Consider the following 55,398-nt stretch of genomic DNA (forward strand, 5'->3'; position numbering starts at 1 on the left):
ATCATGATTCCGTGGATTGTTGCTCCGCTCATCACGGTCACGGTCACTTACTTTGCGATGTCGACAGGGCTCGTCCCGCCGCCGACTGGGGTCGCGGTACCTTGGACCGTCCCGATGTTCATCAGCGGGATGATGGCGACGAACTCACTTGCCGGCGGATTGCTACAACTCGTCAACTTCTTGATCATCTTGGCGGTCTGGTTCCCATTCCTTAAATTTATTGACCGTTTGAACGTGAAGAAAGAACAGGAAGAAGCCGCTAACCATAAAGACGAAGCGGTATGAATGAGAAATAGAGAATAAGGGAGAGAGAGTTTATGACGAACCCGACAGAAACGAAAACATCAGCAGCAGTGACGTATCAATTCCCGACCGATTTTTGGTGGGGGACGGCCTCTTCGGCGACGCAAATGGAAGGTGCGGCGTTTGAAGGCGGCAAAGGCTTAAATATTTGGGATTACTGGTATATGCAACAACCGAACCGATTTTTCAATGGCGTCAGCGCGACCGAAGCGTCTAACTTCTATCATTTGTACGAGCAAGATATCGCGCTCATGAAAGAGCTCGGGCATAACACGTTCCGCTTCTCGATTTCGTGGTCACGTCTATTCCCAGACGGCGTCGGTGAGGTGAATGAAGAGGCGATCGCGTTTTATAACAATGTGATCAATTGCCTCATCGATCATGGCATCGAGCCGTTCATCAACTTATATCACTTCGACATGCCGATGGCGCTTCAAAACCGAGGCGGCTGGGAGTCACGTGACGTCGTCGACGCTTACGTACAGTTCGCGAAGACGTGTTTCGAACTTTTCGGAGACCGTGTGACGACATGGTTCACCCATAACGAACCAATCGTGCCGGTCGAAGGTGGCTACTTGTACGATTTCCACTATCCGAACGTCGTCGATTTCAAGCGTGCCGTCCAAGTCGCTTACCATTCGATCTTATCGAGCGCGCTCGCCATTCAGGCGTACCGGGAGCAGGGACAGGCCGGTCAAATCGGGATCATCCTGAATTTGACACCGTCGTATCCGCGCAGCCAACATCCGGCCGATGTGAAGGCGTCACGCTTGGCCGACGCCATCTTCAACCGCTCGTTCTTGGACCCGTCCGTGCTCGGGACGTTCCCTGAAGAGCTCATCGACGTGTTACAGGAACAAGACGCGATGCCGGAGATGCAACCTGGAGACTTGGATCTCATTCGGGCCAATACGATTGACCTTCTTGGCATCAACTACTATCAACCGCGTCGGGTCAAGGCAAAGGCGTCGCTTCCGAATCCTGATGCGCCGTTCCTGCCTGAGAATCTGTTCGACTTCTATGAGATGCCGGGTCGTAAGATGAACCCGTATCGTGGTTGGGAAATTTATGAGCAGGGCGTTTATGACATCTTGATCAACTTGAAAGATAACTACGGCAACATCCCCTGCTTCATTTCTGAGAACGGGATGGGCGTCGAAGGAGAAGAGCGTTACCGTGACGCCGACGGAAGCGTCCAAGACGACTACCGGATCGACTTCATTCGTGAACACTTGAAGTGGACGCATCGGGCGCTCGAAGAAGGCGCGAACGTGAAAGGGTACCATTTATGGACGTTCATGGACAACTGGTCATGGAGCAACGCCTATAAGAACCGTTACGGGTTCGTCGGTGTCGACTTGGCGACCCAAGAGCGGAGCGTTAAAAAGTCTGGTCACTGGTTCAAACAAGTGATTGCCAATCATGGATTTACAGATTAATAGGAAAAGCTGACAAGGACCTACTCTTTGTCAGCTTTTTTTGATATATTATTTGTATATGTCTATACATGAGGTGGAATATGTCTACAAAGAAAAAACCAAAATATGAATCGATTGCTGACGAGATTCGGCATCGCATCAATGAACAGGCTTATGAACTCGAAACACCGCTTCCAGATGAGATTCAATTGGCAGAAGAGTTTGGTGTCAGCCGCATGACGATGAAGCGCGCTCTTGAGATTCTCGTGATGGAAGGCTTGATTTATCGGAAGCGTGGCAAAGGGACGTTCATTTTGCCGGCCAGTTTCCAAAAAGAGCGCATCAACATCATCAGTAAAGAGACGAGAGGATTGACGCAAGTCATCGGCGACCGCAGTTTGCGCAGTGAAGTGCTCGATTTTGAAGTGAAGTTCCCGACCCAGGAAGTCGCCGACCATTTGATGATTGAGCTGACGGAACCGGTCTATGAGATTCGTCGTGTCCGCTATGTGGACGAAGAGCCGTACGTCATCGAATTGACGTACATGGTCGCCAATCTAATTACAGGACTGTCGCGTAAAATTTTGGAGAAGTCGGTCTATAGCTACATCCAACAGGAGCTCGGCTACACGATCACGAGCTCACACAAGATGATTCGGGCCGATAAGCCTGACGAATATGATCAACGTTACTTGAAGAATGACATTACCGACCCAATCATCGAGGTCGAACAAGTCGTTTACTTGAGTAACGGGAAACCGTTCGAATACTCATTCGCTCGGCACCGCTATGACAAGTTCGTCTTCTCTTCGGTCAATATCGTTCGATGACGTCGCCTGAAAAGGCGACTTTTTGCGAAGGAGGTTCTCATGAACGTTCACATTGAACAAGCCGGGTATGAACACGGTGAGTCGGTCATTGAGGACATCGAATTTGAGGTCCGGCCGGGCGAAATCGTCGGGATGATTGGGTCGAACGGGGCCGGGAAGAGCACGACGCTCGCCTGTCTCATCGGAACGATCCCGTGGATGCGTGGAACGGTGCAAATCGACCGCTACGCCTACATCCCGGAGCAACCGGTGTACTATGACTATTTGACGCTCGAGGAACATATCGCTCTCGTGTTGGAATTGACGGACGTTGATAATCGTGAGCGGACGGAAGAACTGATCCGGTTGTTTCGGCTCGAGACGGTCCGCCACGATTATATCGCCTCGTTCTCAAAAGGGATGAAGCAAAAAGCGATGATTCTCTTGGCGCTCATCCAAGAAGCGAAGTTTCTCCTTGTCGACGAACCGTTCGTCGGACTCGATGCGACGACGACGATCCAGCTGCTTCGTTTACTTGAAGCGGAACGTCGTCAAGGCACCGGGGTGCTTCTCGTCACCCACGTCCTCGATACGGCAGAGCGGTTATGCGACCGCTTCGTCTGGATTGATGACGGACGCATGCTCGCGGGCGGGACAAAAGAAGAGTTGCGTCTCAGCCTGCAAACCGAAGGCGAGTCGCTGTTCGAGATGATGGAAGATGTGGTCATGCGATGAATGAACATCAGCTGTTCGTTAGACGTGTCCGTACCCATGTGACCAAGCAGTGGAAGACGTGGCGGCTCATCTTGGATTGGACAGTCGTTCTGTATGGCGTCATTCCGTTTGCCATCTTTCTTGGGTATCAATACCGATTGCTTTGGCAAGGCGAAATCGAGTGGGTGAGTCAGGTGCCGATGTTCGTTTGGGCGCTTGGAATTGGAATCGTCCTCCTCAGAAATCCGTTTTTCGTCTGGGTCGAACGGGCGGACGTGACGCTGGTGGCCAAACGTTCTTTGATTGATAAATTGAAGCACGATTCGTTGCTCTATCAAGCCCTCAAACTCGGTGCAATGTTCCTCTTTGTTTTGTCGGCGTTCATGCCCGTGCTTTGGCTTGACGGTTGGTCCGTTGCCTCTATATTCGCATTCGGGATCAGCCTCCTATTTTTGACCGGGATTCATACGTGGATCCGTTATCAGTTGACGGTCCGGCGCAGCCATTGGATGTTACGAGTTACGGCCACGTGTGTGACGTTCGTTTGTATGTATGCGCTCCTCATCGACTCACCTTTATGGTCGGCCGTACTCGGCAGTGGTCTTGTTGCATTTGCGATGTATGTCGGAGAAGGGTGGCTGTCACGCCACCCATATCTTAGCCAAGAACTCGAACGTAGTGAGGCGTTGCGTACCGCCTTTGACCGGGCATTATTATCGACGTCGGGCGCCATCGAGAAGCCGAGCCGGCGCAAGCGTCCGCTCTATCGACCGAGACCGAATCGGTTTGGGACCGCTCGGCGCACGACGGCCATCTTACTTTATATACGGACGCCGCGTCATCGGAACTTATGGCTGCGTCTCATCCCGCTTGCCGTCACGGGGATGCTCCTCGTACCGAGTTGGTTTAAGTTGCTCATCCCGCTCTACGTCGGCTATGTGATGTGGCAAGAACGACAGGCGTTTAAACAAGAGATGGAGCGGCATCCGTTTTTCCGTGCCATCCAAGAAAGGACACATTCATGACTGAACAAGACTATGAACGATTGCTCCAAATCGAGACGGCGAAACCGCAACAAGGATTCCCGGCCTCGGCTGAATATCATCGCTATGAACCGACCCCGTATGAGGCGCTCGACTTGTTGCGTGACGCCTATCCGCTCGCGGCCACGGACACGGTCGTCGACTTCGGATCGGGGAAAGGGCGCCTCCCGTTTTATCTCGCCTATACGTTCCGAGTTCGGACCATTGGCATCGAGATGGATGGTGGCTTCCACGAAGCGGCACTTGAGAATTGGATGAACTACGCCAAGAAACACCGGACGCGTGGCAGTGTCCAGCTCGTCCGCGGCTACGCCGAACAGTTTGAGGTGCCGGCTGAGGCGAACCGCTTTTATTTCTTCAACCCGTTCTCGGTGAACGTGTTCCGGCAGGTCGTTGCGAACATCATCGAGTCGGTCGAGCGCGCACAGCGTCCGGTCGACCTCATCCTCTATTATCCGGCCGATGAGTACTTACATTTTTTGAATGACGAGACGCCTTTCCGCTACGTACAGGACGTTCGCTTGCCGTTAAAGAATCTCCATGAGCGCTTTCTTATTTATCGTTTTGATATGATGGAGTCATCTTGGTAAATGGGGAGTGGATCATCGTGAAAAAAGAAGATATTTTAGATGCGTATCGTTGGCGTCAAGCGACGAAAGAGTTCGACGCGGACCGCAAAATCGATGAGGAAGATTTCGAATTCATTCTGGAGACGGGTCGCTTATCACCGAGTTCGTTCGGCTTCGAGCCTTGGCAGTTCGTCGTCATTCGTCGCGAAGACTTGCTCCGGAAGATCAAAGACCACGCGTGGGGTGCCCAAGGACAGGCGTTAACGGCGAGCCATTTCGTGTTGATCTTGGCGCGGACGCCTGAAGCGATGCGCTACGACTCGGACTACATCCGTCACATCGTCACGGACGTCCAAGGACGGACCGAGGACGAGTACGCCCTTCGGGTAAAACGGGTCCGTGAGTTCCAGGAACAAGATTATCGACTGTTGGACGACGAGCGTGTGTTCCAAGAGTGGATTAAACGTCAGACGTACATCCCGCTCGGCAACATGATGACAGCCGCCGCACAGATCGGCGTCGACTCATGTCCGATTGAAGGGTTCAATCAGGCAGACATCGATGAATTATTGATCTCGGAAGGGGTCATGGAACGAGGTGCCTGGTCGCTCTCGGTCATGGTCGCGTTCGGACATCGGGCCCGCGACTTCGCGCCGAAGACACGTCGCGATTTCAATGAAGTCGTCAAATACATCGGATGAAAAAAAGCTCAAGCGCCGAGGCGCTTGAGCTTTTGCTTATTTCCAGTCGGTGATGCGGTCGATTGGGAAGCGGACCGATTGGTAACCGTCTTCCGCGGCTTTTCCGATTGAGAGGAGCATGACCGGAAGGTAGCGCTCTTTCTCGAGGCCGAACGCTTCCGCGATGTTCGCTTTGTCATAGCCACCGATCGGGTTTGTGTCGTAGCCGTGAGCACGGGCGACGAGCATGAGTTGCATCGCGACGAGACCGGAGTCGAGCAAGATGCTGTCTTTGACAGACTCTTTCGGTGCGTCTTTGAAGATGCCTTTGATCATGTCAACTTGACGGTCGCGGACTTCTGGTGGCATGAGGCCACGCTCGACAGCCGTATCAAAGATCTCTTGTGTGTAATCGGCCATCTGGTAGTCGGCAAAGATGGCGATGACGGCTGATGACGTCTCCACTTGGCGTTTGTTGAAGCTTGCGAGCGGAAGGAGAGTATCTTTGCCTTCTGCGCTATCGATGACGACGAAGCGCCATGGTTGCAGGTTAAGTGATGACGGTGCCGTCGTCGCTTCCTCCAGGATTTGTGTCATCTCTTCTTTTGAGATTTTGACGTTCTCATCATAGACGCGAATCGAGCGGCGTCCTTTGAGGATTTCCATAAAGTCTTTCTGTGTTGTCGTGTTCATATAAGGGTCTTCCTTTCATGTTGAATGTTGGTTTGTAACGTATTTAAAAGTTCGAGTAACTGTCGTTGCTCCTCTACCTTCATGTTTACAAAAAGACGGTCCGATAAGCACTTCTTTTGCTCGGTCCAATGTGCAATCCGCTCCCGACCGACATCGGTCAAATCAACAAAGATGACCCGATTGTCTTGGAGGCAGCGTTCGCGCGTAATCAAGCCCTGTGCCTCGAGCTGTTTCAAATGTCGCGTGATGGCGGCATGATCGACGCCGACCCGTTGTTGCAGTTCACGCTGACGCAAAGGGCCGACGTGATGCAAGTTGCTTAAAATATCGAAGCGGGTCGAGCTGAGCCCGTCCATTTCCGTATCGAACAGTTGGGCCAGTTCTTTTTGTACGGTGATGACGTGGTAGAGAATCTCATCGCTGAGCGAACAAGCGTCGCGCATCGGATATCCTCCTTCAAAAACTAATTGATGAATCAATCATTGATAGGTCACACAATGTATACTAATCGGTTTTGAAATAGATCGCAAATAAAAAGTTTCAAAAAAACTGTTGTCAAACTGTTATATAATAGTCTATATTAAAGTCAACTGATATATAACAATTGAATGAGAGGATGTGACGGCTTGGAACATTACAAACAAGTAGGTACTTATCACGTACATGAAACGTTGCTCGATTTCATCTCGGCTCGTATATTGCCTGAAGAAGAGGCACACCAACAATTTTGGGCTGGGGTCGGGCGCCTACTCGATGAGTTCATTCCTCGCAATGAGGCAATGCTTCACGAACGTGAGTCATATGAGCGACTATTACAGGGGTGGTACAGCGAGCATAAGCAAGCGTTTGACATGGAAGACTACGAGCGTTTCCTTCGGTCCATCGATTACATCGAAGCAGCCGTCCCCGATTTCAACATCGACGTTACGGGTGTCGACTCAGAAATTACAAGGCAAGCCGGACCGCAGCTTGTCGTTCCGCTCGACAATGCACGCTATGCATTGAACGCGGCGAACGCTCGCTGGGGAAGCCTCTATGACGCCTTGTACGGAACGGACGTCATCGACGAAGAGGACGGGAAAACGAAGTCGAGCGGCTATAATCCAGTTCGCGGCGAAGCGGTCATCGCCTATGCCAAACAGTTTCTCGACGATACATTTCCGCTCCGGGAGGGCTCGCACGAAGAAGCGAACGGCTATCTCGTGTCAGAGGGCAGTCCATACGCCATCATCGAAGGGAACCGCATCGCGTTTCAAGACGAGTGTCTCGTCGGCTATGTCGGGGAAACAAGTGATCCGAATAAGCTCTTGCTCGTCCATAACGGGATTCACGCCGAGTTGAAGTTTGACCGGGACCACCCAATCGGACGGGTCGATCGAGCAGGGCTCATTGATATCGAACTCGAGTCCGCCTTGTCTGCCATCGTCGACTGTGAAGACTCGGTTGCCGCTGTTCGGGCGGAAGACAAGGTCCACCTTTACGCGAACTGGCTAGGCCTGATGGACGGAACGCTCGAAGCAACGTTCACGAAAGGAGGTCGGCCGCTCACTCGGAAGTTGAACCCTGACCGGAAGTATGTCGGGAAAGACGGGCGTGAAGTCACGCTTCCGGGCCGATCGCTCCTCTTTATTCGAAACGTCGGGCACTTGATGACGACAGACTTGATGCTCGACGCGGAAGGACGTGAAGTACCGGAAGGGATTTTGGACGGGATTTTCACTGCGCTCATCGCGAGCCGCCACCTTGATACCAGACGAAATTCCCGCGAACGCTCCATCTATATCGTCAAACCGAAGATGCATGGCTCGAAAGAAGTCGCGTTCACGAACGACTTGTTCGATGCGATTGAAGATGTACTCGAGTTACCGCGTCACACGCTCAAAGTCGGCGTGATGGACGAGGAGCGACGCACGTCGCTTAATTTGAAGAACTGTATCGAGCAAGTGAAGGAACGCATCGTCTTCATCAATACCGGATTCCTCGACCGGACGGGCGATGAGATTCACTCCTCGCTCACGCTCGGACCGATGCGCAAGAAAGGCGAGATGAAGACCTCGGAGTGGCTCGATGCTTATGAACGTCTGAATGTCCAGATCGGGCTTGACGCAGGATTCCATCAACACGGGCAAATCGGGAAAGGGATGTGGGCGATGCCCGATCGGATGCGCGATATGATGCGTGAAAAAAGCAATCATGTCCGGTCCGGGGCGACGACGGCTTGGGTGCCGTCCCCGACGGCGGCCACGCTTCATGCGCTGCATTACCATCAAGTCGATGCGTTTGACGTTCAGCGTGAGTTGGCGAATCGTTCGTTTGATCCAGCAAGTGAGCGAGGGCGTCTGCTCGAGATACCACTCGCCACGCGTCTCTATACAGATGAGGAAGTGAACGAGGAGCTCGAGAACAACCTGCAAGGGTTGCTCGGATATGTCGTCCGTTGGATCGAGCAAGGTGTCGGTTGCTCCAAAGTGCCAGATATTCATCATGTCGGATTAATGGAAGACCGAGCAACACTTCGTATTTCGAGTCAACATGTCGCCAACTGGCTATACCATGGAGTCTGTAGCCGTGAACAAGTCGAAGCGACGCTTTACCGGATGGCCGAGGTCGTCGACGCGCAAAACGCGGAAGATCCGCACTATCGTCCGATGACGCCAGATGTAGACCGCTCTATCGCCTATCAAGCGGCGAAAGAGTTAGTGTTTGAAGGCGACGAGTCGCCGAACGGATATACGGAACCGATTTTGCACCGGCGCCGCCGACAGTTTTTACAACAAGTGACATTAGAACCGAATTTAAAAGGAGGAGCATCATCATGACAACGAAAAAAATCGAAAGCGAACAGTTGATTGAACGTTGGGTCGTCCGTCGGATCGTCTCGGGGGAATCGACAGCGGCGCTCGCTAACACGGCGTTCGTCTATGGGAACGATTTGATGCGCCTTGTGCTCGACCGGACCGACGGGTCGCTCCAAATCATGAGAGAGCCGGTCGAAGAGGTCGTCATATTCCGTAAACCAGAAGATCGTGACGAAGAAAACGTCTGTCGTTGCTGCGGTATGGAGCACTCGTCATTCAAAGCGGCGCTCGAATGCTGTGCATACTTGGATTAAGTTTGCACCATCTGTTATATAACAAACAGTAAATATATAAATTAATATAATACAGGAGGAATGGATATGAACGAACAACAAATGCAGCTAGAGGATATGTTACAGTCGGAACGGTTTAACGGGGTCGAACGTCCATATGGGGTCGAAGACGTGATGAGACTTCGGGGGTCTGTCCTAATCGAGCATACGCTCGCGACAAAAGGAGCGGAACGGTTATGGGAGTTACTCCATGAACGAGATTACGTTCACGCGCTCGGCGCATTGACGGGAAATCAGGCCATCCAGCAAGTGAAGGCGGGCCTCGAAGCCATCTATTTGAGCGGATGGCAAGTCGCCGCCGATGCGAACTTGTCGGGTCACATGTACCCGGACCAAAGCCTGTACCCGGCTAACTCGGTGCCGAGCGTCGTCAAACGGATTAACCAGGCGCTTCAACGGGCCGATCAAATTCAAACGGCGGAAGGGAAAGGCGATACGCATTGGTTCGCCCCGATTGTCGCTGACATGGAGGCCGGTTTCGGTGGTGTGCTCAACGTCTTCGAGTTGACGAAGGCGATGATCGAGGCGGGCGCCGCCGGTGTTCACTTAGAAGATCAACTGTCGTCGGAGAAGAAGTGCGGTCACCTCGGTGGCAAAGTGTTGCTGCCGACACAGACGGCCGTGAAGAACTTGATTGCCGCACGGCTTGCGGCAGACGTCATGGGGGTGTCGACGATTATCGTCGCCCGGACGGATGCTCACGCAGCGAATTTGATTACGAGCGACATCGACCCAATCGACCATCCGTTCATCGTCGGTGACCGGACGCCGGAAGGCTTTTACCGGACCGAGGCGGGAATTGAACAGGCGATCGCGCGCGGTCTCGCCTATGCACCGTACGCCGACCTCGTCTGGTGCGAGACGTCCGAGCCTGATTTGGACGAAGCGCGTCAATTCGCGGATGCGATTCATGCGAAGTATCCGGGCAAACTTCTCGCTTACAACTGTTCGCCTTCATTCAATTGGAAGAAAAAGCTGTCGGATGAGGAGATCGCAACGTTCCAACAAGAGATTGGTGCGATGGGATATAAGTTCCAATTCGTCACGCTCGCTGGCTTCCACTCGCTCAACTTCGGAATGTTCGAACTCGCACGCGGGTATAAAGACCGCGGGATGGCCGCCTACTCGGAACTGCAACAGGCCGAATTCAGTGCAGAACAGCACGGTTATACGGCGACACGTCACCAACGTGAGGTCGGGACCGGGTATTTCGATGAGGTGTCTCTCGTCATCTCGGGAGGCCAGTCGTCAACGACGGCGCTGGCCGGTTCGACCGAGGCAGAACAATTTGAAGCGCCGTCCCATTAAGCGTCGCCCCTCCACAAGAGGGGCTTTTTTTGTGTCCAAATTCAGAACGCGTGCATCCTGTTCACTTAAATGTGACGTATTTCACATTTTTGTCGTCAAACTCTTGCTACGCTGAACATGTCAAAATGAATATGGAGGTTATGACAGATGACACAGACATTCACGGGCGATACGCACGTATCTGAAATCGTCAAACAATGCCCGCAAGCGGCAGACATTTTCAAACGGAACCGAATCGATTTTTGTTGTGGCGGCAACCGACCACTCGCTGAAGCGACTGATAAATCGAAACGGTCGACGGAAGACATTTTAGAAGAAGTTAATGCGCTCTATCAACGCAAGCAAGAGATGAACGAGAAGAGCATCGATTGGGATGCCGCTTCTTCATCGGAATTGATTGAGCACATCATTTATAAGCATCACCAGTTTTTGACGGACGAATTGCCACAGCTCACACCATATGTGACAAAAGTGTTCCGGGTTCACGGACAAAACCATCCGCACCTCGGACGCATTCATCAACTGTTCAATCAATTGAAAGTGGAACTTGAACAACATATCGTCAAAGAAGAGACAGAAGACTTCCCGACGTTGCTTCGTCACGAGACGGCACCGACAGCTGAAACGAGACGGGAGCTTGATGACATCTTGGCCTCGCTCGAGTCAGAACACGCGGCAGCCGGTGACATTTTAAAAGAGTTGCGTCAAATCACGAACGACTATACGCCGCCTGAAGGAGCGTGTGGGACGTATCGTCTTGTCTATCAACGGTTAGAAGCGCTCGAATCGGATACATTTGAACACATTCATCTCGAAAACAACATTTTATTCCCGCGGGCGCGCACGTTCGCTTAAGCAGTGGCACACCTCTACTTACGTGGGGGTGTCTTTTTGTGACGTTTGATACAGATGGGAGGCAAATCAAGCGCTACGATAAAGGGGAGGCAAAGGAGTGATTAATCATGAAACGGGTGAGTGGAGTCATCGTAGGGGTGACGGTCGCCTTATTACTAAGTCAAGTCTGGTCGAGTTCAGATTCGGAGGACACCACCGTGACCATTTTGGCGGCGGCAAGCTTAGGACCGGCTTTAGAAGCGGTAGAGCGACAACTTGAAGCGGAATTCGATGGGATCGACGTTCGGGTCGTGACGAACGGGAGCGGCGCCTTGCGAGCACAAATCGATCACGGGTCTCCGGCAGATATCTTTTTAGCCGCGAGCGTTGATGATGTCGACCGATTACAAATCCCGATTCTAGAGCGGGATGCGTTTTTGCATAACGAGCTGTGGCTCGTGACACCGAAAGGGAATCCGTGCGCGGAGACGTGGGACGACTTAAACGCATGTGCTCGGATCGTCATCGGTGACCCGGTCAATGTCCCGGCCGGTCGCTACGCGAAAGCGGCGCTAGAAGTGGAAGGCGTGTGGGAAGAAGTGGAACCACGAATCATGTTCGCCCAGAATGTGAGACAAGTGTTGACGCTCATCGAACAAGGCGACGCCAATGCGGGATTTGTCTATAAGACGGAACTGACGACGGACGTCGAGTCGCTTCAGGCGGTCCCGTTTGAAGCGACGGGTACGATCGCGTATCCGGCGGTCCGATTGACGCACAACCCATACGTGCGCGATGTTTACGCGCGTTTGTTTGACGATGATATCCAAGCTCACTTTTTAGCGAAAGGATTTTCTAAATGACGCAATCTCCACTTCAACTCACATTCGAAGTCGGGATGATGGCGACGGTGAGCGCCTTCGTCCTCGCCTTCGGAGCGGCCTATTTCATGCATCACCGTCAATTCAAAGGAAAGCGGCTGCTGGAGACGGTGTTTTTACTGCCGCTCATCTTGCCGCCGACAGTCATCGGACTATACGCCTTGATTGTCCTCGGGAACAACGGGATCGGCGGATTGTTACCGATTACTATCTTGTTCACCAAACAGGCGAACGTCATCGCGTCCGCCTTGGCCGCGTTCCCACTCATCTACCAAACGATTCGTCTCGGTCTCAAACAACTCGATGCGGAATGGTATGAGGCCGGACGCGTGCTCGGCGGGTCAGAGCGTCAACTGTTCACCTACGTGACGATTCCGCTGCTGTTACCTGCGTTGACGAGCGGCTTCGTCCTCGGCTTCGCCCGATCAATCGGCGAGTTTGGGATTACGATGATGATTGCCGGAAATATCCCGGGCGAGACGATGACGCTCGCCACAGCGATTTATATGGCGACAATCAACGGTGATATGACCCAGGCACTCGTCTGGAGCGGATGGTTGGTTGGTTTGGCGTTTTTAGTCCTCTGGCTGAGTGAACGTTATGGCAAGCGTTCATATTAGTCGATCACGTCGACTTTTTTCACATAAGACCGGTTCGGAGTATTTAAGATACTCGGACCGGTCTTTTTCCAAATGTGGACGTGGTCCCCGACAGCGATTTGCTTGAACGTGGCTTTCACTTGAAACTTGAACCAGCTTACGTCTTCCGGTTCGCTTTGCGCGAACAAGGTGTCAGGAGAGAGTGTGGCCTCTTCTGCGGTAATTCCGCTGATGACGAGTGCGGTGCGGTCAGATTCATTTATTTCAATCACATACCCCTCGACATCTGGTTCGGTCGTCGCTCGATTGGCGAAGACGAAACCGATGGAAAAGACGACGAGCATGGCCGCGATGGTGAGGAATAACATGATTTTAAGCGATGATTTCATAAGGGAACGCCTCCTTCGTTCATTATTCTGTCACGTCTCGAATCGCTTATCTGTGAAAAAAGTAACAGTTAAGTCGAGATGTCATCTTTATGATGAAACTATGAAGTCGCTCGGAAAGAGAAGGGGGAACACATATGTCCGATCGTTATTTTTATTCGACCGCCGCAAAGTGGTCGTTCGTAGGATTCACCGTCTTGGTGCTCTCGACATGGATTGCCTCGGCAGGATTTGAGCACGTAGACATGGCGCTGTTCGGCTACTATATCGCCGCCGTCATTTGCATGATTGGGATGGTCGTCCGCTTGACGTTATTTTTTGCACGGCCGGCCACCTCACAAGTATTGAAGCGGAGCCTCAAACAAATGAAGGCAGAAAAGAAACGGGCCAGTAAAGCCGTCGCCGCCACGACCGTCAACAACATCGTCTTACAGAAGTTCATCTGGGAACGTGGCTGGTACCGCTGGACCCAACATATGTTGATCGCCTGGGGATGTCTCGGGTCGTTCGCCATCACATTCGGGTTGACGTTCCAATGGATGCGGTTTGATTTGATTGATATCGAGACGTATCAGATTGTCGTCTTTAACATCCCGACCATCAAGATGGCCGCGCACGGGTTGTTCGCCGAGCTCGTCTATAACGGCTTGAACATCACCGCGCTCATGTTGCTCGTCGGCGTGCTCATGGCGCTCTATCGCCGGATCAACGACCAGGACGTGAAAGTGACACAGCGGTTCGAATTTGATATATTACCGCTCCTCATGTTGCTCATCGTCACTGTCTCGGGGTTGTTGTTGACCGTTTCGTACGTGTTCTTCGGAGGCTTCATCCATCACGAGCTCGCCTTGTTCCATCAATTGACCGTCATCATCTTTTTATGTTACTTCCCGTTCGGTAAACTGTTCCACTTGCCGGTCCGACCGATGGCGGCCAGCGTCCCGATGAACTATCGGGAAGTCGAAGCAGATGAGACCCGTGTCTGCGCCGGGTGCGGGACCCGTTATGCGACGGACAATCAAGTCGAGGACGTCCAAGCGATTTTGCAAGCACAGACGATCCAGCTCGGGCTCAGTGACGGGACCCAGCTCTCCGATTACTGCCAACCGTGTCGACGTTCGATGCGTGTGAAGATGCAATTGAACTTGATGAACGGACAGTTACCGACACACCCGGTCGATACGAACACGGGCATGTCGATGCCAGGATTCGGCCGACCGAAGGAGACGAAAGGTGAGGCAAAAGATGAGACACCAGTGCGTTAAGTGCGGCGAACCGACCGGCACGCTTGAAGAGATTGAACAAGTGAAACAATTGCTCGAAGGGTCGGACCAACTCGTGAAAGTCGATGCGGCACACACGGTCCAAGACCTCTGTCACGGCTGTCGTCGTCGGGCCCGGCTCGATTCGGCGCTCGGACGGCCTGGAAGTGACGGGATGCATTATCCGCTTCAAACGATTAACGGCTATCACGTCAGTGGATTTTCAAAACGAAGAGCGGAAACGTTCTATGGAGGGGAAGACGATGAGTGACTTTTTAACGTCGCCAGAAGTACAGAACTTAATCAAACCAGGCGAAAAATTGATTACAACCCACTGTTGTTACTGCGGCATGCAGTGCGGCATGCATATCCGGGTCGATGAGAAAACTGGGGCCGTCAAAGGCGTTGAACCACGCTACGATTTCCCGGTCAACAAAGGAAAACTTTGTCCGAAAGGCGTCACGGCCTATCAAACGATCGAACATCCGGACCGCATCATGACTCCGCTCATCAAACGGAACGGCAAGTTTGAAAAAGCGACATGGGAAGAAGCGCTCGACGTGATCGAAGCGAACTTTAAACGCATTCAACGAGAGCATGGGAAAGATGCGGTGTCCGTCTTCGGCGGCGTCTCGATGACGAATGAAAAATGTTACCTCGTCGGGAAGTATGCCCGGGTCGCACTCGGCACACGGTTCATCGATTACAACGGTCGCTTCTGCATGTCGTCAGCTGCCGGCGGTTTCTTAAAGACACTTGGGATTGACCGCGGAGCGACGCTTCCATGGACGGAGTTCGAGCACGTCGACACATTCTTTGTCGCCGGTTCGAATATTGCCGAATGTCATCCGACGACGACACAACATATTTGGAAGGCGAAAGACAAAGGCGCGAAAATCATCGTCGCCGACCCGCGTGAAATTCCGATGGCGCGCGTCGCCGATGTCCATCTCGATTTGAAGCCAGGGACGGATGCGGCGCTTGCGATGGGACTGCTCAACTTTTTAGTCGAACACGATTATGTTGATCAAGCGTACGTGGATGAGCGTTGCGATAACTACGAAGAGTTGAAAGCGTCGGTCCGAGACTGGACGCTCGAGCGGACAAGTGAGGTGACCGGTGTCGCCATCGAAAAACTCGAGAAGGCCGGTCATATTTACGGGAAGAGCCCACGTTCGGTCATGTTGTTCGCCCGCGGCGTCGAACAACAGTCAAAAGGCGTCGACAATGTCTCGCTCTATACGTCGATGGCGCTCTTACGAGGCATGATTGGGAAGTTTGCTTCGGGCGTCGCCACGATGACGGGGCAAGGGAACGGGCAGGGTGGACGAGAACATGGACAAAAAGCAGACCTGTTACCAGGCTACCGGAAATTAACTGACCCGAAAGCCGTTGAATATGTGAGCGGGGTTTGGGGCATCGATCCTTCCGAGATGCCAAAACCAGGTGTGTCCGCGTTCGAAATGTTCGATGAGATTCAAGCGGGAACGATTCGGGCGATGCACCTCATGTGTTCGAACCCAGCCGTTTCAGCACCGAACCTTCCGTACGTGTGGGACAGCTTCAACAAACTCGATTTCTTCGTCGTCAGTGACTTCTTCATGTCGGAATCTTGTGAGTTCGCTGATGTCGTCTTACCGGCTTGTTCGTGGGCCGAAGACGAAGGGACGACGACAAACCTAGAAGGACGTGTCATTCGAATCCGGAAAGTGCGCGAACCGCTCGGGGATTCGCTCCCAGACTGGGAAATCATGAAGCGGATCGCTGAGCGGATGGGACGTGGACAGTACTTCCCATACGAGACGGCGCGTGACATTTGGGAAGAGTTCCGCATCGCGACGAAAGGTGGAGCGGCTGACTACTCTGGGATCACATGGGAACGAATCGACGACGAGTATGGTGTCTTTTGGCCATGTCCGTCCGAAGATCATCCCGGCACACCGACGATGTTCAAAGAACGGTTTGGAACGGCGAACGGAAAAGCGAATTTGCCTGTCGTCACATATCGGCCGGCCGGTGAATATGCGAATGAAGAATATCCGGTCACGCTCACGACAGGGCGGGTCGTCTTCCATTACTTGTCGGGCAATCAGACGCGCCGTGTCGACTTCTTGAGCACGATGTCAAAACTGCCGTTCGTGGAAATCCATCCGGAGTTGGCATCAAGTTATAGCCTTCAAACGGGCGACAAAGTCGAACTCCGCACACGTCGCGGATCGATGGTCGTCGAAGCACGTTTGACGAAGGCGATTCGAAAAGATACGGTCTTCGTCCCTTATCATTGGGGCAAGGAGCTCGCCATCAATCAATTGACGAACCCGTGTCTCGATCCGATGTCACGCATGCCGGAGTTCAAGGTATGTGCGGTACAAATGAAAAAGTTACCGGCCAACACCCCGTTACACATTAATCCGTTGACGGTCCCGCTCGGATCAAGCGTGCCGTTCATGGCGGACCATGCGATTGCGACGAGCTGTCACGTCATGGATGAGGAGGTTCATACGAAATGAATAAGGTCATGTATTTAGAGTTTGAACGTTGTATCGGCTGTCGGGCCTGTCAGGCAGCTTGCCGCGAATGCGGGGACCACGAGGGGCTCGAGCGCAACTATGTGGATTATATCGATTTCTCGGAGAACCGTCAGACGTTCCCAATGATCTGTATGCAGTGTAAAAATCCGGCTTGTGCTCAAGTGTGTCCGGCCAATGCGATTCAAATCACGCCAGAGGGCGTCGTGTTATCGGCTTCGGAAGAAAAATGTATCGGCTGCCGGAACTGTACGTTCGCTTGTCCGTTCGGGATTCCGAAGTTCGACTTTGAGAAGAATAAGATGTATAAGTGCGACATGTGTTACGACCGCTCCAAACATGATATCGCGCCGATGTGTGCGTCGGTTTGTCCGTCAGATGCGATTCGCTTCATCGACCATGACGAGATGATGCAACTCCGTCGTCAACGCGTCCAAATGAACATGATCGAAGGGAAAAAGCCTTCGCAAGACGATAAATGGAATTACGTCCCTGAATTCTTTGGCGTCTATTCCGATTGAGATGGAAAGGAAGATGACTTATGTCAAATGAATCAAAAGACCGGGAACGGTTATCCGCACTCGTCGATAACTTGAGCCGGGCCGATGACGTGAAACTGAATCGACGGGCGTTCATCAAATCAACGTTCGGCGCCGGTATCGCACTCGGTCTCGCGACCGTCCCGTTCAATATCGCGGCCTTCGTTCGAAGCGAGCCGAGAACTGACCGTCAGTTCATCACGACGGTCGAGGCGCTAGAGCGCGGGAAATCACTCGAATTTGAATATCCGGGTACGGAACCATCGTTGCTCGTTCATTTAAAGAATGGTGAGTTCGTTGCCTATAACAACAAATGCACCCATCTGCAGTGCCCGGTGTTTTACGTAGAGGAGGAGGACGTACTCCTCTGTCCGTGCCACCGTGGTTACTTCGGTGTCGACGGCCAACCACAGGCCGGTCCGCCGCAGCGGGAACTCCCTAAAATCTTGCTTGAAATCGAGAACGGGAAGATTTTTGCGGTCGGAAGAGAGATTCATCATGGGGCGTAACGGTTGGAGTTTAATCGGATTGGTCATATTGCTCGCGACGAACATGGTACTCTTGCAATATACAATTGAGAGCTACATGGTGTATGATCATGCCTCGATGCGACTGTATATGATCATCGCTGTCATCAATGTCGGATTGATCGGCTTATTATATCGATATTGGAAAAAAATTGAATATCGTACGAAAGAATAGTCCTCCCCTTGAAACGCTTCCAAATGTTGATTGCGTTTCGAGGGGGTTTGTGTTTAGAATGAAGGCAAGCTTTAATATGGCGCAACGTGTTTTAAGGAAGGTCGGTGGAAATGGCTCATTCAAGTAAAGCGATGGTGCTCGAGGAAACAAAAAAATTGGCACATCGAATCATTCATGTCCCAAAAGGCGGTTTTCTGTTCCGAGAACAAGAAGACGCAGCTGAATTTTATATTGTAAAGAGTGGACTGATCCAAATTTCGAAATTGACGGAAAATGGAAAAGAATTGACGTTACGTTGTTTAAGCGCTGAGGCTTGTTGCGGAGAGTTGACGTTATTCGCAATCGAACCAAAATATTTATTTAACGCCAAGGCGTTAGAAGATAGTGAAATTTATGCGGTCAAAATCGAGCGTATTGAAACGATGATTTTGTCGTCGAACCCGGAATTCGTCCGCGAGTTCATGGTCATGATCAACGAACATATGCGGAAACAGCATACGAAATTTAGAGACTTGGTATTGAACGGGAAAAAAGGAGCGCTCTACTCGACGCTCATTCGTATGGCGAACAGCTATGGGGTGGAAGTCGAAGACGGCATTCTCATCGACTTGAAACTGAAAAACCAAGAGCTCGCCAACTATTGCGGGACATCGCGTGAACGCGTGAACCGCATGTTGAACGAGCTCGCTCAAGAAGGGATTATTTCGCTCCCTTCCCGTCAAATCATTATCCATGACCTCGACCGGTTGAAACTGCTCAACCATTGTGAGGACTGTCCGGTCTCGGTCTGTGTCATCGATTGATCACATTACGGCGGCAAGTGATAGCTCGCCCTCGAAATGTTCTAACCCATCGGCCTCGATTGTACAGGCCGATACATAAAAATCGCCATCTTCCATCAACTCATAAGACCGGAGCACGCCTTCGGCTAGCTTGACCCCGTTAGCACGGACCTCGACGACGACACCTTCCATCGAGCGAACGCGCGCTGCGGACAAAAAGTCCAGCCAACGTTTGAAGTGGCGATAGACGGTGACCACCGTCCCGTCCCCTAAGTAGCCGATGACCGCCTGGGTATCATCGATCGTCACGTCGTGGTTTGTATCGATCCGAACGAGCAAGGTGTGCAGCGCTTGTAGTTCTTCCATCGGACTTTCCAGTGGGAACGTGATATCGAGCCCCGTCTCGGTGAACGCAGCCTCGGCGATCGCGACGCCGAAGACACGGAACACGTGGGCCCCGTCTTGACTGAAGAAATATGGTTGTAGCGCCAAGCGAACTTCGGGCGCACAGTGGATTTGAATGAGATGTGACAAATTAATCCCTCCTCTATTCCTTATCGTAAGGAATCGGGGAGGGTTTTTCTGTGTTCAATGTCACAGAAACAAAAGATAGGCGATTTTGTCACAGATTGATGACAGGGTGAGAAAAAAACTCAAGATGCGAAATAAGTGTGAAAGAAGGCACACTTTTTTAAGAGGACGGTCGATAGGATGGGATTAGGGTACGAATTGAACCGTTAAGAGGAGGAATAGACCATGCAACAATTAGACAAAGGGTCACACGCACTCGCCGAGTGGAAGCCGGAGGATGTGGGATTTTGGGAAGGGACGGGAAAACAAGTCGCCAATCGGAACTTGCTCGTCTCGGTCCCGGCACTGACGCTTGCATTCATCGTCTGGCAAATGTGGTCGGTCGCGGCCGTCCAATTGAATTCAATCGGGTTTAGCTTTACGCAAGGCCAGTTGTTCACGTTGGCCGCCCTACCTGGACTCGTCGGGGCGACGTTGCGCTTTTTCTATACGTTCGCAAACAGTATATTCGGCGGTCGGAACTGGACGATCTTCTCGACATCGATTTTGTTGTTGCCGCTCCTAGGCATCGCCTATGCCGTTCAAAACGTCAATACGCCGTATTGGGTATTCATGATTTTGGCCGCACTTTGCGGACTAGGCGGCGGAAACTTCTCGTCATCAAACGCCAACATCGGCGCGTTTTATCCGAAAGCGAAAAAAGGGACGGCGCTAGGGATTAACGGAGGCATCGGGAACTTGGGCGTCTCGCTCGTCCAATTGATCACACCGCTCGTCATCACGACAAGTATTTTCGGGTTCATCGGCGGGAACGCACTCGTGACCGAGACCGGCGAAGAGATTTGGCTTCAAAACGCCGCGCTCCTTTGGGTCGTGCCGACCATCATTTTGACGGTCTGCGCATACTTGTTCATGGATAACTTACCGACCGCGCGTCAATCGCTTCGTGAACAGGCGAGCGTGTTTAAAGACAAACATTTTTGGATTCAAACGTTGCTCTACACGGCGGCGTTCGGTTCCTTCATTGGATATGCCGCAGCGTTCCCGATGATTTTAAAGTTAAAGTTCCCTGAGTCGGACTTGATGGCGCTCGCCTTCCTTGGTGCATTCCTTGGCGCCTCTTCGCGTCCGTTCGGGGGCTGGATCAGTGATAAGATCGGAGCGGCCAAAGTGACATTAATCGTGTTCGGAATCATGGCGCTCGGTACGATCAGTGTCATCATGGCCATCACGAACAGCAACTTGACGATGTTTTTCATCTCCTTCGTCGTCTTGTTCATCGCAACAGGACTCAACTCTGGAGCGACGTTCGCGATGATTCCCCACGTGTTCGTGGCGACGAAGACACCGGCCGTCGTCGGATTCTCGGCAGCGTTTGCTGCTTACGGAGCCTTCTTCATTCCGAAGATGTTCGGTTGGTCGCTCGAGCTCGTCGGTTCGTTCAACGGTGCGTTGTTCGTCATGCTAGGGCTCTATGCGATCTCGATTGCCACCACAATTTATTATTACTTGCGCAGCGGTGCTGAAAAGCCGATTCGCTGACAAATCGACGCAGGGACTGTGAGGGTCCCTGCTGTCGTTGATGGATAGAAAGGATGAACCAAGATGACACCATGGACCGATCGACGGAGACGACCGTTGGAAGACTTACGCATCTCAGTCATTGATAAATGCAACTTTCGTTGCCGATACTGCATGCCGGAAGAGGCGTTCCGCCACCACCAATTTTTAAAACGAGATGAGTTGTTATCGTTTGACGAGATCGAGCGCTTCGTTCGCATCATCGCCCCACACGGCGTGAAAAAAGTGCGTCTGACCGGGGGCGAACCGCTACTCAGGCCGAATCTCGATGAACTGATTCGCCGCCTTCGCGCGGTCACGACCATCGAGACGATCGGGTTGACGACGAACGGCGTCTATTTAGAACGGATGGCGAAAGTGTTGAAGCAAGCTGGGCTCGACCGGGTCAACGTCAGTCTAGACGCCTTATCGGCCGAGACGTTCGGGATGATGAACGGACGCGGCACGTCGCCCGAGACGGTATTACGAGGAATCGATGAGGCGAAACGGCAAGGGCTCGAAGTGAAAGTGAACATGGTCGTCCGAAAAGGCTGGAACGATCATGAAGTCGCCCCTATGGCCGCGTATTTCAAAGAACGGAACATCACGCTCCGTTACATCGAGTTCATGGATGTCGGCACGGCGAATGAATGGAACGTCGAACATGTCGTGTCGTCTGAATCGATTCTTGAGGTGTTGAAACAACGAAATGGATTACTTGAACCGCTTGCACCCGAAACACTAGGAGAAGTCGCGCAACGTTACCGTTACACGGATGGGGCGCAAGTCGGCTTCATCTCTTCGGTCAGCCAACCGTTCTGCGGAACGTGCACGCGAGGCCGCCTATCGAGTGACGGCAAATGGTACACGTGCCTGTTCGCTGAAGACGGGACCGATATCCGCGAATTGCTCCGCAGTGGGGCGAGCGATGAATTGATTGCCATGACACTGAAAATGGTATGGGAAGTACGGGACGACCGCTATTCGGAAGAACGGTCACAAACTGGGAGTCGGACACGTAACCGGATTGAAATGAGTTATATCGGAGGATGAAGACGATGCAAGCACACAACCATGTACATCAAAACACACAGCGTGTCCGGGCAGCGATTTTAACGATCTCGGATACGCGCACACTCGATACGGACGTGTCAGGCGAACATATTTGCACGCTGTTAAAAGAAGAAGCACACACGGTCACATACCGTGAGATCACGAAAGATGACCCATTTGAAATCGAAGCGGCTGTCAGACGAATGGTCGACGAAAAAATGGATGTCATCTTGACGACCGGAGGAACGGGCATCACGAAACGGGACGTCACCATTGAGACGATTCGACCGCTGCTTGACCGGGAAATGGTCGGCTTCGGCGAGTTGTTCCGTTATGTCAGCTTCACGGAAGATATCGGACCGGCGGCGATGTTGTCGCGAGCTTTAGCAGGACGCATCGGGGATACGATCATCTTTTCGATGCCAGGGTCGCGAGGCGCCGTCGACTTGGCGATGACTCGCTTGATTCTCCCTGAGCTCTCCCATATCGTCTGGGAAGCGACACGATGATTGGGATCGTCTTGGCAGGCGGGAAGTCACGTCGGTTCGGGTCTCCCAAATGGAAAGCCCGTTATGAGGACGTCTCGTTTGAAGACCGGGCACGACAGACGCTTAGTACCACGACGACGTCCCAATGGAGCGTCGTGCCGGCCGGACAGTCGATGACACCCTATCAACTCGAAGACGACAGAGAATGGTGCGGCATGGGGCCGCTCGCTGGCATCGTCACCGTCATGCGGCACGTCCCGGCTGAATGGTATGCCATCTGTGCGTGTGATACACCTTTGTTGCCGCCGACCGTTTATGAACGGCTTGCGATAGAACGAGGGAATCAGCCGGTTGTCGCCTACGCCGACAATCGAATCCATCCGCTCATCGCCTTGTATCCCCGCTCGATACTGTCCCAGTTCGAATCCGCGTTACGTCGAGGCGAACGGGCGGTCATGCCTCACTTGACAGAGGCGACAATCGTCTCGTTTGCTGAACGGGACTGGTTTAAAAATGTGAACACACTGAGAGATTATGAAGAAGTGCTAGGAAAGGAAGTGGAGTAATGGAAAAGGGATCGACGCTATTTCGTAAGCCGCTCGCCGTTGACGAGGCGGTCGCACGCGTCGAAGAAGCGACGGGGAGAGGTCGGACGGAAACGGTACCGTTGCATCGGACGAACGGACGGATTTTAGCGATGGATCTCGTCGCGACGCATGACGTTCCGGCGTTTGACAAGTCGCCATATGACGGTTTTGCTGTCCGCTCCGCGGACTTGTTGACTGCGAACCGCGATGAACCGGTGACATTACCCATTCAATACGTTCAGGGAGCTGGACACGTCGGAGAACCGCTCCGCGCCGGCGAGGCGATTCGCATCATGACCGGGGCAAAAATTCCAGACGGAGCCGATGCGGTCGTCATGCTCGAGCTCGTACAAGCGGATGAACGAGTCGTGACGTTCAAACGACCGGCCCGTGATGCCAACATCTCCTATCGCGGGGAAGATGTGGCGGCAGGAACGCATATCGTCGGCCGAGGCACCCGCATCAATCCAGGCGTCATCGCCTTGCTCGCAACGTTCGGCTATGAACAAGTCGACGTGTACGTGAAACCACACATCACCGTGTTCGCGACTGGAGACGAGCTCGTCGAACCGGGGCGGAAGAAAGCCGACGGGCAAATTTATAATTCGAATGCGTATATGATTCTTGCCCAAATCGAGGAGCTTGGCGGCGCGGCAACGTATGGCGGCATCTTGCCGGATACGTTCACTTCGACGAAGCGGGCGGTCGAAGAAGCGCTTCAGACGAGTGATGCCATCGTCACGACAGGCGGGGTATCGGTCGGCGATTTCGATTATTTACCGGATGTGTATGAGGCGCTCGGAGCGACAGTACTGTTTAATAAAGTCGGGATGCGGCCAGGATCCGTCACGACGGTCGCGCATGTCGAAGGTCGGCTGTTGTTCGGTTTATCCGGCAATCCGTCTGCCTGTTTTGTCGGCACGGAACTGTTTGTCGGTACGTACATGAAGACGTTGTTCGGACAAACGGAACGTCCTGTCATTTTGGCGGAACTCGGTGTCGATTTCCCGAAACCGAATCCGTTCGACCGCTTCGTCCGTGGACATGTGACGATTGATGCGACCGGGCAGACGGTCGTTCATCCGAGCGGTAAAGATAAGTCGGGCATCGTCTCCTCGCTCGCGACGTGTAACGCGTTGATTCATCTGCCAGGCGGGACGAGAGGGTTTCAGAAAGGAGACACGGTGCGATGTCGAATCATCGATCGGCTTTGATTTTACAAGTGGTCGGCTATCAAAATAGCGGCAAGACATCGTTCGTCTCCGAGCTGACAACACGCTTGTCGGCGACGGGGCTCCGTGTCGGCGTCATCAAGCACCACGGTCACGGAGGGTCGTTCGACTTGCCGATGACTGACTCGCACCGTCACGCGTTGGCCGGTGCCGTGCTATCGAGTGTGATCGGTGAGGACGGGACGTTGATCGAGTGGCAAGCGGTCGATACGTTTGAATTGCTCCTCAACTGGTACGAGGCGCACGTCGACATCGTGCTAATCGAAGGATACAAACGGAAAGATTATCCGAAAGTGGTGCTCGTGCGAGACGGGCATGAACAACCGGTCGATGTGACGAACGTGATCGCACGCGGAGACTCCGTGGCAGACAAGGACCGGTTGATGCGTTCAGTGGAAAGGTGGATGGAGGATGAAATGGTATCAAGTGAATGAACATCCGCTCGAACCGATGGCACTTTACGAAACGGTCCGACATCGAAACGTCGGGGCGGTCGTGCTGTTTATCGGGACGGTGCGGGAAATGACTGGTTCCAAACAGACCGAACTCTTGGAGTATGAATCATACGTACCGATGGCCGAGAAGATGCTCGAACAAATCGCGAAAGAAGTAGCGGAACGTTGGCCTGGTGCGTTGACGGCGATCCATCACCGGATTGGACGACTCGATATCATGGAAGAAGCGGTCGTCATCGCGACGAGTTCTTCCCATCGCGCCGACGCCTACGAGGCGAATCGTTACGCCATCGAACGGATTAAAGAAATTGTCCCGATTTGGAAACGGGAGCATTGGACCGACGGCACGAAATGGATGGGTGATCAAAAAGAACAACACCCAGGACGCCCGGAAGGAGTGACGTACACATGATTGAGGTATTATGTTTTGCCCACGTGGCAGAAGAGTTGGCGGTCCGGTCCTATACCGTTTCAGCGCCACAAACAATCGCCGCCTTGCGAGCGGATTTGGTCGAGCGGGGCGTGTCAGGAGCGGAACGTCTCATGTTCGCGGTCAATGAGCGCTATGAGACGGACGAATACACGGTTGCAGACGGGGACACGGTCGCCGTCATTCCAATGGTGAGCGGAGGGTAAACGATGGAATTGACACATATGAACAACCAAGGGCGGGCGAGGATGGTCGATGTCTCGGATAAACCGGAAACGACACGTACTGCTCGGGCCCGTACATCAGTTGAACTGAGCGGTGAACTCAAACAGCTCATCACGGATGGGGGTCTTGCAAAAGGGGATGTACTCGCTGTCGCTCAAGTGGCTGGCATCATGGCCGCCAAAGAGACGAGCCGCATCATTCCGATGTGTCATCCGCTCGCCTTGAAAAAAGTCGATTTGACGTTCGAATGGGACGGGACACAGCTCATCATCGAGTCGTTTGTGAAAACGAAAGGCGATACCGGTGTCGAGATGGAGGCGTTGACGGCAGCAATGGTCGCTGCATTGACCGTGTACGATATGACGAAAGCAGTCGATAAAGGCATCGTCATCGGACCGACATACTTGCTCGAGAAACAAGGCGGGAAGTCAGGGGACTACATCCGATGACACATATCCCGGAACGTTACGCGCGGCAGGCCCGGTTCCACGGCATCGGGGTGGAGGGCCAAGAACATCTGATGGAGAAACGAGTGCTCGTCGTCGGTCTCGGCGCGCTCGGGGCAGCCGTTAGCGATCAACTTGTTCGGGCCGGCGTCTCGCTCATCCTCGTCGACCGCGACTATGTCGAGGTGACGAACTTACAACGACAGACGCTCTATACGGAACAGGACGCACGTTCCGAGACGCCGAAAGCGGTCGCAGCGCTCGAACGCCTGCGGGCCATCAACTCAGACGTTGAGTTGGACGCGCAAATCGCCGATGTCTCGTGGGATTGGCTTCGGCCTTTGCCGTCCGTTGATCTCATCTTGGACGCAACCGATAACGTCGAGACGCGTCTTCTATTGAACGATTTCGCACTCGAGCGTGGCATTCCGTTCTTGTTTGCCTCTTGCGTCGGGGCATACGGCATGAACTACACGGTGATGCCGGGAGAAGCGCCGTGTCTTCGTTGTCTCATGCGTCATTTGCCGCTAGCCGGGCAAACGTGCGCGACAGCGGGGGTGGTAGCGCCAATCGTTCAACATGTGGCAAGTCGTCAAGCCGTTGAGGCATTGAAATATTTGACGGGGCGTCATGAAAAGATGGAACGTCGACTCTTGATTGAAGATATGTGGGAAAACCAGTCACAGCGACTAGATGTCGCACGTCTCGTCGATGTGTCTTGTCCTTCTTGTCAAAACCGCGACTATCCGAGCCTCGTCCCGAATCGGCAACAGACAGCACTCCTCTGTGGGCGTGACGTCGTCCAAGTCCGTCGGTCCATTGAAGGGCTTGAACCAATCGCACATCAACTCGAGCGTGCGGACATCGCTGTGAAACAGACACCGTTCACATTAGAATGGCGATGGCGGAATCATCGGATGCTTTTGTTTAAAGACGGTCGTGTGCTCGTCCATGGAATTGATGACGCGAACGTCGCAATCGCGATGGTCGATGAGTGTCTTGGCGCATAAAAAAGTGTCCCCCCGAAAAGCGGAGGACACTTTTTTGGTTAGCGTGGGATTGTAAGCACTTGCCCGACGCTAATCAAGCTGACGTTCGTAATATTGTTGGCGGCTGCAATCTTAGCGACAGTCGTGTTATACATCGTCGCAATCTTGTAGAGCGTATCCCCTGATTTTACCGTGTATTTCACCGTAGTCGTCGGTGGTGTGACGGTTGTACCTGGGATGATCAGTACTTGTCCGACATAGATGGAGTTGACGTTCGTAATATTGTTGGCGGCTGCAATCTTAGCGACGGTCGTTTTGTACAAAGTGGCGATCTTATAGAGCGTGTCACCCGATTTAACCGTATACTTGACGGTCGTCGTAGGTGGAGGAGTTACAGTGGTACCCGGGATGACGAGCACTTGTCCGACATAGATGAGACTGTAGTTTGTAATTTTGTTGGCCGCAGCGAGCGCAGCGACTGTGACGTTGTAAGCTCGGGCGATGCTATAGAGCGTATCGCCTGATTTGACGGTATACGTTTTGCTGGTAGATGTGTTTTGGTAAGCGAGCAATTGCGAGACGGTGACGAACTTGTAGCCTTTCGCTTTCAACTGGGCAATCATCGTCGGCAAGGCGAGTGGTGTACCTGGAGCGCCGGCACCGGTGTGCATCAAGACGATTGAGCCTGGTTTGATGTTCGCCTGTACTTTCGTATTGATTTGGCTAGCGGTGACTCCTTTCCAGTCCACGGTATCGATGTTCCATTGAATCGTATAGCCGTAGCCGGCAGCGCCGACTCCGCTCAACACGGCGCTATTGACGGCGCCGAATGGTGCCCGGAAGATTGGTTTTGTCGTTTTACCGGTAATGGATTTGATTTTTGCTTCCGTCCGATCAAGTTCTGATTTCATTTGCGTGGCGGTCAACTTTGTGAAGTCTGGATGGGTATACGAATGGTTACCGAGTTGGTGACCTTTAGCTGCGATGTTTTTAATGTATTGAGGATGGTTATTGGCGCCTGATCCAGTCAAAAAGAAAGTGGCTTTGACATTGTTCTTGGCAAGTATGTCCAAAATCTTATTCGTATTCGCACCATCCGCCCCGTCATCGAACGTCAACGCGACAACTTTACTCGTCGTATTCACGCTCGTAATGAATTTCGAAGCGGCGGCGTCAGCCGATTTTGGATAAGCGACTAACGGTGCCAACATGATCAACAAGGCCATCAACACACGTACAAACCTGCTCTTCATTTTGGTTTCGCCTCCATTCTTGGGTGTATGTATCTTGATGTTAAGGCTTTCCATATATTGAGCTGTGTATATATTTTATATACCCCCTTTTAGTGGTAAACATCGTCTAACCCTAAAAATAGGGAAAGGAATTTTTGGATAATGACTCTCAATATTTGTGTTCAATTTATGAGTGACAAACGTGTCAAATATCACACAATCCTCACACATTTCCTAAAAAAGGGTGCTATCATGAACAATGTGTGAAGAATGTAAGCGATTGAATAGGGGGATTCAACATGAGCAAATCAATGAAACGATTCGGGGTGGCATTTGGTCTCGTCGGTCTGTTCGTCCTCGGGGCGTGCGGAGCCGATGAAACGACCAGTGGTACGGAGACGGTGCAGTCGATGGAACCGGTAGAAGCAGAATTAAACGTTCCGGCCACGGCGGACAAAGACGAGACGGTCACGTTGGCGGTTCGCGTCACACAAGACGGTGAAGCGGTCGATGATGCCGACGAGATTAAGTTCGAGGTCTGGAAAAATGGCGCCAAGGAAGAGAGCGAGATGACGAAAGCGTCGCTCACAGAAGATGGAGTCTACGAGGCGGAGACGACGTTTGTCGAAGAAGCAGTTTACACGGTGCAAGTCCATGTGACGGCCCGTTCGATGCATACGATGCCGACGACGAACGTGACGGTCGGGCATCCGGAGACGGCGGCCGAGGCTGAAGCTGAAGCTGAGCAAGATCATCACAACCACGCGGGAGCAGACATTGTCCTTGATCCGACTCAAGCTGTCGCCAATGAAGTCCAACCGTTCACAGTCAACGTCAAAATTGAGCATGAGGCGTTGACGGGTGCGGACGTCCAACTCGAAGTGTTCAAAGACGGAGCGGACAAGCACGACTGGGTGAAGCTTGATGAAACGGAAGGCGGAAGCTATGAAGGTGAGCATACATTCAAAGAGTCAGGCATATACAACGTTCAAGTCCACGTGACGAAAGGACACGACATCCATGAACATATCATGGAGACGGTCGAGGTCAAATAAAAAAATCGATCGGCCGCGGCCGATCGTTTTTTTCTTATGCGTTCTGATAGAGTGACTCGACTTGCTGTTGAAGCGATTCGTTCTCGAGGAACTCGTCGTACGTCGCTTCTTTGTCGACAATCCCGTTCGGCGTCACTTCGATGATGCGCGTGGCAATCGTCGAGATGAGCTGATGGTCATGCGAGCTGAAGAGGAGGACGCCTTTGAACGTCTCGAGACCGTTGTTGAGCGCTGTGATCGACTCGAGATCCAAGTGGTTCGTCGGATCGTCGAGGACGAGGACGTTCGAGTTCGAGAGCATCATTTTCGAGAGCATGCAACGCACTTTCTCTCCCCCTGAGAGGACAGATGCTTTCTTCATGACTTCTTCGCCTGAGAAGAGCATACGACCGAGGAAACCGCGAAGGAACGTATCCGACTCGTCGGCTGGTGAGAACTGGCGTAACCAATCCAAGATGCTCTTATCCGAGCCTTCGAAGTATTCCGAGTTGTCTTTCGGGAAGTACGACTGTGTCGTCGTCACGCCCCATTTGACCGTACCCGTGTCCGGTTCCATCTCGCCCATGATGATTTTGAAGAGAGTCGTAATGGCAACGTCCGAACGGCCGACGAATGCGACTTTGTCCGTCTTGTTGAGTGAGAACGTGACGTTGTCGAGTACTTTGACGCCATCAATCGTCTTCGAGACGTTGTCGACGTAGAGCACGTCGTTCCCGATTTCACGTTCCATTGAGAAACCGACGAACGGATAGCGACGTGATGATGGACGGATATCGTCGAGCGTGATTTTATCGAGCAACTTCTTACGCGACGTCGCTTGACGCGCCTTCGAGGCGTTCGAGCTGAAACGGGCGATGAAGTTTTGAAGTTCTTTGATTTTCTCTTCTTTTTTCTTGTTCTGGTCGTTGGCCATACGCGAAGCGAGTTGGCTCGACTCGTACCAGAAGTCGTAGTTCCCGACGTACAATTGGATCTTCCCGAAATCAAGGTCGGCCATGTGCGTACAGACTTTGTTCAAGAAGTGACGGTCGTGGGATACAACGATGACGGTATTCTCGAAGTTGATCAAGAACTCTTCGAGCCATTGGATCGCTTTGAGGTCAAGACCGTTCGTCGGCTCATCGAGGAGAAGAATGTCAGGTTTGCCAAACAATGCTTGAGCAAGGAGGACTTTGACTTTCTCGCCACCTGTGAGCTCGCTCATGAGCTTGTGGTGTGATGCATCCGTGATCCCTAGTCCTTGAAGGACCATGGCAGCTTCTGATTCGGCTTCCCAACCGTTCATCTCAGCGAATTCGCCTTCGAGTTCAGCAGCGCGCATACCATCTTCGTCAGAGAAATCTTCCTTCATATAGATGGCGTCTTTCTCTTTCATGACTTGATACAAACGCTCGTGGCCCATGATGACCGTCTCGAGTACCGCTTGATCTTCGTACGCATAATGGTCCTGCTTGAGGACGGCGAGGCGTTCGCCAGGTGAAAAGCTGACGTCACCTGTTGTCGTTTCTTGCTCACCGGCAAGAATTTTTAAGAATGTCGACTTCCCGGCACCGTTCGCGCCGATCAAGCCGTAGCAGTTGCCTGGTGTGAACTTGATGTTCACGTCTTCGAACAACTTGCGTCCACCGAATTGGAGACTTACGTTATTTACTGTAATCATGTATAGGATCCCTCGTTTTTCTGATTAGTTTACGACGTGTATTGTATCACGTTTTTTGAAAACGCGCAGTCGTGGGTAAAAATGAAACAAACAGCAGCCTGATTCGTATAGAGAAGAAAGGGGGAATCAGCCATGAAAACAACGCTCTCGCTGAAAGAAGCGTGGTCAAACTACTACAGCCGAGATTTCTTCCGGCTCTGGGTCATCTTCCTCGTGACGGGCATCGGGTCGTATTTTCTATTCAGGGCCGTCATCGCCCCTGAACAAGTGGACGAAATTTTAGCTCAGCTCGGCGAATCATTTGAATCACAAGGATTGACGTTCGATTCGAGCGCACGCGAGACGATGATCGCCCTATTCGTGAACAATACGCGCGTCACGTTGCTCGCTTTCCTGCTCGGGATGATCCCGCTCTTCATCCCGTATATGTTCGTCGTCATCAACGCCGCGGTCATCGGCCTGGTCGCCATGCTTGTTGGGTTTGCCGGCGAGTCCGTGATCCGGGTCATCGTGCTCGGCATTTTGCCCCACGGCATCACCGAAATCTCGGCTATCTTGCTCGGAGCGGCGATGGGGTTGTCGCTTAACCGTTACATCTGGAAAAAACTACGCGGGAAAGAGACCGACGTCACGTTCAAGGCGCTGTTCGTGGCAGGCGTGAAGACATTTCTCGTCATCGCAGTTCCGCTCCTCGCCATCTCTGCGATCATCGAGGCGTACGTGACCCCACTGTTATTACAGTAAAAAAGCCATCGCTGATGGCTTTTTTACTTGAAATGAGGCGTCGTCTCGACACAGTGGGTTAAACGAATCCCTTCCGTAGTCACCTCGCCATTCACTTGCCAGATTTCAAGTCCGTCCGCGATTGCGTCGCGAATCAGCTGCCGAATTCGTAAGTCGTGTTTCCGATTCGAGTTGCCGGTGAAGATGGGCGCATCATATAAGAAAACATACAGCAAGACGGCCCGACCAGTTTTCGGCAACGTCGCAATGAGTGTCTCGAGATGTCGAATCAACCGTTCGGTCTCGATTGGTCTCGTCACCGCACGCCGTTCAAAGCGGGGGAGAGGCGTTACGAACAACTCGGCTAGAGGTGCTTTCACTTCGATATAAGTGCCATCGACTTTAAAGTCGATTCGTGACGCATCGACGACTTTCTCTCGTTCCACATGTCTCGGAGAAGGAAAAGCTGAAATCACGTTCGTCCGCAACCAATGTTCGACGAAATCATTGACGCGGCCTTGATGAATTCCAATCCATTGTCGGTCCGCGTCAATCGAGATGGCCTCCACCGTGAAGGCGGTGTTCCGTCGCGGGTCGTCCGTCGCTGAGACGAGGCAAGGAACCCCGTCAAAGACGAGGTCACCGATGCGGCCTGTGACCGGACAGTGGCAGGCGACAACAGTGTCGCCGAGCAATACGTCCATCACGAACCGATTGCGGCGTTTCAGGATGACCCCTTCCTGCAAGGGGGATACGAAGCGATACATCGTCAGACGACGCGCGTGACCGTCGTGTCGAGTTCGAACGCGACGTTGCCGGCTAAGGCGCGTGAAATCATACAGCCATCTTTCGCTTTTTTAGCAATCCGTTCGACGAGCGTGATGTCACGGTCTGTAAACGCGACTGGCACATTGATGCGAGTCGTGTAACGAATCGTCTCATACGTGAAGACACCGTTCGTCACGTCGACGATGCCTTCGGCGTCGATCGTGATGCCTTGATGTGACAGGTCACTCCGTCCAAGCATGGCCGCAAGTGTGATGATATAGCAGGTCGCCGCAGCACCGAGCAACATCTCATCCGGGTTCGTGCCGATGCCGGGTCCGTCCATTTCCGGGGGAATCGATATCTGTGTCTTTAACCGTTCGGCCTCGATCGTTCCGACGTCGTTGCGTCCGCCGGTCCAGTCGAGGTTCATTTGAAACGTATGCTTCATAAAAAATCGCCTCCAATGTCTCTATTCTAGAAGAGAACGATTGGAGGCGCATGTGTTATGCTCGCGCGCGTTCAGCGAACGTACGGAGCGTCTGGATGATGACGTGGGTCGCTTTTTCCATGTTGTTGACGGAGACGTACTCGAACTTGCCGTGATAGTTCTCGCCACCCGTGAAGATGTTCGGGGTCGGGAGTCCCATATACGACAGTTGCGAACCGTCCGTCCCGCCGCGAATCGGTTCGATTTTCGGTTCGATGCCTAGTTCGCGCATGACGTCGGCAACGGTGTCGACGATGTGTTTTACCGGCTCGATTTTCTCGGCCATGTTGTAATATTGATTGTCCATTTTCAAGTCGATACGCGCTTCGCCGTACTTCTGTTTCCATTCGACGACGAGCTTTTCAAGCAACGCTTTGCGCGCCTCAAACTTTGTGCGGTCGTGGTCGCGGATAATGTATTGCAGCGTCGTCGTCTCCACGTCGCCAGAGAAGCCGTTCAGATGGAAGAAGCCTTCATAGTCGCTCGTATGTTCCGGTGCCTCATCGGCCGGGAGGCGGTTGTGGAACGCCATCGCCAATTTCATCGAGTTGACCATCTTGTTTTTGGCGTTGCCCGGGTGCACGTTCGTCCCATGGAACGTGACCGTGGCGCCGGCAGCGTTGAAGCTCTCGTATTGCAGTTCACCGAGCGGGCCGCCGTCCATCGTATAGGCGAAATCGGCGTTGAAGCGGGCGACGTCGAACTTATGTGGTCCGCGTCCAATCTCTTCGTCCGGTGTGAAGGCGATTCGCACCGGGCCATGCGGGATTTCCGGATGGGCCAATAAGTATTCGACCGCAGTGACGATCTCGGCCATGCCGGCTTTGTCGTCGGCACCGAGCAGCGTCGTGCCGTCTGTCGTGATGAGTGTATGTCCAACGTAGCCATCGAGCTCCGGGAAGTCACTCGGCGACAAGATGACACCGAGCGCCTCGTTCAAAACAATATCGCCGCCCTCGTAATGTGCGACGAGTTGCGGGTTGACGTTCGTCCCGGTGAAGTCGGTCGCCGTATCGACGTGGGCGAGCAGGCCGATCGTCGGTACGTCGTGGTCGACGTTACTCGGAAGGGTGGCGAACAAGTAGCCGTATTCATCTGTCTCGACGTCCTCGAGCCCGATTGCTTTCAATTCGGTCTCGAGATGGCGAATCAAATCCCATTGTTTCGCCGTCGACGGAGTCGTCTCACTCGTGAAGTCGGACTGTGTATCAATTTTTGCATACGTGATTAAACGTTCAATTAATTTCGATTGCATGGTCTGCCTCCTCTGATGAATCTGTTCACATTTAGTGTAGCATGAGAGCCGTTTTGAGAAGTATCGAAATTGTTTGAAAATAAAAGAGAGGCGCTAAGGCCTCTACTTTTACTCAATTTGTATGAAACAAGGGTGCTGGCCTTTTTTAAAGAAGGAACGGCAGGAGAAACGGCAACAAAAACGACGTGAAGATGGCGGACAGGCCCATCGCCGCGCCCCCGGTGGCCCCTGAGAGCGGATGTTCTGTCGCGGCTTGAGCCGTACCGATGCCATGGCTGATCGTTCCGAGTGCGAGCCCTCGTGTGAACGGATCAGTCACTTTGAAAAGCGACAGCATTATCGGACCGAACATGGCACCGAGTATGCCACAGGCGACAGTGATGGAGGCAGCAAGCGCCGCGTCTCCTTGGAGCTGTTTTGCCAGTTCGAGTGCAATCGGGGCAGTGACGGATTTGACCGCTAGCCCGATGAGCACTTGGTCCGTCAGTTTGAGCGCCGTGCCAATCATGACTGCGACGATGATCGTCGAGACAGTACCGGCAACGATTGCACTGAGGGCACGTCTCGCGCGTGCGAGTAGCGTCGGCAAGTTGCGGTACAACGGCAGACCGAGGGCGACGGTCGCCGGGCCGAGTAAAATCGTGATCAAATCTTTGGCCGGTTCATACACGTCGTACGGTTGTTCAAAGAGAAGGAGGATCACAATCAAAATAGTTGTGCTCAAGAAGACGACGTTCGTGAACGGAGACGCCCACTTAAATGATAGTTTTCGGCTGATGAGATAGACACCAACTGTGACGAGTACCCAAAATAATGTCATGACGCTTCACCTCGTCTTCCGGAGATGATGGCGGTCACGATGAGCCCCACACTTAGACTGATCATCAAGGCGAGAAAGAGCGGGATCCCTTCTGCTTTTAATAGATTACTATAAGACATGAGACCGACCGCAATCGGGATGAAGAAGAAAGCGAGATGTTTCGTGAGGAAGCCGGCACTGTCCTCGATCCACTCGACTCGGATGATTTTTGTCATAAGTAATATCAACAACAGCATCATCCCGACGACGTTCCCAGGTACTTTCCATTCTAAAGTGGCGACGATCCAATTGCCGAGCGCGCTTAACCCGAATAAGAGCGAAAGGCCGATCATCCATTTGATAAAGAGTTGCATGTATACCATCCTTTCGCGAATACGTTCAAAACGTAAGAATTTTCTCAGATTTATTTGTACAGGTCAAGGTTAGGCAATCATCAAAAAGTGAAGTTCTTCTCTCCAAAGAGGTTTTATAAAAGCACGGAAAGACGTGTGGAACACATCAAAAATGACCGAATCGAAAAGAGAGTCGACCCTGTGCGGGCGACTCTCTTTTGAATTACGCTTCTTTTTTCTTACGGAACCGTGCGAAGAACTCATACACGATTGGAACGATGAGGAGCGTCAATAGCGTTGAACTTGTCAATCCACCGATGACGGTCACACCGAGACCTTTCGAAATCAAAGCGCCACCTTCAAGACCGAGCGCGAGCGGTGCGAGGGCACCAATCGTCGCGAGTGCCGTCATGAGGATTGGACGGAGGCGCGTACCGGCTGCCTCGAGCAAGGCATCACGCGTCGAGAGACCAGCTTCTTCTTTATGAATAACACGGTCAATCAAGACGATGGCGTTCGTCACAACGATCCCAATCAACATGAGCGCTCCAATCAAGGCAGATACCGAGATCGTCTCGCCAGTGATGAGAAGGGCGACAAGTCCCCCGATAATCGCGTAAGGGAGCGAGAATAGGACGACGAACGGTGTAACGGCACCGCCGAACGTGATGACGAGCACCAAGTAGACGATGGCAACGGCTGCGAGCATGGCGAGACCGAGCTGAGTGAACGATTCTTGAATCTGTTCCGTGACACCGCCGACATCATACGAGACGCCAGTCGGGAGCTCGATGTCAGACACACGTTCTTCGATGGCCGCCGAAGCTTCCGTCGCTTTGTCCGTGCTGAGCTCGACGTTGACGCGAGCGAGGAGCTTGCCGTCACGCTGAACGAGCGTATCCGGTGTCGTGCCTTCCTCGACTTCGATGAAGTCTGAGATTGGACGTGGTCCAAACGGCGTCGTCACTTCTTGTTCCTGCAAATCGTCAATGCTGTCGTACGTGACTTGTTCTGTCGGAATGATGACGTCGAGTTGCTTGTCATCAATCGTCACGGTCGAGAGCGGACTTTCTTGCGCTTGGAACTGACCAATCGTCTGGGCGAGCTGGGCGGCCGAGACGCCTGCCTCAGCAGCAGCTTGTTGGTCGACGTTGAACGTGTATTGGACGTATGATTCGCGAAGATCAGACGTTGCTTGACGGACGTAATCTGTCTCTTCTTCAATCGTCTCAATGAACGTCGGAACGATGGCTTCGAGGTCTTCGAGTGAGTTGGCGTAGACGTTGTACGTCACGCCGCTCGTTCCGGCACCGCCGGCGAAGTCTTGTTCTTTCCATTCACCGCCTGAGGCGAGTTCATTCAAGCGTTCGACGTCGGCGATTTTGACATCGGCGAAATCTTCCGTGTCCGGATCGTACTGGACGATGAAAATTCCTTGTTTGTTGTTTCCTGGGTTAAGCGGGTTCTCGCCACCGACTGTAAATTGAACGTCGGTCGCGTTCGCTTGCTCTTCCATGAAATACGTCTCGGCGATTTCGGCCGCCGCAATCGAATCATCGAGCGTTTGTCCCGGCTCTGGGTCGAACGTGACGTAAAGCGTCTTCTCAGATTCTTGGTTCAAGAAGTTGACCCCGATGGCTGGTACGAGGGCGAAACTTCCGATTAAGAGAACGGTAGCCAGGCCGAAGACGACGAGTTTATGGTTGAGCGACCAGTTGAGGACGCCGCGATACCATTCGGCGAGTTTCCCTGGTCCTTCTTCCGGCTTCAACTTGTCACGGTTCTTAAAGAACGAGTCGGCCATCATCGGCACGACCGTGATCGCGACGAGAAGTGATGCGAGCAAAGCGAAGACGACGGTCAAGGCGAACGGTAAGAACAGCTCGCCGACGAATCCGGTGACGAACCCGAGCGGCAAGAAGACGGCAATCGTAACGATTGTCGACGACGCGATCGGAATGAACACTTCTTTCGTCGCGGCGATAATCAGTTCTTTGCCGCGCAACGTCTCGTTCGGACGGGTGAGGCGACGGTAAATGTTCTCAATGACGACGATGGAGTCATCGACGACCCGTCCGATGGCGACGGTCATCGCGCCGAGCGTCATGATGTTGAGCGTGATGTCGAGCTGTTTCAAGACGATCAACGCCATCAAGAGCGAGAGCGGGATGGAGATGACCGCAATAATCGTCGAGCGGAAGTTACGAAGGAACACGAGAATAATCAAAATGGCGAATAGACCACCGAGTAACGCTTTCGAGACCATCGTCTCGACCGATTCTTCAATCGGTTGACCTTGGTCGAGCGTGACGGAGACGTTGGCCGTGTCATAGTCGGCCTCGAAGTCGGCGAGCACCTCTTTAACGGCGTTGACGACGTCGACGGTGTTCGCGTCTTGTGTTTTCGTCACTTGAATCCCGATTGAACGTTCTCCGTTTGAGCGCGAAATCGATTCCTCGATGCCACGGTCTTCAATCGTCGCGAGTTCGCTCAAAGCGACGGTCGGGACGGTTGTCGGGATATTGGCAGGTGGGACGGCACCTGGTACTTCAGTCGGGACTTGTGGGGTCTCGCCAGTCGGAAGTTCCGTTGGCGCACCTGGCACAGGCTGTTCCGTTTGTGCGGGTGAGTACGGAATTTGGAGGTCGCGGAACGCCTCGAGCGTCTCCGACTTCCCGTCGATGACGACGGCTTGCTCCGTATCACCAAGTTCATACAGGCCGAGCGCGATGCGGGCGTCGTTCGCTTGAATCAACTGTTTGACCGTGTCTTCCGTCAAGTTGTATTCGGCGAGTGCCTCCTCATCGAACTGAAGCTCGACGCGACGAATCTCTTGTCCGGCGATTTGGACGGTCTGAGCGCCTTCGACGCCTTCAAGGGCCGGTTGCAACTCATCTTCGACCAATTTCGTCAATTCGGCCAAATCGAGACTCTCATCTGAGACGGCTGCACCAACGACAGGGAACGCGTCAAAGCTGAGTCGTGATACTTGTGGGTCTTGAACGGCTTCTGGCAATTCGACGTTGCTGAGCGCGTCTTTGACGAGCTGTTCAGCTTCTTCCATATCAGTGCTGAAGTCATAATCGATTTGAATGTTTGAAGCGTTCTGGAACGAAGACGAACGAACTTGTTCGACCCCGTTCAAGCTCTTCAAGCGCTCTTCGAGCACGGTGCTGACTTCGTCGAGCACTTGTTCAGGTGAGGCTCCTGGGTAAATCGTCGTCACCGAGACGGTCGGTGTCGTGATATCAGGCAATGTTTCTAGTTTCATCGTCAAGCCGGCGAAAATTCCGGCGGCCGTCAAGATGATGGTCATCAACCAGACGGCGAACTTGTTATTGACGGAGAAGGACGTGATTTTTTGCATGGGGTTCATTTCTCCTCTAATAGATTAGTCTGTTTTACCCGAATCGATATTCTGGGCTCGCTCGATCAAGCGAGCGATAATGTCTTGTTTTAAAGCAGGTGGGGCGACGCCGACATTGAAGTGCTCGGACATCATCATTCCTTCGAGCGCATAGCGGATGATCATCGTCTCCACTGGATCGCTCGTCTGTTGAAACTGTGCGAAGAACGTGTCGAGGTCGTGCTTCCACCGCTCTGCGTACTCTTGGTCGACGGCGAACAATGTGAGGAACGCAATCATCTTTTCGGCGTCGATGTGGATGGCTGAGCGCTCCGGATGAAGTTTCGTCTCGTCAAAGAGACGCACGAACGCCTCAACAGGGCCATTGCCATCGGCTTGGAGCGATTCGTACAAATCGTTTTGCTCGGTTTGGAGCCGTTCCACGATGGCGGTCAACAACGCTTCTTTGGATGGATAGTGGTATAAGAGACCACCTTTCGAGACACCCGCCGTCTTGGCGACTTCATCCAATGTCAGGTGATGCACACCGTGCTCCATGATGATATCGGTCGCGGCATCCAACAGTTTTTGCTTGGTGATTATTGATCGGTTTGTCATGTCATCCCTCTTTTCTGTACCGACCAGACGGTTTGTTCTCTTCCACTATAGGTGCGTAGTCATTTTGAAGTCAAGAAATGATGACGTCAAAACTGTTAAGTTATGTATTTATAATTACTGTAAACGATTTCAAAAAAAGGTTGACGTGAGAATGATTATCAGTGATGATAGTAACTGAGAGTAATTATCATTACCAACAATAGAGATGAATAAGTGGGGGATAATCAAATGAACAAAAAGTACATGGCGCTCGGCCTATCGGCTGCGCTCACAACATCACTCCTGGCCGCTTGCGCGAGCACGGAAGAGACGACGTCAAATGATAACGAGACAGCAGAAGCGTCAAAAGTCGTCAACGTCTACTCGAGCCGTCACTATGACGTCGATAAAGAACTTTACAAGCAGTTCGAAGAAGAGACGGGCGTAAAAGTTAACGTCGTCGAAGGGAAGAGCGATGAGCTTCTCGAGCGTTTGAACACAGAAGGTGAGAGCACAGAAGCCGACCTCTTTATCACGGCAGACGCCGGGAACTTGTATCAAGCGAAAGACGCGGGGCATCTTCAAGCGGTCGATAGCGACGTGCTTGAGTCGAACGTCCCTGAAAAATATCGTGATACGGACAACGAGTGGTTCGGTCTCACGAAACGGGCACGTGTCATCGTCTATGCGAAAGACCGCGTGAAACCAGAAGACTTGTCAACGTATGAAGCGCTCACAGAAGAACAGTGGAACGGAAAAGTGCTCGTTCGTCCGTCTGAGAACATGTACAACATCTCACTCCTCGCTTCATTCATTGAAGTGAACGGTGTCGATCAAGCGAAAGAGTGGGCAAAAGGCATGGTCAACAATATGGCGCGTGATCCACAAGGGAACGACCGTGACCAAGCGAAAGCGGTCGTCGCCGGTGAAGGGGACCTCGCCATCATGAACACATACTACATGGGTCTCATGTTGAACTCGGAAGACGCGGAAGAGAAGAAAGTGGCCGAGCAACTCGGTGTCTTCTTCCCGAACCAAGACACGACGGGGACACACGTGAACATCTCGGGGATTGCGATGACAAAAGCAGCGAAGAACTCAGAAAACGCGAAGAAACTCATGGAGTTCATGTCTGATCCGTCAGCACAAGAGCAGTTTGCGAGCGTGAACTACGAGTATCCGGTCAACGAATCGGTTGAACCGAACGAGCTCCTTCAATCATGGGGTGAGTTCGAAGAGCAGGACATCAACTTGTCTGTCCTCGGTGAAAACCAGCAAGAAGCCATCCGTATTTTCAACGAAGCGGGCTGGAAATAAGACGACTTCGGCTTGAACAGATGTTCAGGCCGAAGGTTTTTGTGTTTCATGGCACGCTGACGGTACACCGGTGGCGCGGAAACTGATATGATGGGACAGGAAGTGACTGAACGAAAGAACGGGAGTTGTACGACATGAACTGGTACGCGCTGAAACGACAACTGAATGGATGGGCCATCCTCAGCTTTATTGCGCTGGTGTTCATCGTCCTGCCAGGCGTCGTCGTCTTGGTCGAGCTGTTCGCACCGGTCAACGAGAACTGGCAACACATTCGCGAGTACTTGTTGCCGACTTATGTGCGCAATACACTGTTCATCATGCTCGCGACCGGATTGTTGACGACCGTCATCGGAACGAGCCTGGCTTGGTTCGTCACGGTGTACGACTTTCCATTCCGTCGGTTCTTCAAATGGGCGCTCATCTTACCGCTCGCCATCCCGCCTTACATTGGGGCTTATACGTATCACGGGATTTTAAACTATACGGGCGTCATCCAGACGACGCTTCGCAACGAGTTCGGTATCACGGTCGACCAGACGTATTTCAACATCATGACGATTCAAGGGACGGTGTTCATCTTCACGCTGTTTTTGTATCCATACATCTACACGATCACGCGTGCCTTCCTGCACAATCAATCGTCCTCGATGATTGAAAACGCCCGTATCCTCGGTCGCGGCTCGTGGGATATCTTCTTCACCGTCGTCATCCCGATTTCGCGCGTCGCCATCATCGGCGGGGTCAGCCTCGTCTTGATGGAAGTGTTGAACGACTATGGCGTCGTCAAATACTTCGGGATTCAGACGTTCAGTACGGCCATCTTCAGTACGTGGTTCGGGATGAAAGATACGTCCTCAGCGCTCAAACTCGCTGGGACGCTCATGATTCTCGTCATCGCCATCTTGACGATGGAACGGCTGATCCGAGGTCGAAAACAGTTCAGCTATGCGACGACGAAAGTGAAGCCGCTCAAACCGAGACAACTGAATGGATGGCATCGATACGCCGTGTTCGGTTATGTAGCGACCATCTTCGCGGTCGCATTCTTCATTCCGTTCGTTCAACTCGTTGCTTGGACGGTATTGACGTTTGAACAAGTGTTCACGGCCGAGTTTTTCCGTCTCGTCTGGAACACGGTGAGCGTCGCCTTCATCGCGACGGTGATCATTCTCGTGTTCGCACTCGTCATTGCCAACTATACGCGCTTGTTCCCGTCAAACATGACACGCGTCATCTCGAAAGTGACGACGCTCGGTTATTCAATCCCGGGAGCGGCCATCGCCATCGCCGTCATCACGTTGTTCTTGCTGCTTGATGAGTGGGTGTTGAACATGGCGCTCGCTTTGGACTTAGGCCAGACGTTCGTGTTCAGGACGACACTCATTATGCTCATCTTCGCCTACGTCATCCGCTTCCTCGCTATCGGCTATAACTCGATCGAGAGTGGGTTTGAGAAAGTCGGGAAATCGTTCACGGAAGCGTCACGCATGCTCGGGTGGGGGACGGTGCAGACGTTCTTCCGGGTCGATATCCCGATGATCAAAGGGGCGATCATGAGCGCGTTCATCCTCGTCTTTATCGATATTATGAAAGAGTTGCCGCTGACGCTGTTTTTACAGCCATTCAATTTTTCGACGCTCGCCACACAGGCGTTCAAATATGTCAGTGACGAGAAGATACATGAGGCCGCGCTCGCCTCGATCGTCATCGTGCTCATGAGCGGATTGTTGATCTTTGTGTTCCATAAGGTGCTTGATAAGGAGGCCGACTAATGTTTGTTCAAATCAACGATTTACACTTCAGCTATAAAGGTGCGCAAGCCGAGACGATTAAAGGATTCTCGATCTCGATCACGAAAGGTGAAATCGTCTCGCTTCTCGGTGACAGCGGTTCTGGGAAGAGTACGATTTTACGCCTCATTGCGGGACTCGAGATGCCGAATCAAGGCGTCGTCGTCGTCAACGACTGTGTCTGTTGCGACGATTGCCAGTTCATGCCGCCTGAACAGCGTGGTGTCGGGATGGTGTTCCAAGACTATGCGCTCTTCCCGCATATGACCGTTGAGAAGAACATCCGCTTCGGTCTGCATAAATTGAGCCGGAAAGAGCGGAACGAGCGCGTCGAAGAGATGTTGACGCTCGTGAACTTGTCCGAGTTCCGCCATCGCTATCCGTACGAGCTCAGCGGCGGTCAGCAACAGCGTGTCGCGCTCGCGCGTGCGCTTGCTCCGAAACCATCGCTTCTCATCTTGGATGAGCCGTTCAGCAACTTGGACACGTCGCTCCAACATCGCATTCGGGACGATTTGCGCCGCCTCCTCAAACAGACGGGTACGACGACGATCTTCGTTACCCACGATGAAGAGGACGCGGAGGCGCTCGCCGACCGTATCGTCTATCTCGGCGAAGGCAAAATCAAGAAACAAATCATGACGGAGAACAACAAGACGTTCAACCCGCAGATTCCATGTTTCGTGTAAAACGTAAGAACCCGCAGACATAAATCGTCTGCGGGTTCTTTTGTGGTTATTTCGTCTCTTGAGAAGGACTCGACTCGTTCCCGAGTTGATCGATGGCTGTCACGTAATAAGTGGCCTGTTCGTTCATGACCTCGATACTCTTCCGAGCGTGCGACGGGATACTCTCGATATGGGTCGCTTCACCATCGACGACCTCATAGACGCGATAGCCGATGACGGCGTCGTCACGGACGGCGTGCCACGTCAATAAGTTCCCGCGGAGTTCGACGCTCGTCGGTGCGTCGAGTTCGACTTCGGTATTGATCTCGGTATCGACAAGTTCGGTATAGACGACGAAACGCTCGTCATAACCGCCGTCGCCGAACGTGCCGGAACACGTGATCAAGTTCAACTGTCGACTCGATGTGGCCCCGAAGATATCCTCGATCGGTGCGTTTTTCGTATCGTAACTCTCTGTTTTTGTGACACGAAACGTCAACGTGTTGCCATTCTCGTCGATAATTGTCACGTCATCGCCTGTCTTCAGCTGATCAAGTTCATAGAAGACGGCGGGGCCTGTCTTACTGTCCACATGTCCGGCGATGACGGCATTCCCTTTACTGCCGGGCTTGACGCCGGGCTCGAACCAACCGACTTGGTTCTCGTCTTTTGGGACGCCCATCTGTCCGTTGTCGAGTACACCGACCTGTTCGATTGCGGTGTCGACCTTGATTTTAGGAATTTGAAGTTGGACGGGTGTCGCGGCCTTGGCACTTTCCTCTTCCTCGGCTAATCGGAGCTTCTTCACCTCTTCCTGTAGAAGTGAGAATTCAGCCGATAAATCTGGGCTCTCCTCTATTTGTTTTTCTTCTACAGGTGGTGACGACGATTCTTGGGCGCTCGTCCACGTCCAGAAGCCAAAACAAAAGAGAGAGAGCGCCAGAAACAAATGGCGCTTGTTCATGGGGCTCCCTCCTTATTGAATTATTGAACAGATTCTTTACGGTTGCGAAGCGTTACGAAGGCGAGTAAGATCCCGCCAAGTACAGCAAGGCCAGCGTAGAGCGTGTTCATTGATTGTTCTTGTGCACCACCGAGACCCGTTTCAGGCATCTCTTCAGGCATTGTTGTTTCAGCGAATTTGTCAGGCATTTGTGTCACGATCGCGTTACCGAGTGTCTCACCAACACCGAACATGAACGCGTATCCTTCACGGAATGACATCCAAGCGGCATCCGCGTCACCAGCTACATACTGATCGAACGTTTGAAGCACGAGGGCCTCATGTTGTTTGATGGCTTCTTGGCCAGCTTCTTGTGGCAAGTTACCTTCTGTCGCTGCATCGAGGAATGTGCTGAAATCGACAGCGAACTGGTCGAGCTTCATGCGTGCTTCTTCAATTTTAGCTTCATCGCCTTCGAGTGTAGCGGCAACGATGTCACCTTGTGCTGTGATGTGGTTCCCATTCCATACTTTTTCGAATTGGGCCGCACCTTCATCACCGTAGACTGAACCGATGGCTGCTTTGAAATCGAGTGTGTTCTGATCTTCAGCCCAGCTCACGTAGTCGAAGTCTTCTGCTTGATCGTAGCCTTTTTGCATGCCGATTGCTGCGAGGGCGAAGTGTTCACCAGCAAGGCTGTTCAATGTTGAACGAAGCTCGACGGCCGGTGTGTCAGCAACAGTTTCAAACTTGTCAGGCATCTGTGTGACGATTGCGCCTGAGAGGGCTTTACTGATGTCGAACATGAGCTTGTACCCTTCACGGTATGTCATGTATGCCGACTCGTAATCACCTGCGACATAGTTGTCGAATACTGAGAGAACTTGGTCTTCGTGAAGCTCAAGTACGTCAGCTGCAGCGTCTTTTGGTAAGTTACCTTCTGTTGCTGCATCAAGGAATGTTGAGAACTCTTCGACGAATTCATCGACTTCAGCTTCAGCGTCAGCGCGAAGCTCTTTGTCTTCTGATTTAGCCGCTTCAACGAAGTCAGCTGAGTAGTCGTTGTGACCAGCGAAGATGTCTTCGAACTGGGCTGCGCCTTCATCTCCGTAAATTGAAGCGATGGCCGGTGTCATGTCGAGTGCGTTTTGATCGAGGGCCTTCATCGCGACTTCGGCGTCTGGTGCTCCATCGTAAGCTTTCATCATCGATGTGACGGCTAAGACGTAATGCTCAGACAGTAATTGGTCGAGCGTGGCGCGTAAGTCACCTGCTGGTGTGCTTGCTGTCGGCGCGTGATCCGCTGCCTGTGCATTCAATGGTACGAGTAAGCCGAGTGCGAGTGCCGGTGCTACAATCTTGTTCATTGTTTTCTTCTTCATGGGTAATCGCTCCTTTTTTTGAGTGGTTGTCGTTGTTTACACCCATCTAACGGAGCGGTTCAAAAAATGGATCACTCTTTTTTTATTTTTTTTCGTTTTTTTGTTGAAGTGTGCGATAAACCCCTGGTGCGACGCCATATTTTCGTTTAAAGATACGATGAAAATATGGATAGGAGCGGAATCCGGACAGCTCGGCGATCCGTTCGAGAGAGTGTTGGGTATACTGCATCTGTTCTTCGGCGAGCTGGAGTCGAATCGATTGAGCATAGGCGACAATCGTCATACCGGTCACTTCTTTGAATAAGTGGACGGTCCGCGATATACTGAGCCCGACCGCGTCGGCGACGTCCGCCACTTTGAAGTCGCTTGTAACGTTTCCTTCTATATAACGCATCATGCGTGACACGACAGGTGGTCGCACGTTTGCTTGCACTTCTTGGACGGAACGGTCGAGCATGAGAAGCAAGGCTTCAATCAGTGTTTCAATCAAGTCTGGACTTTGTTCAGTCGTCGGGCGTCGCGCCTCTTCGGTGATATGCTGCCAGAGTGACAACAAACGAGGGTCGATCGAGATGGACGTGATGCGGGAACGATTCGCCGCAGTCCACCACGTATCAAGTGATGAACCGTTGCAGAAGAGATGATAATCCCCGCTTGCCGGGGTATCGACATGCAGTTCGTACGCGTCACCAGGTTTGACGAGCAACAGGTCGCCAGGCCGTGCCGTATATGTCTTCCCATTGACGACGATGCGCGCCGTGCCTTCTGTCTGCAAGCGAATCAAATACGTCTCCAATCGATTAGGGAAAGGAAAAGTATAGGTCGTTGTATGATACGAATAGCCACAAAAGCCAATTTCCATCGAATCATCCTTTCTTAATAGCAAAATCGTGCATATTTTCATCATATCATGGATAGAAATCAAGGCGACGAGCGGGTACGATGAAATCGACAGAACGTATGAGGAGGATGAAACATGAAACAATGGTGGAAAGAAGCGGTCGTCTATCAAATTTACCCGCGTAGCTTTAATGACTCGAACGGTGACGGGATTGGGGACATCCCTGGAATCACCGAGAAGATGTCGTATTTGGCGGAACTCGGCATCGATGTCATCTGGCTATCGCCGGTGTACGATTCACCGAACGACGACAACGGATACGACATCCGCGATTACCGGGCCATCATGGATGAGTTCGGAACGATGGACGATTTCGATGCGATGCTCGAAGAAGCGCATCGTCACGGCATCAAAATTATGATGGACCTCGTCGTCAACCACTCGTCGGACGAACACCAATGGTTCATGGAGTCGCGATCCTCAAAAGACAGCCCGTACCGAGACTACTACATTTGGAAAAAAGGCGAGAACGGTCAGCCGCCGACGAACTGGGGCGCTTTCTTCGGAGGGAGTGCGTGGCAATACGATGAGGCAAGCGACGAATACTACTTGCATCTGTTCAGCAAAAAGCAACCAGACTTGAACTGGGAGTCAGAGACGTTGCGCCGTGAAGTATACGATTTGATGACGTACTGGCTCGATAAAGGGGTCGATGGTTTCCGGATGGACGTCATCAACATGATCTCGAAAGATCCGAGTTATCCAGACGGGGAGACGCGTGGGACAGGTTATGGGGACGGCACACCGTTCTTCTTCAACGGACCGCGCATCCATGAGTTCATGCAGGAGATGAATCGTGAGGTCTTGTCGAAATACGATACGATCACGGTCGGTGAGATGCCTGGCGTCAGCGTCGATGAGGCGAAGCTATATACGGGAACAGACCGTGATGAGTTGAACATGGTGTTCCATTTCGAACACGTCGACGTCGGCAACGGCAGTTTCGGCAAATGGAACCCGACGGACTGGAAGTTGACGGATTTGAAGACAATCTTCTCGCGTTGGCAAGAAGGTCTTGAGGAAGATGGCTGGAACAGTCTCTATTGGAGCAACCATGATCAACCGCGAGCCATTTCACGGTTCGGGAACGACTCGGACGAATACCGTGTCGTCTCCGGTAAGATGCTGGCGACGCTCCTGCACATGTTGAAAGGGACGCCTTACATCTATCAAGGTGAAGAGTTCGGGATGACGAACGTGGCGTTCGACTCGATCGATGAGTACCGCGATATCGAGACGCTCAACGCGTATCGGGATTACACGACGAACGGACTGTTGACGCATGATGAGATTTTCCGCGGCATTCACGCACGTGGGCGCGACAACTCGCGGACACCGGTCCAGTGGTCGGCCGAGGCGCAAGGCGGATTCACGTCCGGCACGCCTTGGATCGGGGTCAACCCGAACTATGTGACCGTGAACGCGGAAGCGGCGCGGCGCGATCCGGACTCGCTCTTCCATTACTATCGCCAATTGATTCAGCTCCGAAAACAAAATCCGATCGTTGTCTACGGGAAGTATGAACTGTTACTCCCAGACGATGAAGCGGTATACGCCTTCACTCGAACGTTCGAAGGGGAGACGTGGCTCGTGCTCTGCAACTTCTCGGATGAGACGGTGACACGCGAACTCCCGTATGACGTGACAGAACGTGTCATCGGGAACATGGAACCGATCGAACCGTTCACGCTTCGTCCGTATGAAGCGCAAGTGTATAAAGTGTGACGAAAAAAAAACTCGCCTCCGTGGCGAGTTTTTGTTGTGTCGTTAGTAAAGATGACCCGTTTCGGGAATAAGGATAGTAGAGTCTGAACGAAAAGGGGGAAACGCGATGAATACGTTAATCGCTTATTCGACCCGCTACGGGACGAGTGAGAAAGTTGCCCATTTGTTGGCCGAACGGCTTCCGGGAGACGTTCACATCCAAAATGTAGTCGAGCAGCCGGATGTCGAGTGGGCGACGGTCGACCATGTGATTGTCGGCAGCTCGATCCGGATGGGCAAAATTCAAGACGAGATGACGGCTTGGCTGCACAGGAACGAAACTCAACTGCTCAAACGACCGCTCGGCCTCTATTTATGTGCCGGTACGCCGACTGCGGCCGAACGGCAACGAGAACTCGAGGATGCTTATCGAGAAGTGTTGCGGGCACATGCTTATTTCGTCGAAGTCGTCGGCAACGGCTATGATTTCGAACGAATGGGCTTTCTCGACAAAGCCATCGTCCGCATGATGGCGAAACAGACGGTGAGTTCACTTAATTTAGATGAGGCGATGCTTGATGAACTCGTCGAGTCGGCTCAAGCGTCATTGCGTACGCGATCGGAAAACCCATAAGCGAATAAATCATGAGCCTCGATCGGGCTACTCGTGGAGATGAGTACATCTCCACTTTTTTGTTCGCCTTCAATCCGACGGAGCATGACGTTCGTCAGTTGCCCGCCGACTTTCAACGCGACCGGGGCCGAGTTACGGCAAATGACGTCCTCGATTGTGACGTGATCGGTCCGGTTATCGCCGCCGAACAGTTCGATGTCGGCCCGTCCCGAAGTAAATCCGCTCGCCGCAATCCGTTTCAAGCGGACGTTCCGAGACTTGTATTGAACGGCGAGCGCCGGATTTCCACGATAGTCATATTCAGGATTCCCAATCGCCGTGAACCCGTGAATGAACACGTCTTGATACGCTGATATGACGAGGCTACGCGCAGAAGACTTCTTATAAAGACTCGAACGGACCGGCTCCATCGAGACGAGGTTCGTCCCTGAAAGGAAGCGTGCCGTCTTCGACTGCGGATCATCAGCCAAGTGGTGGCTGATGTGCCGGAAGTTGAACGAGCGATTATCGTGATATGAGAAGTGTCCGAATATGTGGACGTCGTGAGCGGCTGAAGACGTCCCGTGCGCCTTCACTTCGACGCCCCCGAAGCAACCCTCGCTCATATTGTTGACGAGTGTGACATGGCGTGACCCGTCATCAATCTCGATTCCGTTCGAGTTCGAGAATCCATGGGCATGGGTGCGTCCGTGTGGATGATGACAATAGCAGTTCGTGATATAGATGGCGTCACTATGGTGGGTCGTGATGCCATCGTCGCCGTAATTCGTCGCCTCGCAATGATCGAGCCACACGTAGCGGCTGCCTTTTTTGGCGCGTAATCCGTCTCCCAAGTAATGATAGTGGGGTGCAGTGATATCAAAGGCATGCAGTCCCGCGTTTTTCGCCGTGACGTGATGGATCCAACCGAATTTGACGTGCGCGAACGTCAACGCGCTCGAAGCGGTATCGCCACTCGACGTCCGGTCGACGTCACCGAGGCGCTCCACGTTCCAGTCGAGCGTCAAATGTGCGACTTCGATATGGTGGTTGCCGGCGAAGGGAGTCGCATTTCGAAGTAATCGTCGATGTTTCGATGCCCGGTCTGAGAGCTTGATGATCGTTTCCTGCTGGCTTGCCCCTTCAAGCACACAGTTCGACGGGATACGGATGCCGCGGACGATATATACGCCGGCCGGCACGTGGACGTGGCGGCTCGACCTGAGGGCGAGCCGAAAAGCGAGCGTGCAATCCGTCTGCCCATCCCCGATGGCGCCATAATCGGTGACGTCGACGTGCTGACGCGTCATTTGCCTCAAGTTCAAGTGCTCGGCGTCGAGCCGACGCATCCACACCGGGCGGACGATTCCTTCTACTATTTCAAGCGGCAACGAACTCGTCACTGGAACGATACGCTCCGTCATTGGCAAATGGGAGAGATAAGTTTTTGCTTGATCGGGATAGGCCGTACGTCGAGTCGCCTCATGCCAATCGAGTGTTTCCGTCAGTAACTTATCAAGTGCCCAATTCGAATGCTGGGCGATCGTGGCGGCAATGTTCGAACGGTCAATGTATGCTGTCATAAGGTTCATCCTCCTAGCGTTCACTACAATTGGATGTACCCGTTTTAGAAGTATTTTTAGCAAACCGAAGTATTTAGTAGACAGAAGCATTTATCCATGGTATATTCTATATGTGCTTAATTAAGAATAGCTGGAAACATAATTCACAAAACGCTTTGGATTATTTTTCGTTTAAGATAATCCTAGAGGTTTGTGATTTTTTATTGGTCAGTTTTTTCTAGTAAGGCACTACTAGAACGCACAGCGTTTATTTCAGGAGGGTTCATTATGAACACAGGTAAAGTAAAATGGTTTAACTCAGAAAAAGGTTACGGCTTCATCGAAATGGAAGGCGGAGACGACGTATTCGTACACTTCTCAGCAATCCAAGGCGACGGCTTCAAGACACTTGAAGAAGGCCAAGCAGTAACTTTCGAAATCACTGACGGAGCTCGTGGACCACAAGCTTCTAACGTTGAAAAAATCTAATCTTCCTTTCTAAGGAATTTTATAACCTGCTCGCTTCGGCGAGCAGGTTTTTTGTTGTCCGCGTGTTTAATCACTTGCCCCGGGGGAATCAATATACGAGTGACTACCACAAGGAGGTTTTTCAGAATGGATGCAATGCAAACGGCAAAACAGATTTTAGATCATAGTAACGTAGGGACAATGGCAACGGTTTATAAAGGGAAGCCGCACAGCCGTTATATGACATTTTTCCATGATGACTTGACGCTCTACACCGCAACTTCGAAAGAAACGGATAAAGTGGATGAACTGAAAAATAATCCGTATACACATATTTTGATTGGCTATGACGGGGACGGCGTCGGGGATACGTACCTCGAGATTTTAGGCGAGACGAGTGTATCTGACGATGAATCGATGAAAGAAAAGGTATGGAACGAGAAACTCGAAGGTTGGTTCGACGGTCCGGATGATCCAAAACTCGTCATCTTAAAAATCGCGCCACAATCGATGCGCGTGATGAATAAAAAAGGACAGCCACCTCAAGAGGTGAAGTTGTAACTCAAACAAGGACGTCCCTCGCGGACGTCCTTTTCGAATTGACTAATTTCCAAAAAGTGACTGACCTGTGACGCACATATGAACGAAACGTGAACTTTTGTCCTAACCTATGTGAAAAGATGAACATGGATGGTATATTGTGAATGTAATCACATATAAGTCATCATTCACTCATTCTAAGGAGGAATTATCATGTTCACAAAATTTTGGCAGAACCACAACGTCGCCACCGGTATTTTGACAGTCCTTCGCGTCTGGCTCGGCTATCACTGGCTCACAGCAGGGTGGGGCAAAATCACAGGCGGATTTGGTTCAGAAGGATATCTTCAAAACGCAGCTTCTCTCGCCACGGGTGATCACCCAGCCGTAGCCGGTTGGTGGGCAGCGTTCCTTGAAAACTTCGCCATTCCGAACGCGGCCTTGTTCGATGTGTTGATCCCATACGGTGAATTCCTAGTCGGTCTTGGACTCTTGGTTGGTGCCCTCACACGTAGCGCAGCCTTCTTCGGTCTTGTTATGAACATGGCGTTCTTGCTCTCAGGTACGGTCAGCACGAACCCGACGATGTTAATCGTATCAGTCCTCATTCTCGTCGCAGGCTACAATGCTGGTAAACTTGGTGTCGATGGATTGTTCCTTCGCAAGTTCGTGGAAACAAAAGTCATGCATCGTTCACCAAATCGTCAAATAGCGTAACGAATTTATGACGTTCTCCTGTGACAAACCTCACCTCTTTCGGCTACGATGGACGTAGCAACGATTGAAAAGGAGAACGAATATGAACGCAACACGTTTTAAATGGCTCGGATACACAGAGGGGATGTCTTTCTTACTCTTGTTGCTCATCGCGATGCCGCTCAAGTACTTGGCGGGCATGCCGCTTGCCGTCAGCATCGTCGGCGCGGCCCACGGTTTCTTGTTCGTCGCTTATGTGGGGGCAGCCGTCTATATGGCATGGCGTTTCAACTGGGGCTTCAAAGTGTTGGTCCTCGCGGTTATGGCATCCGTTATCCCGTTCGGACCGTTCTTGTTAGAGAAACGAGTCCTACCATCTACAGAAAAGACATCGAATTGAGGTTCGATGTCTTTTTTGCGTTCATGCACTCTCTGCTTGCGCTGACACAGCGGCTTTTTCGGCAGTGATGTCGTGACGGATCCGATACATCGCGAACAACGTGATGGTGAGCAGGCAGAGCATGCAAATCGTATAGAGTGAAGCGACCGGCATCCATTCGCTTAATAGGCCAAACACGATGAAGCCGAACGGTGTGATGCCCATCGCGAGGGATTCGAGGACACCAATCACGCGACCGAGATAACTCGGTTCCGTGTTCGTCTGTAAATAGAGCTGGATGGGGATATTGACACGGATGATGAAGAACCCGCTTAATAAGGCGAAACCAGCGAAGAAGACGATAGCTGGTGTGACTGAGAAGTCGAAATAGAGCGGGACGGCCGGTCCGATAAAGAGGCAACTCATAATGATCAGCGCGGTTCGGGTCGTGGCTAGCCGATGTTTGATTTGAAAGACCGGCAATGCATGGGCGAGCGAGGCGACTAAAAATCCGACGGCGAACATGCTTTCTAAAAATCCGAATTGAAGCGGGCTGACGCCGATTTCTTGTAGGGCGGCAATCGGGAACAGCACTTCGGTGGCAACAAAAAAGAAATTGAGCAAGGCGGCCAAGAGGGTCAACGTCCAAAGTACGCGCTGGCGTTTCAAGTAGCGGAAGCCAGACCGGACCTCGGACCAAGTCGATTGCTCGCTGGGGACATGGTCGTACGCTTTAAAGTGGAGACGAGAGGCGACAAGAGCGGCGATCATAAATAAGAGAGACGAGCTGAAGAGAAACGCTGATACCGGAAGTAACGTGAACAGTGCCCCGGCGAGCAGCGGCGTGCCGATGCTTGAGATGGAGATGGTACTTTGAATGAGGGAATTGGCGCGTTGGAGTCCGTCTTCGTCGAACAAGAATGGAATCGAACTCGATAATGTGACGGATAAGAAAGTCGAGACGACAGAGAGCAGACATGTGATAATCAAGAAAGCAGGAACGCCGAACGTCCAGACGAGACTCGCGATGCCGGCAGCTAAAAATAATAAGGCGTTCACGGACTCCATCGTAATGATCACGCGCTTGCGATCCAGTTTGTCGGCAAACGCCCCAGCAAACGGAGATAATAAGACACGTGGCACTGTGCCGGCAAGCAAGACGAGTGCGAACTGTAGTCCCGAACCGGACGTCGTCAGAACCGTCAGTCCCGCGACGAACGTGAAGAGACTGGATGCAAACAACGACATGAATTTTCCGAGCAATAATACATACAAGTTTGATGAAGTGGTCGTCATATCGATTCTCCTTTACAGTTAAGTTCAATCTGATTTAACTTTATAGTAAACGATGACACTCGATTTGTATACAATAAGTTCAATTAAATTTAACTTTTAAGAGGTGCTCTATGATTGGACAACGGATTAAAGCGTTACGCAAAGAAAAAAAACTGACGCAAAGCCAGCTCGCTGAAGGCATCATCACGAAATCGATGCTCAGTATGATTGAGAACGGCAAAGCAGAGACGTCGATGCGCAGCCTTCGTGAAATCGCGAAACGACTCGACGTGTCGGTACAGTCATTGCTCGTCGATCCTCGCGAGGAGGACTTACAGAAAATCGTCGAGGAGATTGAATATACGCAAGGAGGTCTCCACTCATGGGAAGACGAGGCCGTTCAGAAGGCGCTCCTCCCTTACGTGGACGTTGAGATGAACTCGGTATGGCAAGGGAAGGCGTACACGTTACTCGCGGACAGTGTATTTTATAGTGGGAATCAACAACAACTGTTGGAGTGGTATGATCGGGCAATCGCGGTGTTTGAGCGGCTCGAGGAGAAAGAAGAATTGATTATGGCCCGCATCAGCCAAGCGTTTTATCTGCTTATGTGGAATCGGTTTGATGAGGCAATTGAACGGATCGATACGATTGAATTGATTGATTCGAGAAGCATGAAGACGAAGACCCGCGTCGAATTCAGCATGTTGATGGTGTTCCGAAATATGTTGTATGACGACGATTTACCGGGCGCGATTCGTCGTCTCGAGGACACGCTCGATTATATGAAACGAACGAAAATGTATTATCGGGTCGACGATGTGTATCGAACGATTGCGATTTGTGCCCTCTATTTGAAAGATGAAGCGGCGATTGTCGATGCGCTGCAAAAAGCGAAACAATACACGAATTTCACGGATGACGTGACGATGAAAATACGCCTAGCGATGACAGAAGCGCTCTATGCGATCGAATATCGGAAGACGGAGCTTCTACATCAACAGATTGCTGTCATGAATGAACTGCTAAAGGGAAATACAGAATTCATCGCAGCGTTCGAGATGAGTAAAGGTGTGTATTTTGCATTGACCGGCGAGATCGAGACAGCCCGGAAATCGTTTTTGAGACTGTTGGAGCATCATGATCAATGGGCGAAGCATGGGTTTGTCGATCAAGCGATTTACTTCGAAGGGTTATTAATTGGAACGAGTCATGGGTGTGGGAATGAATGGGTGCCGTTGATCGAACAAGAGGTGGGTTTATTCCCAGAAGGGCGTTTCCGAAGCCATCTAATGTCTCTTATCAAAAAAATCAAGGGCTGACGCGTCAGCCCTTGAACGTTTGGATGAGTGTCCCTTTGCCGTTCTCGACTTGAATCGAGGCATGGGCACCGTTGATCAGTGTCATTTGCGGCGGGACGTGTCCGCAGTCGATGTCGTAGATGACAGGAACGTCGAGCAATGCCTGTAGTTCCGTATACACGTCCTCTGCCGTGTAGCCTTGGACGGGCTGTTGTGCCGCACTGCGTCCGAACAGAATGCCAGACGTATGATCGAACCAACCGGCCCACTTCATTTGAAGCAGGGTCCGTTTGAGTGCCGGTACATCGAGCTCGGCGTTCTCGAAATACCAAAGAATCGGTTCCCCGTTCAAATGAATCTGTTGGAACGTAGCGACGTCGCCATACG

61 protein-coding genes (2 of these 61 only partly in view) are annotated in these 55,398 nt (G+C 52.2%); 42 read left to right on the forward strand and 19 right to left on the reverse strand.

From position 1 onward, the window contains the following. The 7 genes from celB to KNP60_RS09940 form a co-directional block, all read left to right on the forward strand. Positions 1-285: the final stretch of a PTS cellobiose transporter subunit IIC gene (gene celB / locus KNP60_RS09910; protein ID WP_214797458.1), read on the forward strand. The gene continues 1,026 nt to the left of window position 1, outside the view; 285 of the gene's 1,311 nt are visible here — the last part of the coding sequence; its start codon lies beyond the left edge, outside the window; the stop codon is at positions 283-285. A gap of 32 nt (positions 286-317) precedes the next feature. After that, on the forward strand, positions 318-1,742 hold the full coding sequence (locus tag KNP60_RS09915; protein WP_214797389.1) for a glycoside hydrolase family 1 protein: 1,425 nt from the start codon (positions 318-320) through the stop codon (positions 1,740-1,742). Between the two features lie 80 nt (positions 1,743-1,822). After that, positions 1,823-2,551: a GntR family transcriptional regulator gene (locus KNP60_RS09920; protein WP_021068003.1), complete on the forward strand. Its 729-nt coding sequence runs from the start codon at positions 1,823-1,825 to the stop codon at positions 2,549-2,551. A 39-nt stretch (positions 2,552-2,590) separates the two neighbouring features. After that, positions 2,591-3,265: an ABC transporter ATP-binding protein gene (locus KNP60_RS09925; protein ID WP_214754340.1), complete on the forward strand. Its 675-nt coding sequence runs from the start codon at positions 2,591-2,593 to the stop codon at positions 3,263-3,265. Continuing rightward, complete coding sequence (locus tag KNP60_RS09930; protein ID WP_214710725.1) at positions 3,262-4,269, forward strand: ABC transporter permease; 1,008 nt, start codon at positions 3,262-3,264, stop codon at positions 4,267-4,269. The genes KNP60_RS09925 and KNP60_RS09930 overlap by 4 nt, the downstream gene beginning before the upstream one ends. Next, positions 4,266-4,877, forward strand: a complete 612-nt coding sequence (locus KNP60_RS09935) for a class I SAM-dependent methyltransferase (RefSeq protein ID WP_214797390.1) — start codon at positions 4,266-4,268, stop codon at positions 4,875-4,877. The genes KNP60_RS09930 and KNP60_RS09935 overlap by 4 nt, the downstream gene beginning before the upstream one ends. A 17-nt stretch (positions 4,878-4,894) precedes the next feature. Further along, complete coding sequence (locus tag KNP60_RS09940; RefSeq protein ID WP_034780919.1) at positions 4,895-5,557, forward strand: NAD(P)H-dependent oxidoreductase; 663 nt, start codon at positions 4,895-4,897, stop codon at positions 5,555-5,557. Between the two features lie 36 nt (positions 5,558-5,593). On the opposite strand, the gene KNP60_RS09945 is transcribed toward KNP60_RS09940, so the two are convergent. Together KNP60_RS09945 and KNP60_RS09950 are read right to left on the reverse strand one after the other, a co-directional pair. After that, entirely contained in the window at positions 5,594-6,229 is a 636-nt protein-coding gene (locus KNP60_RS09945; protein WP_034780571.1) for a nitroreductase family protein, read from the reverse strand. Then, positions 6,226-6,672, reverse strand: coding sequence for a MarR family winged helix-turn-helix transcriptional regulator (locus tag KNP60_RS09950; RefSeq protein ID WP_214754336.1), 447 nt, complete (start codon positions 6,670-6,672; stop codon positions 6,226-6,228). The genes KNP60_RS09945 and KNP60_RS09950 overlap by 4 nt, the downstream gene beginning before the upstream one ends. A 183-nt stretch (positions 6,673-6,855) precedes the next feature. Here KNP60_RS09950 and KNP60_RS09955 point away from each other — a divergent pair, with 183 nt between their 5' ends. The 6 genes from KNP60_RS09955 (at position 6,856) to modB (ending at position 13,023) form a co-directional block, all read left to right on the forward strand. After that, positions 6,856-9,048, forward strand: a complete 2,193-nt coding sequence (locus KNP60_RS09955; protein WP_251131380.1) for a malate synthase G — start codon at positions 6,856-6,858, stop codon at positions 9,046-9,048. Further along, the gene (locus KNP60_RS09960) at positions 9,045-9,341 is read left to right on the forward strand and encodes a hypothetical protein (protein WP_214797392.1); all 297 of its coding nucleotides are present in this window, start codon (positions 9,045-9,047) and stop codon (positions 9,339-9,341) included. Before KNP60_RS09955 ends, KNP60_RS09960 begins: the two co-directional genes overlap by 4 nt. 66 nt (positions 9,342-9,407) lie before the next feature. Then, the gene (gene aceA, locus KNP60_RS09965) at positions 9,408-10,688 is read left to right on the forward strand and encodes an isocitrate lyase (protein WP_431189069.1); all 1,281 of its coding nucleotides are present in this window, start codon (positions 9,408-9,410) and stop codon (positions 10,686-10,688) included. A 147-nt stretch (positions 10,689-10,835) separates the two neighbouring features. Beyond that, entirely contained in the window at positions 10,836-11,543 is a 708-nt protein-coding gene (gene ric, locus KNP60_RS09970; protein ID WP_029596325.1) for an iron-sulfur cluster repair di-iron protein, read from the forward strand. Positions 11,544-11,650: 107 nt separating this feature from the next. Then, on the forward strand, positions 11,651-12,385 hold the full coding sequence (modA, locus tag KNP60_RS09975; protein ID WP_034780575.1) for a molybdate ABC transporter substrate-binding protein: 735 nt from the start codon (positions 11,651-11,653) through the stop codon (positions 12,383-12,385). Then, complete coding sequence (gene modB / locus KNP60_RS09980; RefSeq protein ID WP_034780578.1) at positions 12,382-13,023, forward strand: molybdate ABC transporter permease subunit; 642 nt, start codon at positions 12,382-12,384, stop codon at positions 13,021-13,023. Before modA ends, modB begins: the two co-directional genes overlap by 4 nt. Here modB and KNP60_RS09985 read toward each other — a convergent pair. Further along, positions 13,020-13,391 carry a DUF3221 domain-containing protein gene (locus tag KNP60_RS09985; RefSeq protein WP_214797393.1) on the reverse strand — a complete coding sequence of 124 codons (372 nt, stop codon included), beginning with the start codon at positions 13,389-13,391 and terminating at the stop codon, positions 13,020-13,022. The genes modB and KNP60_RS09985 overlap by 4 nt on opposite strands. 134 nt (positions 13,392-13,525) lie before the next feature. On the opposite strand from KNP60_RS09985, the gene KNP60_RS09990 reads away from it, so the two are divergent. From KNP60_RS09990 to KNP60_RS10020, 7 genes are all read left to right on the forward strand, one after another. Then, positions 13,526-14,653: an MFS transporter gene (locus KNP60_RS09990; RefSeq protein WP_114164959.1), complete on the forward strand. Its 1,128-nt coding sequence runs from the start codon at positions 13,526-13,528 to the stop codon at positions 14,651-14,653. Continuing rightward, entirely contained in the window at positions 14,634-14,921 is a 288-nt protein-coding gene (locus KNP60_RS09995) for a hypothetical protein (RefSeq protein ID WP_214797394.1), read from the forward strand. The genes KNP60_RS09990 and KNP60_RS09995 overlap by 20 nt, the downstream gene beginning before the upstream one ends. Further along, the gene (locus tag KNP60_RS10000) at positions 14,914-17,160 is read left to right on the forward strand and encodes a molybdopterin oxidoreductase family protein (RefSeq protein WP_034780591.1); all 2,247 of its coding nucleotides are present in this window, start codon (positions 14,914-14,916) and stop codon (positions 17,158-17,160) included. Before KNP60_RS09995 ends, KNP60_RS10000 begins: the two co-directional genes overlap by 8 nt. Then, on the forward strand, positions 17,157-17,699 hold the full coding sequence (locus KNP60_RS10005) for a 4Fe-4S dicluster domain-containing protein (protein WP_015880388.1): 543 nt from the start codon (positions 17,157-17,159) through the stop codon (positions 17,697-17,699). Before KNP60_RS10000 ends, KNP60_RS10005 begins: the two co-directional genes overlap by 4 nt. Before the next feature lie 20 nt (positions 17,700-17,719). Next, positions 17,720-18,226: a QcrA and Rieske domain-containing protein gene (locus KNP60_RS10010; RefSeq protein WP_034780593.1), complete on the forward strand. Its 507-nt coding sequence runs from the start codon at positions 17,720-17,722 to the stop codon at positions 18,224-18,226. Continuing rightward, the gene (locus KNP60_RS10015; RefSeq protein ID WP_214718588.1) at positions 18,216-18,419 is read left to right on the forward strand and encodes a hypothetical protein; all 204 of its coding nucleotides are present in this window, start codon (positions 18,216-18,218) and stop codon (positions 18,417-18,419) included. Before KNP60_RS10010 ends, KNP60_RS10015 begins: the two co-directional genes overlap by 11 nt. Positions 18,420-18,529: 110 nt before the next feature. Continuing rightward, on the forward strand, positions 18,530-19,222 hold the full coding sequence (locus tag KNP60_RS10020; protein ID WP_034780597.1) for a Crp/Fnr family transcriptional regulator: 693 nt from the start codon (positions 18,530-18,532) through the stop codon (positions 19,220-19,222). Here the strand turns inward: KNP60_RS10020 and KNP60_RS10025 are convergent, their stop codons facing one another. Continuing rightward, the gene (locus KNP60_RS10025) at positions 19,223-19,735 is read right to left on the reverse strand and encodes a hypothetical protein (RefSeq protein ID WP_214754328.1); all 513 of its coding nucleotides are present in this window, start codon (positions 19,733-19,735) and stop codon (positions 19,223-19,225) included. A gap of 222 nt (positions 19,736-19,957) precedes the next feature. Here KNP60_RS10025 and KNP60_RS10030 point away from each other — a divergent pair, with 222 nt between their 5' ends. From KNP60_RS10030 to KNP60_RS10075, 10 genes are all read left to right on the forward strand, one after another. Next, positions 19,958-21,274, forward strand: coding sequence for an MFS transporter (locus tag KNP60_RS10030; RefSeq protein ID WP_211781932.1), 1,317 nt, complete (start codon positions 19,958-19,960; stop codon positions 21,272-21,274). 63 nt (positions 21,275-21,337) lie between these two features. Continuing rightward, positions 21,338-22,345: a GTP 3',8-cyclase MoaA gene (gene moaA / locus KNP60_RS10035; RefSeq protein WP_214797395.1), complete on the forward strand. Its 1,008-nt coding sequence runs from the start codon at positions 21,338-21,340 to the stop codon at positions 22,343-22,345. A 5-nt stretch (positions 22,346-22,350) separates the two neighbouring features. Next, on the forward strand, positions 22,351-22,854 hold the full coding sequence (locus tag KNP60_RS10040; RefSeq protein ID WP_114164944.1) for a MogA/MoaB family molybdenum cofactor biosynthesis protein: 504 nt from the start codon (positions 22,351-22,353) through the stop codon (positions 22,852-22,854). Next, the gene (locus KNP60_RS10045) at positions 22,851-23,399 is read left to right on the forward strand and encodes a molybdenum cofactor guanylyltransferase (protein WP_214797396.1); all 549 of its coding nucleotides are present in this window, start codon (positions 22,851-22,853) and stop codon (positions 23,397-23,399) included. The genes KNP60_RS10040 and KNP60_RS10045 overlap by 4 nt, the downstream gene beginning before the upstream one ends. After that, positions 23,399-24,634 carry a molybdopterin molybdotransferase MoeA gene (locus KNP60_RS10050; RefSeq protein ID WP_214797397.1) on the forward strand — a complete coding sequence of 412 codons (1,236 nt, stop codon included), beginning with the start codon at positions 23,399-23,401 and terminating at the stop codon, positions 24,632-24,634. Before KNP60_RS10045 ends, KNP60_RS10050 begins: the two co-directional genes overlap by 1 nt. After that, entirely contained in the window at positions 24,610-25,086 is a 477-nt protein-coding gene (gene mobB, locus KNP60_RS10055; protein ID WP_034780611.1) for a molybdopterin-guanine dinucleotide biosynthesis protein B, read from the forward strand. Before KNP60_RS10050 ends, mobB begins: the two co-directional genes overlap by 25 nt. Then, complete coding sequence (locus KNP60_RS10060) at positions 25,064-25,519, forward strand: molybdenum cofactor biosynthesis protein MoaE (protein ID WP_015880399.1); 456 nt, start codon at positions 25,064-25,066, stop codon at positions 25,517-25,519. Before mobB ends, KNP60_RS10060 begins: the two co-directional genes overlap by 23 nt. Next, a complete protein-coding gene (locus KNP60_RS10065) occupies positions 25,516-25,743 on the forward strand; it encodes a MoaD/ThiS family protein (protein ID WP_214797398.1) in 228 nt (75 codons plus the stop codon). The genes KNP60_RS10060 and KNP60_RS10065 overlap by 4 nt, the downstream gene beginning before the upstream one ends. A 3-nt stretch (positions 25,744-25,746) precedes the next feature. Further along, the gene (moaC, locus tag KNP60_RS10070; RefSeq protein ID WP_214718575.1) at positions 25,747-26,211 is read left to right on the forward strand and encodes a cyclic pyranopterin monophosphate synthase MoaC; all 465 of its coding nucleotides are present in this window, start codon (positions 25,747-25,749) and stop codon (positions 26,209-26,211) included. Next, positions 26,208-27,218 (forward strand): ThiF family adenylyltransferase, encoded by a 1,011-nt coding sequence (locus KNP60_RS10075; RefSeq protein ID WP_214797399.1) that lies wholly within the window; start codon positions 26,208-26,210, stop codon positions 27,216-27,218. Before moaC ends, KNP60_RS10075 begins: the two co-directional genes overlap by 4 nt. Positions 27,219-27,256: 38 nt before the next feature. Here KNP60_RS10075 and KNP60_RS10080 read toward each other — a convergent pair whose 3' ends face one another. After that, on the reverse strand, positions 27,257-28,450 hold the full coding sequence (locus tag KNP60_RS10080) for a LysM peptidoglycan-binding domain-containing protein (RefSeq protein WP_214797400.1): 1,194 nt from the start codon (positions 28,448-28,450) through the stop codon (positions 27,257-27,259). A 278-nt stretch (positions 28,451-28,728) separates the two neighbouring features. Between KNP60_RS10080 and KNP60_RS10085 the strand changes: the two genes are divergently transcribed. Further along, on the forward strand, positions 28,729-29,484 hold the full coding sequence (locus tag KNP60_RS10085; RefSeq protein ID WP_214797401.1) for a FixH family protein: 756 nt from the start codon (positions 28,729-28,731) through the stop codon (positions 29,482-29,484). A 34-nt stretch (positions 29,485-29,518) separates the two neighbouring features. On the opposite strand, the gene KNP60_RS10090 is transcribed toward KNP60_RS10085, so the two are convergent. Then, positions 29,519-31,144, reverse strand: a complete 1,626-nt coding sequence (locus tag KNP60_RS10090) for an ABC-F family ATP-binding cassette domain-containing protein (protein WP_034780623.1) — start codon at positions 31,142-31,144, stop codon at positions 29,519-29,521. 132 nt (positions 31,145-31,276) lie between these two features. Between KNP60_RS10090 and KNP60_RS10095 the strand changes: the two genes are divergently transcribed. After that, positions 31,277-31,888, forward strand: a complete 612-nt coding sequence (locus KNP60_RS10095; RefSeq protein WP_214797402.1) for a stage II sporulation protein M — start codon at positions 31,277-31,279, stop codon at positions 31,886-31,888. A gap of 23 nt (positions 31,889-31,911) precedes the next feature. Here KNP60_RS10095 and KNP60_RS10100 read toward each other — a convergent pair whose 3' ends face one another. The 7 genes from KNP60_RS10100 to KNP60_RS10130 all read right to left on the reverse strand — a co-directional run bounded on the left by KNP60_RS10100 (position 31,912) and on the right by KNP60_RS10130 (position 39,493). Continuing rightward, positions 31,912-32,634 (reverse strand): DNA/RNA nuclease SfsA, encoded by a 723-nt coding sequence (locus KNP60_RS10100; RefSeq protein ID WP_214797403.1) that lies wholly within the window; start codon positions 32,632-32,634, stop codon positions 31,912-31,914. Between the two features lie 2 nt (positions 32,635-32,636). Further along, the gene (locus KNP60_RS10105) at positions 32,637-33,083 is read right to left on the reverse strand and encodes an SACOL1771 family peroxiredoxin (protein ID WP_214797404.1); all 447 of its coding nucleotides are present in this window, start codon (positions 33,081-33,083) and stop codon (positions 32,637-32,639) included. Between the two features lie 55 nt (positions 33,084-33,138). Then, the gene (gene pepT, locus KNP60_RS10110; protein WP_214797405.1) at positions 33,139-34,377 is read right to left on the reverse strand and encodes a peptidase T; all 1,239 of its coding nucleotides are present in this window, start codon (positions 34,375-34,377) and stop codon (positions 33,139-33,141) included. A 145-nt stretch (positions 34,378-34,522) separates the two neighbouring features. Further along, positions 34,523-35,197: an LrgB family protein gene (locus tag KNP60_RS10115; RefSeq protein WP_214710713.1), complete on the reverse strand. Its 675-nt coding sequence runs from the start codon at positions 35,195-35,197 to the stop codon at positions 34,523-34,525. Further along, positions 35,194-35,550 (reverse strand): CidA/LrgA family protein, encoded by a 357-nt coding sequence (locus KNP60_RS10120; RefSeq protein ID WP_034780640.1) that lies wholly within the window; start codon positions 35,548-35,550, stop codon positions 35,194-35,196. Before KNP60_RS10120 ends, KNP60_RS10115 begins: the two co-directional genes overlap by 4 nt. Positions 35,551-35,752: 202 nt before the next feature. After that, the gene (locus KNP60_RS10125; RefSeq protein WP_034780643.1) at positions 35,753-38,896 is read right to left on the reverse strand and encodes an efflux RND transporter permease subunit; all 3,144 of its coding nucleotides are present in this window, start codon (positions 38,894-38,896) and stop codon (positions 35,753-35,755) included. Between the two features lie 24 nt (positions 38,897-38,920). Then, a complete protein-coding gene (locus KNP60_RS10130) occupies positions 38,921-39,493 on the reverse strand; it encodes a TetR/AcrR family transcriptional regulator (RefSeq protein WP_052090260.1) in 573 nt (190 codons plus the stop codon). A gap of 228 nt (positions 39,494-39,721) precedes the next feature. On the opposite strand from KNP60_RS10130, the gene KNP60_RS10135 reads away from it, so the two are divergent. The 3 genes from KNP60_RS10135 to KNP60_RS10145 all read left to right on the forward strand — a co-directional run bounded on the left by KNP60_RS10135 (position 39,722) and on the right by KNP60_RS10145 (position 43,268). Further along, the gene (locus tag KNP60_RS10135) at positions 39,722-40,789 is read left to right on the forward strand and encodes a Fe(3+) ABC transporter substrate-binding protein (RefSeq protein ID WP_214797406.1); all 1,068 of its coding nucleotides are present in this window, start codon (positions 39,722-39,724) and stop codon (positions 40,787-40,789) included. Between the two features lie 134 nt (positions 40,790-40,923). Next, on the forward strand, positions 40,924-42,561 hold the full coding sequence (locus tag KNP60_RS10140) for an ABC transporter permease (RefSeq protein WP_214797407.1): 1,638 nt from the start codon (positions 40,924-40,926) through the stop codon (positions 42,559-42,561). Further along, positions 42,561-43,268 carry an ABC transporter ATP-binding protein gene (locus KNP60_RS10145; RefSeq protein WP_021068048.1) on the forward strand — a complete coding sequence of 236 codons (708 nt, stop codon included), beginning with the start codon at positions 42,561-42,563 and terminating at the stop codon, positions 43,266-43,268. Before KNP60_RS10140 ends, KNP60_RS10145 begins: the two co-directional genes overlap by 1 nt. Positions 43,269-43,314: 46 nt before the next feature. On the opposite strand, the gene KNP60_RS10150 is transcribed toward KNP60_RS10145, so the two are convergent. The 3 genes from KNP60_RS10150 to KNP60_RS10160 form a co-directional block, all read right to left on the reverse strand. Next, entirely contained in the window at positions 43,315-44,211 is an 897-nt protein-coding gene (locus KNP60_RS10150) for a class F sortase (protein ID WP_214797408.1), read from the reverse strand. A gap of 20 nt (positions 44,212-44,231) precedes the next feature. Beyond that, positions 44,232-45,572 (reverse strand): globin family protein, encoded by a 1,341-nt coding sequence (locus tag KNP60_RS10155; protein WP_214797409.1) that lies wholly within the window; start codon positions 45,570-45,572, stop codon positions 44,232-44,234. Between the two features lie 82 nt (positions 45,573-45,654). Continuing rightward, on the reverse strand, positions 45,655-46,434 hold the full coding sequence (locus tag KNP60_RS10160; RefSeq protein WP_214797410.1) for a helix-turn-helix domain-containing protein: 780 nt from the start codon (positions 46,432-46,434) through the stop codon (positions 45,655-45,657). A 114-nt stretch (positions 46,435-46,548) separates the two neighbouring features. Between KNP60_RS10160 and KNP60_RS10165 the strand changes: the two genes are divergently transcribed. Both KNP60_RS10165 and KNP60_RS10170 read left to right on the forward strand, forming a co-directional pair. Then, positions 46,549-48,198, forward strand: coding sequence for a glycoside hydrolase family 13 protein (locus KNP60_RS10165; protein WP_214797411.1), 1,650 nt, complete (start codon positions 46,549-46,551; stop codon positions 48,196-48,198). 106 nt (positions 48,199-48,304) lie between these two features. Further along, complete coding sequence (locus KNP60_RS10170) at positions 48,305-48,811, forward strand: flavodoxin domain-containing protein (RefSeq protein ID WP_214797412.1); 507 nt, start codon at positions 48,305-48,307, stop codon at positions 48,809-48,811. On the opposite strand, the gene KNP60_RS10175 is transcribed toward KNP60_RS10170, so the two are convergent. Beyond that, a complete protein-coding gene (locus KNP60_RS10175) occupies positions 48,775-50,373 on the reverse strand; it encodes a glycoside hydrolase family 55 protein (protein WP_214797413.1) in 1,599 nt (532 codons plus the stop codon). The genes KNP60_RS10170 and KNP60_RS10175 overlap by 37 nt on opposite strands. Before the next feature lie 267 nt (positions 50,374-50,640). On the opposite strand from KNP60_RS10175, the gene KNP60_RS10180 reads away from it, so the two are divergent. From KNP60_RS10180 to KNP60_RS10195, 4 genes are all read left to right on the forward strand, one after another. Continuing rightward, the gene (locus KNP60_RS10180) at positions 50,641-50,841 is read left to right on the forward strand and encodes a cold-shock protein (protein WP_016507985.1); all 201 of its coding nucleotides are present in this window, start codon (positions 50,641-50,643) and stop codon (positions 50,839-50,841) included. Between the two features lie 126 nt (positions 50,842-50,967). Next, positions 50,968-51,381, forward strand: coding sequence for a pyridoxamine 5'-phosphate oxidase family protein (locus KNP60_RS10185; RefSeq protein ID WP_029596304.1), 414 nt, complete (start codon positions 50,968-50,970; stop codon positions 51,379-51,381). Between the two features lie 192 nt (positions 51,382-51,573). Continuing rightward, on the forward strand, positions 51,574-52,077 hold the full coding sequence (locus KNP60_RS10190; RefSeq protein WP_029596303.1) for a DoxX family protein: 504 nt from the start codon (positions 51,574-51,576) through the stop codon (positions 52,075-52,077). Positions 52,078-52,159: 82 nt separating this feature from the next. After that, positions 52,160-52,456 (forward strand): DUF3817 domain-containing protein, encoded by a 297-nt coding sequence (locus tag KNP60_RS10195; RefSeq protein WP_214797414.1) that lies wholly within the window; start codon positions 52,160-52,162, stop codon positions 52,454-52,456. Between the two features lie 21 nt (positions 52,457-52,477). Here the strand turns inward: KNP60_RS10195 and KNP60_RS10200 are convergent, their stop codons facing one another. Next, positions 52,478-53,731, reverse strand: a complete 1,254-nt coding sequence (locus KNP60_RS10200) for an MFS transporter (RefSeq protein ID WP_214715122.1) — start codon at positions 53,729-53,731, stop codon at positions 52,478-52,480. 110 nt (positions 53,732-53,841) lie between these two features. Here KNP60_RS10200 and KNP60_RS10205 point away from each other — a divergent pair, with 110 nt between their 5' ends. Further along, entirely contained in the window at positions 53,842-55,032 is a 1,191-nt protein-coding gene (locus KNP60_RS10205) for a helix-turn-helix domain-containing protein (protein ID WP_214797415.1), read from the forward strand. Positions 55,033-55,036: 4 nt separating this feature from the next. On the opposite strand, the gene KNP60_RS10210 is transcribed toward KNP60_RS10205, so the two are convergent. Beyond that, on the reverse strand, positions 55,037-55,398 hold the end of the coding sequence (locus KNP60_RS10210; RefSeq protein ID WP_214797416.1) for a S66 family peptidase. 646 nt of this gene lie beyond the right edge of the window; the window shows 362 of its 1,008 coding nt (coding positions 647-1,008); its start codon lies beyond the right edge, outside the window; the stop codon is at positions 55,037-55,039.

The organism is Exiguobacterium sp. s5, from assembly GCF_018618075.1.
Lineage (GTDB): Bacteria > Bacillota > Bacilli > Exiguobacteriales > Exiguobacteriaceae > Exiguobacterium > Exiguobacterium mexicanum_A.

What these genes read in the sequence shown, in the direction of transcription:
- KNP60_RS10090 (WP_034780623.1), bottom strand. Translation starts at nt 31,144, where the DNA reads ATGATTACAGTAAATAACGTAAGTCTCCAATTCGGTGGACGCAAGTTG.
- KNP60_RS10205 (WP_214797415.1), top strand. Translation starts at nt 53,842, where the DNA reads ATGATTGGACAACGGATTAAAGCGTTACGCAAAGAAAAAAAACTGACG.
- KNP60_RS10160 (WP_214797410.1), bottom strand. Translation starts at nt 46,434, where the DNA reads ATGGAAATTGGCTTTTGTGGCTATTCGTATCATACAACGACCTATACT.
- moaC (WP_214718575.1), top strand. Translation starts at nt 25,747, where the DNA reads ATGGAATTGACACATATGAACAACCAAGGGCGGGCGAGGATGGTCGAT.
- KNP60_RS10080 (WP_214797400.1), bottom strand. Translation starts at nt 28,450, where the DNA reads ATGAAGAGCAGGTTTGTACGTGTGTTGATGGCCTTGTTGATCATGTTG.
- pepT (WP_214797405.1), bottom strand. Translation starts at nt 34,377, where the DNA reads ATGCAATCGAAATTAATTGAACGTTTAATCACGTATGCAAAAATTGAT.
- KNP60_RS09930 (WP_214710725.1), top strand. Translation starts at nt 3,262, where the DNA reads ATGAATGAACATCAGCTGTTCGTTAGACGTGTCCGTACCCATGTGACC.
- KNP60_RS10045 (WP_214797396.1), top strand. Translation starts at nt 22,851, where the DNA reads ATGATTGGGATCGTCTTGGCAGGCGGGAAGTCACGTCGGTTCGGGTCT.
- KNP60_RS09935 (WP_214797390.1), top strand. Translation starts at nt 4,266, where the DNA reads ATGACTGAACAAGACTATGAACGATTGCTCCAAATCGAGACGGCGAAA.
- KNP60_RS10075 (WP_214797399.1), top strand. Translation starts at nt 26,208, where the DNA reads ATGACACATATCCCGGAACGTTACGCGCGGCAGGCCCGGTTCCACGGC.
- KNP60_RS10050 (WP_214797397.1), top strand. Translation starts at nt 23,399, where the DNA reads ATGGAAAAGGGATCGACGCTATTTCGTAAGCCGCTCGCCGTTGACGAG.
- modA (WP_034780575.1), top strand. Translation starts at nt 11,651, where the DNA reads ATGAAACGGGTGAGTGGAGTCATCGTAGGGGTGACGGTCGCCTTATTA.
- KNP60_RS09990 (WP_114164959.1), top strand. Translation starts at nt 13,526, where the DNA reads ATGTCCGATCGTTATTTTTATTCGACCGCCGCAAAGTGGTCGTTCGTA.
- KNP60_RS10180 (WP_016507985.1), top strand. Translation starts at nt 50,641, where the DNA reads ATGAACACAGGTAAAGTAAAATGGTTTAACTCAGAAAAAGGTTACGGC.
- KNP60_RS09925 (WP_214754340.1), top strand. Translation starts at nt 2,591, where the DNA reads ATGAACGTTCACATTGAACAAGCCGGGTATGAACACGGTGAGTCGGTC.
- KNP60_RS10100 (WP_214797403.1), bottom strand. Translation starts at nt 32,634, where the DNA reads ATGTATCGCTTCGTATCCCCCTTGCAGGAAGGGGTCATCCTGAAACGC.
- KNP60_RS10170 (WP_214797412.1), top strand. Translation starts at nt 48,305, where the DNA reads ATGAATACGTTAATCGCTTATTCGACCCGCTACGGGACGAGTGAGAAA.
- KNP60_RS10200 (WP_214715122.1), bottom strand. Translation starts at nt 53,731, where the DNA reads ATGACGACCACTTCATCAAACTTGTATGTATTATTGCTCGGAAAATTC.
- KNP60_RS10115 (WP_214710713.1), bottom strand. Translation starts at nt 35,197, where the DNA reads ATGACATTATTTTGGGTACTCGTCACAGTTGGTGTCTATCTCATCAGC.
- KNP60_RS10125 (WP_034780643.1), bottom strand. Translation starts at nt 38,896, where the DNA reads ATGCAAAAAATCACGTCCTTCTCCGTCAATAACAAGTTCGCCGTCTGG.
- KNP60_RS10040 (WP_114164944.1), top strand. Translation starts at nt 22,351, where the DNA reads ATGCAAGCACACAACCATGTACATCAAAACACACAGCGTGTCCGGGCA.
- KNP60_RS09995 (WP_214797394.1), top strand. Translation starts at nt 14,634, where the DNA reads ATGAGACACCAGTGCGTTAAGTGCGGCGAACCGACCGGCACGCTTGAA.
- moaA (WP_214797395.1), top strand. Translation starts at nt 21,338, where the DNA reads ATGACACCATGGACCGATCGACGGAGACGACCGTTGGAAGACTTACGC.
- aceA (WP_431189069.1), top strand. Translation starts at nt 9,408, where the DNA reads ATGAACGAACAACAAATGCAGCTAGAGGATATGTTACAGTCGGAACGG.
- KNP60_RS10065 (WP_214797398.1), top strand. Translation starts at nt 25,516, where the DNA reads ATGATTGAGGTATTATGTTTTGCCCACGTGGCAGAAGAGTTGGCGGTC.
- KNP60_RS10145 (WP_021068048.1), top strand. Translation starts at nt 42,561, where the DNA reads ATGTTTGTTCAAATCAACGATTTACACTTCAGCTATAAAGGTGCGCAA.
- KNP60_RS09950 (WP_214754336.1), bottom strand. Translation starts at nt 6,672, where the DNA reads ATGCGCGACGCTTGTTCGCTCAGCGATGAGATTCTCTACCACGTCATC.
- modB (WP_034780578.1), top strand. Translation starts at nt 12,382, where the DNA reads ATGACGCAATCTCCACTTCAACTCACATTCGAAGTCGGGATGATGGCG.
- KNP60_RS10140 (WP_214797407.1), top strand. Translation starts at nt 40,924, where the DNA reads ATGAACTGGTACGCGCTGAAACGACAACTGAATGGATGGGCCATCCTC.
- KNP60_RS10095 (WP_214797402.1), top strand. Translation starts at nt 31,277, where the DNA reads ATGAAAACAACGCTCTCGCTGAAAGAAGCGTGGTCAAACTACTACAGC.
- KNP60_RS09915 (WP_214797389.1), top strand. Translation starts at nt 318, where the DNA reads ATGACGAACCCGACAGAAACGAAAACATCAGCAGCAGTGACGTATCAA.
- KNP60_RS10005 (WP_015880388.1), top strand. Translation starts at nt 17,157, where the DNA reads ATGAATAAGGTCATGTATTTAGAGTTTGAACGTTGTATCGGCTGTCGG.
- KNP60_RS10020 (WP_034780597.1), top strand. Translation starts at nt 18,530, where the DNA reads ATGGCTCATTCAAGTAAAGCGATGGTGCTCGAGGAAACAAAAAAATTG.
- KNP60_RS10135 (WP_214797406.1), top strand. Translation starts at nt 39,722, where the DNA reads ATGAACAAAAAGTACATGGCGCTCGGCCTATCGGCTGCGCTCACAACA.
- KNP60_RS10000 (WP_034780591.1), top strand. Translation starts at nt 14,914, where the DNA reads ATGAGTGACTTTTTAACGTCGCCAGAAGTACAGAACTTAATCAAACCA.
- KNP60_RS10060 (WP_015880399.1), top strand. Translation starts at nt 25,064, where the DNA reads ATGAAATGGTATCAAGTGAATGAACATCCGCTCGAACCGATGGCACTT.
- KNP60_RS10085 (WP_214797401.1), top strand. Translation starts at nt 28,729, where the DNA reads ATGAGCAAATCAATGAAACGATTCGGGGTGGCATTTGGTCTCGTCGGT.
- KNP60_RS09985 (WP_214797393.1), bottom strand. Translation starts at nt 13,391, where the DNA reads ATGAAATCATCGCTTAAAATCATGTTATTCCTCACCATCGCGGCCATG.
- KNP60_RS10150 (WP_214797408.1), bottom strand. Translation starts at nt 44,211, where the DNA reads ATGAACAAGCGCCATTTGTTTCTGGCGCTCTCTCTCTTTTGTTTTGGC.
- KNP60_RS09960 (WP_214797392.1), top strand. Translation starts at nt 9,045, where the DNA reads ATGACAACGAAAAAAATCGAAAGCGAACAGTTGATTGAACGTTGGGTC.
- KNP60_RS10165 (WP_214797411.1), top strand. Translation starts at nt 46,549, where the DNA reads ATGAAACAATGGTGGAAAGAAGCGGTCGTCTATCAAATTTACCCGCGT.
- KNP60_RS10185 (WP_029596304.1), top strand. Translation starts at nt 50,968, where the DNA reads ATGGATGCAATGCAAACGGCAAAACAGATTTTAGATCATAGTAACGTA.
- KNP60_RS10105 (WP_214797404.1), bottom strand. Translation starts at nt 33,083, where the DNA reads ATGAAGCATACGTTTCAAATGAACCTCGACTGGACCGGCGGACGCAAC.
- KNP60_RS10015 (WP_214718588.1), top strand. Translation starts at nt 18,216, where the DNA reads ATGGGGCGTAACGGTTGGAGTTTAATCGGATTGGTCATATTGCTCGCG.
- ric (WP_029596325.1), top strand. Translation starts at nt 10,836, where the DNA reads ATGACACAGACATTCACGGGCGATACGCACGTATCTGAAATCGTCAAA.
- KNP60_RS10030 (WP_211781932.1), top strand. Translation starts at nt 19,958, where the DNA reads ATGCAACAATTAGACAAAGGGTCACACGCACTCGCCGAGTGGAAGCCG.
- KNP60_RS10155 (WP_214797409.1), bottom strand. Translation starts at nt 45,572, where the DNA reads ATGAAGAAGAAAACAATGAACAAGATTGTAGCACCGGCACTCGCACTC.
- KNP60_RS10195 (WP_214797414.1), top strand. Translation starts at nt 52,160, where the DNA reads ATGAACGCAACACGTTTTAAATGGCTCGGATACACAGAGGGGATGTCT.
- KNP60_RS10175 (WP_214797413.1), bottom strand. Translation starts at nt 50,373, where the DNA reads ATGACAGCATACATTGACCGTTCGAACATTGCCGCCACGATCGCCCAG.
- KNP60_RS09945 (WP_034780571.1), bottom strand. Translation starts at nt 6,229, where the DNA reads ATGAACACGACAACACAGAAAGACTTTATGGAAATCCTCAAAGGACGC.
- KNP60_RS10120 (WP_034780640.1), bottom strand. Translation starts at nt 35,550, where the DNA reads ATGCAACTCTTTATCAAATGGATGATCGGCCTTTCGCTCTTATTCGGG.
- KNP60_RS10010 (WP_034780593.1), top strand. Translation starts at nt 17,720, where the DNA reads ATGTCAAATGAATCAAAAGACCGGGAACGGTTATCCGCACTCGTCGAT.
- KNP60_RS10190 (WP_029596303.1), top strand. Translation starts at nt 51,574, where the DNA reads ATGTTCACAAAATTTTGGCAGAACCACAACGTCGCCACCGGTATTTTG.
- KNP60_RS09920 (WP_021068003.1), top strand. Translation starts at nt 1,823, where the DNA reads ATGTCTACAAAGAAAAAACCAAAATATGAATCGATTGCTGACGAGATT.
- mobB (WP_034780611.1), top strand. Translation starts at nt 24,610, where the DNA reads ATGTCGAATCATCGATCGGCTTTGATTTTACAAGTGGTCGGCTATCAA.
- KNP60_RS10130 (WP_052090260.1), bottom strand. Translation starts at nt 39,493, where the DNA reads ATGACAAACCGATCAATAATCACCAAGCAAAAACTGTTGGATGCCGCG.